This is a genomic window from Sphingomonas sp. DG1-23 (assembly GCF_030730875.1).
GTDB lineage: Bacteria > Pseudomonadota > Alphaproteobacteria > Sphingomonadales > Sphingomonadaceae > Sphingomonas.
On record NZ_JAVAMA010000009.1, the window covers coordinates 1 to 56088 of the forward strand.

At 67.2% G+C, this 56088-nt stretch carries 55 protein-coding genes and 1 tRNA gene (1 of these 56 only partly in view); 18 read left to right on the forward strand and 38 right to left on the reverse strand.

Translation table 11 applies throughout. From position 1 onward, the window contains the following. The 12 genes from Q9Q95_RS14675 to Q9Q95_RS14730 all read right to left on the reverse strand — a co-directional run. Positions 1-1514, reverse strand: a 1514-nt coding sequence (locus tag Q9Q95_RS14675; protein WP_306097885.1) for a VCBS repeat-containing protein, incomplete at its 3' end; no start/stop codon positions are given. Positions 1515-1656: 142 nt separating this feature from the next. Continuing rightward, entirely contained in the window at positions 1657-2106 is a 450-nt protein-coding gene (locus tag Q9Q95_RS14680) for a hypothetical protein (RefSeq protein WP_371876777.1), read from the reverse strand. Between the two features lie 76 nt (positions 2107-2182). Next, a complete protein-coding gene (locus Q9Q95_RS14685; protein WP_306097886.1) occupies positions 2183-3301 on the reverse strand; it encodes a hypothetical protein in 1119 nt (372 codons plus the stop codon). A 65-nt stretch (positions 3302-3366) separates the two neighbouring features. Continuing rightward, complete coding sequence (locus Q9Q95_RS14690; protein ID WP_306097887.1) at positions 3367-4254, reverse strand: SDR family NAD(P)-dependent oxidoreductase; 888 nt, start codon at positions 4252-4254, stop codon at positions 3367-3369. 115 nt (positions 4255-4369) lie between these two features. Next, on the reverse strand, positions 4370-4756 hold the full coding sequence (locus tag Q9Q95_RS14695) for a hypothetical protein (protein ID WP_306097888.1): 387 nt from the start codon (positions 4754-4756) through the stop codon (positions 4370-4372). 78 nt (positions 4757-4834) lie between these two features. Continuing rightward, a complete protein-coding gene (gene phoB / locus Q9Q95_RS14700; RefSeq protein WP_306097889.1) occupies positions 4835-5527 on the reverse strand; it encodes a phosphate regulon transcriptional regulator PhoB in 693 nt (230 codons plus the stop codon). Between the two features lie 10 nt (positions 5528-5537). Further along, entirely contained in the window at positions 5538-6227 is a 690-nt protein-coding gene (gene phoU / locus Q9Q95_RS14705) for a phosphate signaling complex protein PhoU (protein ID WP_306097890.1), read from the reverse strand. Beyond that, entirely contained in the window at positions 6227-6994 is a 768-nt protein-coding gene (gene pstB, locus Q9Q95_RS14710; protein ID WP_306097891.1) for a phosphate ABC transporter ATP-binding protein PstB, read from the reverse strand. The genes phoU and pstB overlap by 1 nt, the downstream gene beginning before the upstream one ends. Continuing rightward, positions 6994-8289: a phosphate ABC transporter permease PstA gene (pstA, locus tag Q9Q95_RS14715; protein WP_306097892.1), complete on the reverse strand. Its 1296-nt coding sequence runs from the start codon at positions 8287-8289 to the stop codon at positions 6994-6996. The genes pstB and pstA overlap by 1 nt, the downstream gene beginning before the upstream one ends. Beyond that, positions 8282-9658 (reverse strand): phosphate ABC transporter permease subunit PstC, encoded by a 1377-nt coding sequence (gene pstC / locus Q9Q95_RS14720; RefSeq protein ID WP_306097893.1) that lies wholly within the window; start codon positions 9656-9658, stop codon positions 8282-8284. Before pstC ends, pstA begins: the two co-directional genes overlap by 8 nt. Next, positions 9658-10689, reverse strand: coding sequence for a PstS family phosphate ABC transporter substrate-binding protein (locus Q9Q95_RS14725; protein WP_371876785.1), 1032 nt, complete (start codon positions 10687-10689; stop codon positions 9658-9660). The genes pstC and Q9Q95_RS14725 overlap by 1 nt, the downstream gene beginning before the upstream one ends. A gap of 75 nt (positions 10690-10764) precedes the next feature. Continuing rightward, a complete protein-coding gene (locus tag Q9Q95_RS14730; RefSeq protein ID WP_306097894.1) occupies positions 10765-11967 on the reverse strand; it encodes an ATP-binding protein in 1203 nt (400 codons plus the stop codon). A gap of 62 nt (positions 11968-12029) precedes the next feature. Between Q9Q95_RS14730 and Q9Q95_RS14735 the strand changes: the two genes are divergently transcribed. The 5 genes from Q9Q95_RS14735 (at position 12030) to Q9Q95_RS14755 (ending at position 15530) form a co-directional block, all read left to right on the forward strand. Beyond that, entirely contained in the window at positions 12030-12419 is a 390-nt protein-coding gene (locus Q9Q95_RS14735; protein ID WP_306097895.1) for a hypothetical protein, read from the forward strand. Between the two features lie 324 nt (positions 12420-12743). Beyond that, positions 12744-13013: an HPr-rel-A system PqqD family peptide chaperone gene (locus Q9Q95_RS14740; protein ID WP_306097896.1), complete on the forward strand. Its 270-nt coding sequence runs from the start codon at positions 12744-12746 to the stop codon at positions 13011-13013. Further along, positions 13010-13864, forward strand: a complete 855-nt coding sequence (locus Q9Q95_RS14745) for an HprK-related kinase A (RefSeq protein WP_306097897.1) — start codon at positions 13010-13012, stop codon at positions 13862-13864. Before Q9Q95_RS14740 ends, Q9Q95_RS14745 begins: the two co-directional genes overlap by 4 nt. Beyond that, complete coding sequence (locus tag Q9Q95_RS14750) at positions 13861-14859, forward strand: nucleotidyltransferase family protein (protein WP_306097898.1); 999 nt, start codon at positions 13861-13863, stop codon at positions 14857-14859. The genes Q9Q95_RS14745 and Q9Q95_RS14750 overlap by 4 nt, the downstream gene beginning before the upstream one ends. A 362-nt stretch (positions 14860-15221) precedes the next feature. Then, positions 15222-15530 (forward strand): hypothetical protein, encoded by a 309-nt coding sequence (locus tag Q9Q95_RS14755; protein ID WP_306097899.1) that lies wholly within the window; start codon positions 15222-15224, stop codon positions 15528-15530. Here the strand turns inward: Q9Q95_RS14755 and Q9Q95_RS14760 are convergent. The 3 genes from Q9Q95_RS14760 to Q9Q95_RS14770 all read right to left on the reverse strand — a co-directional run bounded on the left by Q9Q95_RS14760 (position 15515) and on the right by Q9Q95_RS14770 (position 17344). After that, complete coding sequence (locus Q9Q95_RS14760) at positions 15515-15955, reverse strand: GAF domain-containing protein (RefSeq protein ID WP_306097900.1); 441 nt, start codon at positions 15953-15955, stop codon at positions 15515-15517. The genes Q9Q95_RS14755 and Q9Q95_RS14760 overlap by 16 nt on opposite strands. Positions 15956-16097: 142 nt before the next feature. Further along, on the reverse strand, positions 16098-16673 hold the full coding sequence (locus tag Q9Q95_RS14765) for a manganese efflux pump MntP family protein (RefSeq protein WP_306097901.1): 576 nt from the start codon (positions 16671-16673) through the stop codon (positions 16098-16100). Next, entirely contained in the window at positions 16670-17344 is a 675-nt protein-coding gene (locus tag Q9Q95_RS14770) for an HAD-IA family hydrolase (protein WP_306097902.1), read from the reverse strand. Before Q9Q95_RS14770 ends, Q9Q95_RS14765 begins: the two co-directional genes overlap by 4 nt. Before the next feature lie 73 nt (positions 17345-17417). On the opposite strand from Q9Q95_RS14770, the gene glmU reads away from it, so the two are divergent. Both glmU and glmS read left to right on the forward strand, forming a co-directional pair. Further along, positions 17418-18770 carry a bifunctional UDP-N-acetylglucosamine diphosphorylase/glucosamine-1-phosphate N-acetyltransferase GlmU gene (gene glmU, locus Q9Q95_RS14775; RefSeq protein WP_306097903.1) on the forward strand — a complete coding sequence of 451 codons (1353 nt, stop codon included), beginning with the start codon at positions 17418-17420 and terminating at the stop codon, positions 18768-18770. 148 nt (positions 18771-18918) lie between these two features. Beyond that, complete coding sequence (gene glmS / locus Q9Q95_RS14780) at positions 18919-20742, forward strand: glutamine--fructose-6-phosphate transaminase (isomerizing) (RefSeq protein WP_306097904.1); 1824 nt, start codon at positions 18919-18921, stop codon at positions 20740-20742. A 42-nt stretch (positions 20743-20784) separates the two neighbouring features. On the opposite strand, the gene Q9Q95_RS14785 is transcribed toward glmS, so the two are convergent. The 14 genes from Q9Q95_RS14785 to Q9Q95_RS14850 all read right to left on the reverse strand — a co-directional run bounded on the left by Q9Q95_RS14785 (position 20785) and on the right by Q9Q95_RS14850 (position 38098). Next, the gene (locus tag Q9Q95_RS14785; protein WP_306097905.1) at positions 20785-23958 is read right to left on the reverse strand and encodes an efflux RND transporter permease subunit; all 3174 of its coding nucleotides are present in this window, start codon (positions 23956-23958) and stop codon (positions 20785-20787) included. 3 nt (positions 23959-23961) lie between these two features. Continuing rightward, positions 23962-25095, reverse strand: coding sequence for an efflux RND transporter periplasmic adaptor subunit (locus Q9Q95_RS14790; RefSeq protein WP_306097906.1), 1134 nt, complete (start codon positions 25093-25095; stop codon positions 23962-23964). Positions 25096-25172: 77 nt separating this feature from the next. Continuing rightward, on the reverse strand, positions 25173-25502 hold the full coding sequence (locus Q9Q95_RS14795; protein ID WP_306097907.1) for a hypothetical protein: 330 nt from the start codon (positions 25500-25502) through the stop codon (positions 25173-25175). Between the two features lie 51 nt (positions 25503-25553). Next, positions 25554-27707 (reverse strand): TonB-dependent siderophore receptor, encoded by a 2154-nt coding sequence (locus tag Q9Q95_RS14800; RefSeq protein ID WP_306097908.1) that lies wholly within the window; start codon positions 27705-27707, stop codon positions 25554-25556. Between the two features lies 1 nt (position 27708). Further along, complete coding sequence (locus tag Q9Q95_RS14805) at positions 27709-28845, reverse strand: PepSY domain-containing protein (protein ID WP_306097909.1); 1137 nt, start codon at positions 28843-28845, stop codon at positions 27709-27711. A gap of 218 nt (positions 28846-29063) precedes the next feature. Beyond that, positions 29064-29510, reverse strand: a complete 447-nt coding sequence (locus Q9Q95_RS14810) for a hypothetical protein (protein WP_306097910.1) — start codon at positions 29508-29510, stop codon at positions 29064-29066. After that, on the reverse strand, positions 29507-29746 hold the full coding sequence (locus tag Q9Q95_RS14815; protein WP_306097911.1) for a hypothetical protein: 240 nt from the start codon (positions 29744-29746) through the stop codon (positions 29507-29509). Before Q9Q95_RS14815 ends, Q9Q95_RS14810 begins: the two co-directional genes overlap by 4 nt. Positions 29747-29911: 165 nt before the next feature. Beyond that, positions 29912-30628 (reverse strand): response regulator, encoded by a 717-nt coding sequence (locus tag Q9Q95_RS14820; protein WP_306097912.1) that lies wholly within the window; start codon positions 30626-30628, stop codon positions 29912-29914. Beyond that, complete coding sequence (locus tag Q9Q95_RS14825; RefSeq protein WP_306097913.1) at positions 30625-33288, reverse strand: sensor histidine kinase KdpD; 2664 nt, start codon at positions 33286-33288, stop codon at positions 30625-30627. Before Q9Q95_RS14825 ends, Q9Q95_RS14820 begins: the two co-directional genes overlap by 4 nt. Further along, the gene (gene kdpC / locus Q9Q95_RS14830; RefSeq protein ID WP_306097914.1) at positions 33285-33875 is read right to left on the reverse strand and encodes a potassium-transporting ATPase subunit KdpC; all 591 of its coding nucleotides are present in this window, start codon (positions 33873-33875) and stop codon (positions 33285-33287) included. The genes Q9Q95_RS14825 and kdpC overlap by 4 nt, the downstream gene beginning before the upstream one ends. A gap of 11 nt (positions 33876-33886) precedes the next feature. After that, positions 33887-35917, reverse strand: coding sequence for a potassium-transporting ATPase subunit KdpB (kdpB, locus tag Q9Q95_RS14835; RefSeq protein ID WP_306097915.1), 2031 nt, complete (start codon positions 35915-35917; stop codon positions 33887-33889). Positions 35918-35929: 12 nt separating this feature from the next. Further along, entirely contained in the window at positions 35930-37633 is a 1704-nt protein-coding gene (kdpA, locus tag Q9Q95_RS14840; RefSeq protein ID WP_306097916.1) for a potassium-transporting ATPase subunit KdpA, read from the reverse strand. A gap of 13 nt (positions 37634-37646) precedes the next feature. Next, complete coding sequence (gene kdpF, locus Q9Q95_RS14845) at positions 37647-37736, reverse strand: K(+)-transporting ATPase subunit F (protein ID WP_062116465.1); 90 nt, start codon at positions 37734-37736, stop codon at positions 37647-37649. Positions 37737-37843: 107 nt separating this feature from the next. Further along, the gene (locus Q9Q95_RS14850; protein ID WP_306097917.1) at positions 37844-38098 is read right to left on the reverse strand and encodes a hypothetical protein; all 255 of its coding nucleotides are present in this window, start codon (positions 38096-38098) and stop codon (positions 37844-37846) included. A 426-nt stretch (positions 38099-38524) separates the two neighbouring features. Here Q9Q95_RS14850 and Q9Q95_RS14855 point away from each other — a divergent pair, with 426 nt between their 5' ends. The 3 genes from Q9Q95_RS14855 to Q9Q95_RS14865 all read left to right on the forward strand — a co-directional run bounded on the left by Q9Q95_RS14855 (position 38525) and on the right by Q9Q95_RS14865 (position 46355). After that, a complete protein-coding gene (locus Q9Q95_RS14855; protein ID WP_306097918.1) occupies positions 38525-43177 on the forward strand; it encodes an Ig-like domain-containing protein in 4653 nt (1550 codons plus the stop codon). Between the two features lie 86 nt (positions 43178-43263). Then, complete coding sequence (locus tag Q9Q95_RS14860) at positions 43264-44997, forward strand: type I secretion system permease/ATPase (protein ID WP_371876779.1); 1734 nt, start codon at positions 43264-43266, stop codon at positions 44995-44997. After that, entirely contained in the window at positions 44994-46355 is a 1362-nt protein-coding gene (locus tag Q9Q95_RS14865; protein ID WP_306097920.1) for an HlyD family type I secretion periplasmic adaptor subunit, read from the forward strand. Before Q9Q95_RS14860 ends, Q9Q95_RS14865 begins: the two co-directional genes overlap by 4 nt. 6 nt (positions 46356-46361) lie before the next feature. On the opposite strand, the gene Q9Q95_RS14870 is transcribed toward Q9Q95_RS14865, so the two are convergent. From Q9Q95_RS14870 to Q9Q95_RS14895, 6 genes are all read right to left on the reverse strand, one after another. Continuing rightward, positions 46362-46952: an alpha/beta hydrolase gene (locus Q9Q95_RS14870; RefSeq protein WP_306097921.1), complete on the reverse strand. Its 591-nt coding sequence runs from the start codon at positions 46950-46952 to the stop codon at positions 46362-46364. An 86-nt stretch (positions 46953-47038) separates the two neighbouring features. Further along, entirely contained in the window at positions 47039-47464 is a 426-nt protein-coding gene (locus Q9Q95_RS14875) for an OsmC family protein (protein ID WP_306097922.1), read from the reverse strand. Positions 47465-47521: 57 nt separating this feature from the next. Continuing rightward, complete coding sequence (locus tag Q9Q95_RS14880; RefSeq protein WP_306097923.1) at positions 47522-47935, reverse strand: glycine zipper 2TM domain-containing protein; 414 nt, start codon at positions 47933-47935, stop codon at positions 47522-47524. A gap of 66 nt (positions 47936-48001) precedes the next feature. Further along, the gene (locus tag Q9Q95_RS14885; RefSeq protein ID WP_306097924.1) at positions 48002-48376 is read right to left on the reverse strand and encodes a hypothetical protein; all 375 of its coding nucleotides are present in this window, start codon (positions 48374-48376) and stop codon (positions 48002-48004) included. A gap of 52 nt (positions 48377-48428) precedes the next feature. After that, positions 48429-48773, reverse strand: coding sequence for a DUF3140 domain-containing protein (locus tag Q9Q95_RS14890; protein ID WP_306097925.1), 345 nt, complete (start codon positions 48771-48773; stop codon positions 48429-48431). A gap of 36 nt (positions 48774-48809) precedes the next feature. Continuing rightward, a complete protein-coding gene (locus Q9Q95_RS14895) occupies positions 48810-49271 on the reverse strand; it encodes a lysozyme (protein WP_306097926.1) in 462 nt (153 codons plus the stop codon). Positions 49272-49384: 113 nt separating this feature from the next. Here Q9Q95_RS14895 and Q9Q95_RS14900 point away from each other — a divergent pair, with 113 nt between their 5' ends. Further along, positions 49385-50119, forward strand: a complete 735-nt coding sequence (locus tag Q9Q95_RS14900) for a TlyA family RNA methyltransferase (protein ID WP_306097927.1) — start codon at positions 49385-49387, stop codon at positions 50117-50119. Positions 50120-50304: 185 nt separating this feature from the next. On the opposite strand, the gene Q9Q95_RS14905 is transcribed toward Q9Q95_RS14900, so the two are convergent. Next, entirely contained in the window at positions 50305-50697 is a 393-nt protein-coding gene (locus Q9Q95_RS14905; RefSeq protein WP_306097928.1) for a GFA family protein, read from the reverse strand. 147 nt (positions 50698-50844) lie between these two features. Between Q9Q95_RS14905 and Q9Q95_RS14910 the strand changes: the two genes are divergently transcribed. The 5 genes from Q9Q95_RS14910 (at position 50845) to Q9Q95_RS14930 (ending at position 53954) form a co-directional block, all read left to right on the forward strand. Continuing rightward, the gene (locus Q9Q95_RS14910; RefSeq protein WP_306097929.1) at positions 50845-51402 is read left to right on the forward strand and encodes a TspO/MBR family protein; all 558 of its coding nucleotides are present in this window, start codon (positions 50845-50847) and stop codon (positions 51400-51402) included. A gap of 22 nt (positions 51403-51424) precedes the next feature. Beyond that, the gene (locus tag Q9Q95_RS14915; RefSeq protein ID WP_306097930.1) at positions 51425-51712 is read left to right on the forward strand and encodes an accessory factor UbiK family protein; all 288 of its coding nucleotides are present in this window, start codon (positions 51425-51427) and stop codon (positions 51710-51712) included. A gap of 121 nt (positions 51713-51833) precedes the next feature. Continuing rightward, positions 51834-52334, forward strand: a complete 501-nt coding sequence (locus tag Q9Q95_RS14920; RefSeq protein WP_306097931.1) for a YbjN domain-containing protein — start codon at positions 51834-51836, stop codon at positions 52332-52334. Then, entirely contained in the window at positions 52331-53125 is a 795-nt protein-coding gene (locus Q9Q95_RS14925) for a pyrroline-5-carboxylate reductase (protein WP_306097932.1), read from the forward strand. Before Q9Q95_RS14920 ends, Q9Q95_RS14925 begins: the two co-directional genes overlap by 4 nt. Before the next feature lie 220 nt (positions 53126-53345). Beyond that, entirely contained in the window at positions 53346-53954 is a 609-nt protein-coding gene (locus Q9Q95_RS14930; RefSeq protein WP_306097933.1) for a hemerythrin domain-containing protein, read from the forward strand. A gap of 90 nt (positions 53955-54044) precedes the next feature. On the opposite strand, the gene Q9Q95_RS14935 is transcribed toward Q9Q95_RS14930, so the two are convergent. Next, on the reverse strand, positions 54045-54524 hold the full coding sequence (locus tag Q9Q95_RS14935) for a helix-turn-helix domain-containing protein (RefSeq protein ID WP_306097934.1): 480 nt from the start codon (positions 54522-54524) through the stop codon (positions 54045-54047). 77 nt (positions 54525-54601) lie between these two features. Here Q9Q95_RS14935 and Q9Q95_RS14940 point away from each other — a divergent pair, with 77 nt between their 5' ends. Further along, positions 54602-55699 (forward strand): branched-chain amino acid aminotransferase, encoded by a 1098-nt coding sequence (locus Q9Q95_RS14940; protein ID WP_306097935.1) that lies wholly within the window; start codon positions 54602-54604, stop codon positions 55697-55699. Between the two features lie 23 nt (positions 55700-55722). Next, a tRNA-Gln gene (locus Q9Q95_RS14945) sits at positions 55723-55797 on the forward strand. A gap of 60 nt (positions 55798-55857) precedes the next feature. Here Q9Q95_RS14945 and Q9Q95_RS14950 read toward each other — a convergent pair. Beyond that, a protein-coding gene (locus Q9Q95_RS14950; RefSeq protein ID WP_306097936.1) for a TonB-dependent receptor crosses the window boundary here: on the reverse strand, positions 55858-56088 show its final stretch. 2766 nt of this gene lie beyond the right edge of the window; the window shows 231 of its 2997 coding nt (coding positions 2767-2997); its start codon lies off the right edge, out of view — the gene reads right to left on this strand; it ends in the stop codon at positions 55858-55860.

Genomic DNA, 56088 nt, shown 5'->3' on the forward strand with positions numbered 1-56088 from the left:
ATCTGGGTGCCGCCGTCCATCAGCCAGATATTGGTCGTGCCGCTGTCGTGCCGCCACAGGATGTCGGCCTTGCCGTCGCCGTTGAAGTCGGCGACGTCCTGCACCTTCCACGCGGTCGGCGCCTGCGAATTGGTCGCCGCCTGCGACAGGACCGTCGTGCCGTCGAGCGTCCACACCCGGCTCTCGCCCGCGGCGCTGCGCCACAGCAGATCGGTCTTGCCGTCGCCGTCGAAGTCGCCGGTGCCCTGGATCGTCCAGTCCGAAGACAATTGCGCGCTGGTGTTGCCGCCGCCGACCTGCGTCGTCCCGTTCATCTCCCAGATGTGCGAGCGGCCGTCATCGTGCCGCCACAGGATGTCGGACTTGCCGTCGCCGTCGAAATCGTCGGGCGTGAACGGGCGGTTGTCCAGATTGCGCTGGAGCGCGACGAGCAGCCCGGTGGGCGAGCCTCCCGGGCTGGCGATGTCGAGCGCGCCGTCGCCGTTCAGATCGAGAACTGCGAGGCCGGATACGAAGCCAGTCAGGAGATCGACTCGCGGCTGAGAGGCGGCTTCGCCATCGTTGATGAAATAGGACACCTGGCCGCTGCCGCTCTTGGTCACTATGTCGACGATCCCGTCGCCATTCAGGTCCTGCACTGCAATCTCGCGCGGCGTACCGCGGGTAGCGAGAGACCCTGCCGGCGCGAAGCCGCCACTGCCGTTTCCCCTCAGGATGCTAAATTGAGCCGCCGCCGGCACGCCGATCGCCAGGTCATCGATGCCGTCGCCGTTGAAATCGGCGACAGCGGGACTGGTGGTGCCCCCCGCGACGGCGACGTTGGTTTCCGCGAACGTCCCGTCGCCGTTGCCGAGCAGCAACGAATATCCCGATGCCGTCGTCACCACGAGGTCCATGAAAGCGTCGTCGTTCAGGTGGCCGCTCGCGATTCCGTTCCCGCCAGCCGGCAGGACCTTGGTTCGCGCGTTACCGAATTCCCCATCCGCCTGCCCCAGCTCTACCGCAAACAAGGGCTGCGATGTGGCGGGATCGCTCCAGATGCGCCTCGTTGTGATCAGGTCGAGCCGGCCATCGCCATTCACGTCCTTTAGAATCGTTGCGGCGATCACACCCGGCGTATTGGTGTTACGACGGAATGCGAAGCCACCAGCGCCGTCGCCGTAATAGAGATAAAAATCGCTCAGGGACGCCGAGGGCTCTGGCCCGTTGAAAACGGGCTTCACCACGAAGCAGTCCAGGTTGCCATCCCCATTCAAGTCGGCAACCAGGATGTTCGGGCCAGCCTGCCAGTCGCCGCTCATCTTGGCCGGTGCTGTAAAGCTCCCGTTTCCGGTGTTCTCGAGCAAAGCGACGAAGCCGTTGTGAGAGCCGCTATCGTAAGTCGCCGCGAGAAGGTCGATATCGCCGTCATTGTCGAAGTCGCCGCCTGCCACGTTTTCCGTCGGACTCGTTCCGGAGCTGCCGGTCGGATAATAGACCGGCGAAAGGAACTCGGGCTGTGTGGCATCCGGCATACCGGCTCCCTTCTCGCTGGCGGCCCGCACGGCAACCGAACGATATTACCGACGTCTGAATATTTCAGTATCATATTATGAGATATTGTAACAAGTGAGGCGGTAGCGGCGATCTGATCATGCCGATGCGGCATCCGCTGATTTACTGATAGCGCAACGTCTTCTCGAATCCCGTATTGGCTTTGGTCATCTTGGCCAGTTTTCTGAGATGAGCGCGAACATGCCGTTCGAACCGCGCATCGTCATTGATGCCTGCGACCGAATATTCGTCCTGGCCGATCAGGTCCTTCAGGCGTCTGGCGAGCGCGGCCTGGTCGTTCGTGCAATCGGGTGCCTTCAGCGCGCGGCAAACCCATTCCTCGGCAGCGGCCTTGTCATACTCGTCCTGCGCTTCATAGCCGCGCCGGTCCGCTGCCGCCTGGTCCAGCCGCGAGGCCTCGAAGCGGCGCTCCAGCCATTTCCGGACCTGGTCGCCATCCCATGCTTTCGACGGATTCGTCATCATTTTCTCCAGTCCAGCCTCGCTATTGCCCCGGAAGTTGCCCGTCCGCAAAAAAGCGCACTGAACAAGTGGAAAGCGGATCTTCGCCAAGCTTCGCGTTGGCTGCCGCAGATAGCAAAAGGGCCCGGGCAGTGCCCGGGCCCTTTCCCGACGGCGCGCTCTGGTTTCAGGCCAGCGCGAGCTGGGTCGGCGGCAGGCGCTCCTCCAGATCTTTGCCGAGCAGGCCGACCACCCGACGTCGCATCGGCTGCCAGAAAGCGGAAAGCGTGAGCAAAGCCGATCCGATCACCAGCGCGGTCAGCGCTGCGGCCAGTTCGACCGCGCCGCTCTGTTCGAACAGCGCGTACATCGCCCACAGCACATAGACGAGGCTGGAGACGAGCAATGCCCGGCGGTCGACGGCCAGCGCCACTGCGGCGAAGACCACGTAGAGCGCGAGCACCACCCCGGCCATCGGCGCACCGATCTCGCCGTCGAATACGCCGAGCATGTGGAATACCGGATGCGCGATCAGCGGCGCCGCGGCGAGGTGGAGCCAGAAGGCAACGTCCGAGCGGCGGGTGCGGCGTTCGCGATCCGACATGTCCCAGCGCATCGCGAAGACAAAGACGAGCACCCCGGCGATCAGCAGCATCGGGTTGAGCGCGTCCTTCGAAGCGGGGACGAACGCCGTGATCGCGCCGACGGCGACCGCGACCAGCGCCAGCGCCCCCACGGCGACGGTGACCGGCACCATGAAGCGCCGCCAGTGGAGCCAGGTCGCCGCGGCGGTGACGATCCCGGTGATCACGCCGATTACCCCGGCGAGCTGGCGATGCTGGAGCTCGGTGGTCAGGCCGAACTGCTCGGACAGCCACGGCGCATTGGCGCCCCAGATCGCGCCGAATCCGGCGAAGATGCCGCCCGCGAAGCCGAGCAGCAGCAGGATGCTGGGGAGCGCCATGCGGCGCTGTCTGGTGAAATATTCGGCGAGCAGCCAACTGGTGATCGACACCGCGAAACCGCCGAACGCCACCGCGACGCCCACCTGGCGCGGCCCTTCATTGGCGTCGAGATTCATGATCTTGCCGCCGATATAGAAGCCGATCCAGCCGACTGCGACGAGGATCAGGATCGCGGCGATCCCGACGAAGATGTCGTTGAAACCGGTCAGCAGCCGGAAACTTTCTTCGTCGACGGCGGGGGTCGATCGTCCCGCCGCGACATGGTTTCTCAGGGCGGCCGCGGCTTCGGGCGAGATCACTCCCGCCTCCACCGCGCCCGCCAGGTCGCTTTCGCTGTACATGGGCCATCCTCCTGTTGTGAGGACGGTCTAGCACAAGTGTATTAGTGAAACAATACGGTGCTACGCTATTGCAGCCTGGCCATGATCGACATGGTCTGCTCGGCGCCCGAACTGGGGACGATCTCGCCTTTGCGGTCGATGATTTCGGCCCATTGCGCCGCTACGCTCTCAGGCGTCGGTTCGGCCAGCTTCGCACCGGGGGTGAGCGTCACATAGGCAGCCTGCACCACGCCCGCGCCGGCGCCGATGATCATGTTGGTCGGCGCATCCTCGGAGACGAGAAACAAGGCCGCGGGCGCGACATTCTCGGGCGCGAAGGCCTTGAACGCCGCTTCGGGGAAAATGTCCTCGGTCATCCGCGTCCCTGCAACCGGGGCGATCGTGTTGACCTTGATTCCGTATTTCGCGCCTTCGAGATGCAGGGTCTTGGCGAGTCCCGCCAGCCCGAGCTTGGCCGCGCCGTAATTCGCCTGGCCGAAATTGCCGAACAGTCCGGTCGACGACGCCGTCATCAGGATGCGCCCGTAATTCTGCGCGCGCATCGTCTCCCACACTGCCTTGGTGCAGTTCGCCGATCCGTTGAGATGGACGTCGACGACGAAGCGAAAATCCTCTGGCTCCATCTTGGCGAAGCTTCGATCGCGCAGCACGCCGGCATTGTTGATCAATATGTCGACCCGGCCCCAGCGCGCCTTCGCGGCCTCGACCATGGCGACCATCTGGTCATATTCGGTGACGCTGCCGCCATTCGAGAAGGCCTCCCCGCCCGCGGCCTCGATCTCCTCGACCACCGCGAGCGCGGCGTCCGAATGGCCGGTGCCGTCGCGGGCGCCGCCGAGATCGTTGACCACGACCTTCGCCCCGCGTCGCGCCAGCTCGAGCGCGTAGACGCGGCCGAGCCCGCCGCCCGCGCCGGTGACGATGGCGACGCGATTGTCGAAACTTATGGTCATCGAAGCGCTCCCTGAACTGCGAGCGCTTAGTGGCACGCGGATCGGCGCGTGTCAGCCGCACATGCTCGAAGGCGCCCCCCTTGTCGGGGAGCGCCTCTCAGCCATTATTCCAGCCTCAGCGGCCGCCGCGCTGGCGGCACTGATCCTTTACCGTCTTCGAGCAAGGCGGATACTCGCTTTGCGCGGCCGGGGCGGGCGCCGCGGTCATCGGCGCGGGTGCCGCGGTTGCGGCAGGCGGCGGCGCTGCAGGCTCTGGAGCAGGTGCTGCCGCAGGTGCCGCAGCATCGGCGGCAGGAGCCGCTGCATCGGGCGCAGCCGCGGCGTCGGGCATCGTCGTCGTGCCCGAACCGGTGGTGCCGGTGTTCGGATCGGCTGGCGGGGTGTTGGCGTCGGGCGTAGTGGTCGCCGGCGATTGCGTCGCCGGCGGCGTCTGAGGCGTTTCCTGGGCGACGGCCACGCCGCCGACTGCGGCGAGAGCGGCCGCCAATGCGATAAGCTTCATCCAAGCTTCTCCTGAATTTGTCCTCGGACGCAGCAAGCGCGTCCGGTGAACCAACGCAGGAAAAAGCCGGTTGGGTCCTCAGTTCCCCGTGTCCAGGGCATAGCCTGCCGAACGAACGGTGCGGATGATGTCGGGGCGATCGCCATTGTTGATCGCCTTGCGGAGCCGCCGGATGTGCACGTCCACCGTCCGCGATTCGATGTCGGAATCGTGCCCCCATACCGCGTCGAGCAGCCGCTCGCGCGAGAAAACCCAGCCCGGATGCTCGAGGAAATGCTTGAGCAGGCGGAATTCGGTCGGCCCCAGCGACACCACTTCGCCGCCGCGGCGCACCTTGTGGCCGACTGTGTCCATTTCGATGTCCGAATAGCTCAAAGCCTCGCCGGCCAGCGCCGGGCGCACCCGCCGGAGCACTGCGCCCACCCGCGCGACCAGCTCGCGGGGGCTGAACGGCTTGGTGACATAATCGTCTGCCCCGGTCTCGAGCCCGCGGACGCGATCCTCTTCCTCGCCGCGCGCAGTGAGCATGATGATCGGGATATTGGCGGTCTCGGGCATGCGGCGCAGCCGCCGGCACACCTCGATCCCCGACAGCCCTTCGACCATCCAGTCGAGCAAGACGATGTCGGGAGTCGCTTCCTTGGCGAGCAGCAAGGCTTCCTCGCCGTCCGGCGTGTGCTTGACCTCGTAATCCTCGCGCTTGAAATGCCACGTCACCAGTTCGGCGATCGCGGCGTCGTCCTCGACGAGAAGCATCTTCACCCGGGCCATGTACGCGTCCTCAAGCCGTTGCCGCTTCGTCGGCCAGATAGCGGCCGGTTGCGGCGAAATACACCATCTCGGCGACGTTGGTCGCATGATCGCCGATCCGCTCGATATTCTTGGCGACGAACAACAGATGCGCAACCTGGCTCACCGTGCGCGGATTCTCGACCATGAAGGTCACCAGCGTGCGGAAGATCGAATCGTAGAAATCGTCGAGCGCGGTGTCGCGCGCGCAGATCTCGGCGGCGACTGCGGCATCGCGCGAGGCGAAGGCGTCGAGCACGTCGTGGACCATGTCGCTCGCCATCCGCGCCATTGCCGGCAGCAGCGACAGCGCCTCGATCCGTTCCTCGCCCTCGGTGTGAATCAAGGGCACGCGCTTGGCGACGTTCTTGGCGTAGTCGCCGATCCGCTCGATCACCGCGGCAATCTTGAGCGCGGCGATCACTTCGCGCAGATCGTCGGCCATCGGCGCGCGCAGCGCGATCAGCCGGACGACGAGCTTCTCGACCTCGGACTCGATCGCGTCGATCGCCTTGTCCTTGCCGCGCACCTGATCGGCGAGCGCGGTGTCGCCGCGCTGGAGCGCCTTCATCGCGTCGTGGATCGCCTCTTCGGCGAGTCCGCCCATCTGGCTGATCAGCGCGCGGAGCTGCTTGATGTCCTGGTCGAACGCCTTGACGGTATGTTCCTGGCCCGTCCCCATTAGCCGTACCTTCCGGTGATATAGTCCTTGGTGCGCTCTTCGCGCGGCGTCGTGAAGATCTGGTCGGTCTCGCCATATTCCACCAGCGTGCCGAGGTGGAAGAAGGCGGTGCGCTGGCTGACCCGCGCGGCCTGCTGCATGTTGTGGGTGACGATCGCGATCGCATAGCGGCCGCGCAATTCGTGGATCAATTCCTCGATCTTGGCGGTGGCGATCGGATCGAGCGCCGAAGCCGGCTCGTCCATCAGGATCACTTCGGGGTCGACGGCGATCGCGCGGGCGATGCACAGCCGCTGCTGCTGGCCGCCGGAAAGCGCGGTGCCGCTGTCGTTCAGCCGATCCTTCACTTCCTCCCACAGGCCCGCGCGCTTGAGCGAGCGCTCGACGATTGCGTCGAGATCGGGCCTGGACGGCGCGAGACCGTGGATGCGTGGGCCGTAGGCCACGTTCTCGTAGATCGATTTGGGGAAGGGGTTGGGCTTCTGGAACACCATGCCGACCCGGGCGCGGAGCTGCACCACGTCCATCGCCGAGGAATAGATATTCTCGCCGTCGAGCATGATGTCTCCGGTCACCCGCGCACTGGCGATCGTGTCGTTCATCCGGTTGAGCGTGCGCAGAAAGGTCGATTTGCCGCAGCCCGACGGGCCGATGAACGCCGTGACCTTGTCCATGTCGATGTCGATCGACACGTCCTTCACGGCCTGCTTGTCGCCATAGAAGACGCTGACGCCGCGGGCGGACATCTTTGAAGGAACGTCGGTCATCACCAGCGGGTCTCGAATTTGTTGCGAAGATAGATGGCCAGCCCGTTCATGGCGAGCAGGAACACCAGCAGCACGATGATCGCGGCGCTGGTCTTCTCGACGAAGCCGCGGCTGACTTCGTCGGACCACAGGAAGATCTGGACGGGCAGCACGGTCGCGGGATCGGTGAAGCCGCCCGGCGGGGTCACGATGAACGCGCGCATGCCGATCAGCAGCAGCGGGGCGGTCTCGCCCAGCGCGCGCGCCATGCCGATGATCGTGCCGGTCAGGATGCCCGGCATCGCCAGCGGCAATACGTGGTGAAACACCACCTGAATCGGGCTCGCGCCGATGCCGAGCGCCGCGTCGCGGATCGACGGGGGCACCGCCTTGATCGCGTTGCGGCTGGCGATGACGATCACCGGCATGATCATCAAGGCGAGCGTCAATCCGCCGACGATCGCCGCCGAGCGGGGAAGGAGAGGGCCGAATTGATAGCCGAACAGGCTCCAGCTGCCGAGGAACACCGCGAGGCCGAGCAGGCCGAAGATGATCGAGGGGACCGCCGCGAGATTGTTGATCGAAACCTCGATCAGGTCGGTCCAGCGGTTCCGCGGGGCATATTCCTCGAGATAGATCGCCGAGAGCACGCCGACCGGGAAGGCGATCAGGAAGGTCACCAGCATCGTCAGCAGCGAGCCCTTGAGCGCGCCCCAGATCCCGACCGCGACCGGATCGGTGGAATCGGATTCGTGCAGGAAGTCTGTATTGAAGTGGCGCGAGAGCACGCCTGCCTGCTGCAGCTTCGCCGTCGCCGCCTTGGCCTCGGCATTGCCGTCGCCGCGCACCGCCTGATCGATCTCGGTCGAGGCGGGAACGTCGATGACGACCTTGCGATCGAGGATCGTCGGGTCGGCCTTGATCGCCTCGCGCACGCGCAGCCAGGCGTTCTCGGAGACGAATTCCTCGCCACCCGTGCCGAACGCGGTCGCCGCGGCGCCTTTGACCGTGTTCTCCAGCCCGGCGCCTGCCAGCGCAAGATCGGCGCCCGGCGTGGCGAGCTGCGCGCGTTCGACCACCATTCCCGAAGCCGGGAAGTCGATCGGCAGCGCCACGTCGGTGCGGGTGAAGCCGCGCCAGCCATTGGCGACCATGGTGATCAGCAGGAACGCGAGGAACGCCGCCGACAGGGTCACCGCCGCGAGGCCGAAGAAGCGGAAGCGCCGCTCGCGGGCATAGCGCCGGCGGATGCGCTTCTGCATCGCCGGCGCGTTCCAGTCGGTCGGTGCGCGCGCGACGGGCGAGGCGCTATTCATAGGCTTCCCGATATTTCTTCACCACGCGGAGCGCGACGATGTTGAGCAGCAGGGTGATCACGAACAAGGTGAGCCCCAGCGCGAACGCCGCCAAGGTCTTGGGGCTGTCGAATTCCGATTCGCCGGTGAGCAGGTCGACGATCTGCTTGGTGACGGTAGTCGCGCTCTCGAACGGATTGAGCGTGATGTTGGCGGCGCCGCTCGCGGCCATCACCACGATCATCGTCTCGCCGATCGCGCGGCTGACCGCGAGCAGCACGCCGGCGACGACGCCGGGCAAGGCGGCGGGGATCAGCACCTTGGAGATGGTCTCGCTGGTCGTCGCGCCCATCGCCAGGCTGCCGTCGCGCATCGCGGTCGGCACCGCGGCGATCGAATCGTCCGCCATCGACGAGACGAACGGGATGATCATCACTCCCATCACGAGGCCCGCGGCGAGCGCGCTTTCCGACGACGCGTAGGTATAGCCGAACGAGACTGCGAGATCGCGCACTGCCGGCGCCACGGTCAGCGCGGCGAAATAGCCATAGACCACGGTCGGCACGCCGGCGAGCATCTCGAGGATCGGCTTCATCCAGCGGCGCACGCGCGGCGCGGCATATTGGGTGAGATAGATCGCGCTCATCAGCCCGAACGGGATCGCGACGACCATCGCGATCACCGCGCCGATGAAGAAGGTGCCCCAGAACAAGGGCACCGCGCCCAGCGACTTGCCCGGATCGGCAGCATCGATGACCTGCGGGCTCCAGTGGGTGCCGAACAGGAAGTCGGTGATCGGGACCTGCTGGAAGAACCGCAGCGATTCCCACAGCAGCGACAGGAAGATGCCCAGAGTGGTCAGGATCGCGATCAGCGAAGCGACCAGCAGCAGCACCATCATCCCGCGCTCGACCTGGCTGCGGGCCTTGAATTGGGCGCGCACGCGGGTGAGCGCGAATGCGGCGCCCGCAAAGGCGAGCAGGATCGCGACCCCGGTGCCCATCCAACCATAGCGCGACTGGGCGGCGCGGGTGGGCGCGGCAAGCTGTCCGGCGACCTGATCGAACGCGGTGGCATCGTCTTCACTGGCGACGCGCTTGGCCTCGGCGAGCAGTGCGTCGCGTTCGAACGCGAACTGGGGAAGCTGGGCCGCCGCGGGGTGGGCGAGCACCGCTTCCTTGACGAGGCCGGGGCTGACGGCACTCCACAATGCAACGAACAGCAAGGCGGGCAACACCGTCCACATCGCGACGTACATGCCGTGCTGACCGGGCAGCGAATGGAGCCGCTTGGCGCCGCCGCGGTCGAACCGGGTGGCGCGCGCGCGGGCACTCAGCCAGCCGATCAGGCCGAGCCCGGCGATCAGGAAAAGAAGCGCAAAAGCATTCATCAGTGCAGGCCTGCGGGATCGAGCGCGGTGCGCTGCGCGACGATCTGCGCCGAGCGCGCGCGGAGCGCATCGGGCGCGGCGATCAGCCCGCGCTGGGTGAGCTTGCCCTTCGGGTTCCACATCGACGCATAGAGCGCGAGAAAATCGGCGAGCCCCGGCACCGCGCGCAGATGGCGCTTCTTCACATAGAGGTACAGCGGCCGCGCGCCGGGATAGGTCCCGTCGGCGATACTGGCATAGGTCGGGGCGACACCGTCGATCGGCACGCCGTGGAGCCGGTCGATATTCTCCTCGAGATACGAATAGCCGAACACGCCGAGCGCATTGGGATTGGCGGCGAGCCCCTGGACGATCAGATTGTCGTTCTCGCCCTTGTCGATATAGGGCCCGTCGTCGCGGATGCGTTTGCAGCGGCTGTCATAGGGCGCGGTGTCCCTGGCGGCCTTGAGCGCCTTGGCCTCCGGATCCGCCTTCGCGCAGCCCGGCTCGAGCACGAGCTCGACCAGTGCGTCGCGGGTGCCGCTCGTCGCGGGCGGGCCCATCACCTGGATCGGCAAAGCGGGGAGCGAAGGGTTGACGTCGCGCCACGTCCGCGCGGTGTTGGGCTTGCCCAGCGGATTGGCGGCGAGGGCGCGATAGACGTCCTGCTTGCTGAGCATGAGCTTGGGCCCGTTGTTCGCCTCGGCCAACGCCACGCCGTCGACGCCGATCTGGACTTCGATGATCTCGCCGACGCCATTGGCCTGGCAGAGTTCGTATTCGGACTTCTTGATGCGGCGGCTGGCATTGGCAATGTCCGGGAATTCCCAGCCGATGCCTTCGCAGAAGCGCTTGAGCCCCGCGCCGGTGCCGATCGATTCGACCACCGGCGCCTTGCGCCCGCCGCCCTGGTTGACGAAGGTCTCGGCAACGGCGGTGGTGAACGGATAGACCGTCGACGAGCCCACGACGCGGATCTCTCGCGCCGTGTTGCTGTCGCAGCCGGCGAGGGTGAGCGCCGCCGCTGCAATCAGGCCGAACCTGCCGAAAATGTCGCGAACTCCCGCAATGCCCCGAGTCGTGCTCGTTGGCACGCACGCCGCGTGTCTTTCAGTCCGGTTACGTCTTTATGACACTCGCCGAACCGGCAGGACCATGGTCACATTGGTGCCCTTGCCGACGGTGCTGGCGATGTCGAGCCGGCCCCGATGGCGCTCGACGATATGCTTGACGATGGCGAGGCCGAGGCCGGTCCCGCCCAGAGAGCGGCTGCGTCCCGAATCGACGCGGTAGAAGCGTTCGGTCAGCCGCGGGATATGCTGCGCCGGGATGCCTTCGCCTTCGTCGGCGACGCTCAGCCGCACCATCGCCTCGCCTTCCGGCTGGAGCGCGATCGTCACCGGGGTGCCCTCGCGGCCATATTTCATCGCATTGCCGATGACGTTGTGGAGCAACTGGCTGAGCTGGGTCGGATCGCCCGCCACCGGCGCCACATCGGCGATCTGGGTGACCAGATCGGCGGCGCGCGGGCTGCCCGAGAGTTCGTTGGTGACCTGCCCGATCAGTTCGGCGAGATTCACGGCCTTGTCGGGTGCGCGATATTTCTCGGCCTCGATTCGACTCAGCGAAATCAGGTCCTCGATCAGCTGCTGCATCCGCTGCGCCTCGCCGAACACGATCTTGAGGAAGCGCGCGCGCGTGCCCGGATCGTCGCCGGCATCTTCGCGTAAAGTCTCGACATAGCCGAGCAACGACGCGAGCGGAGTGCGCAATTCGTGGCTGGCATTGGCGACGAAGTCGACGCGCATCCGTTCTGCGGCGTAATTGCCGGTACGATCGATCAGATGTACCACGCGGCGGCCGTCGTGAAGCGTGCGCACCCGCATCTCCCAGCGCTGCTCGCGCGTGCCGAGGCCTACCAGATGGATCGGCGCGCCGGGGGCATTGTCGTCGGGGCGCATCAGCCGCTCGGCGGCGGCGGGGTGGCGGATCGCGACGCGGACGTCCTCACCCAACACATGCCCGCCGAGCAATTCGCGCGCGCCCTGATTGGCCGCCTCGACCCGGTGGTCGGCGATCACCAGCAGCGGTTCGCCGATCGCCTCGATCACGTCGGCGATCGCCGGCTCGCTGTCCGACGGCGCGGCGAGGAGCGAGGAGGGCGGCGGCGGGGCGTCGCCCCCGCTTGCCGCGATCAGCACCGCCGCCGCGGCGCAGACCAGAACGACGAGGCTCGCCTGCGCATCCCCGTTGAGCAACAGGCTCGCCGCCGCGGCGATTGCCGCGACGACGAGTGCGAGCGCTGTCCGGACCCCGAGAAAGGCATGCATATGTCCCGTTCTAGGCACGGATTTACGATTGCGAAAGCCGCGCGGGCGCATGACAAGGCATCATGGCCGATCAACCTACCGGACCTGCCGCCCCCAGCCGTCGCGCATTGATGCTCGGCGCGGCCGGGGCGTCGGCGATCGTCTCGATCCGTCCTGCGCTCGCGCAGACCAGCGCGTCGGTGATGAATTGCGAGATTCCCGTCCCCGATCCGGCGCGTGCGGGCAATTACATCGCTGCCGACGGCACGCTGGTGCCCGCCGGCACGCCAGGGGCCTATCCGCCGCCGGGGACCGCGTTCAAGGCCGAAGACGTCAAGCGCGCACTGTCGGGCGGCACCTTGCCCGGCACCGATCAACAGAGCAGCCGCGCCTACACCAATTACATCCGCCGCCTGCAATCGGGCACCAGCGGCTTCACCTGCTTCGCATCGTTGCAGATGCCGCGCGGCTGAGGCCGCCCGCCGAGAGCTTGTCGAAGCATTGCTCTTTCTCCAAACCGCGGGCGTGATATTTTACGCCGCGTCCCGATCTGATTTGTTCACGCGGAGACGCGGAGACGCGGAGAAGGTGTTCGCGCAACGACGCAACGACGCTACGACCAGTTTATGCCGCGCGAGCGGCCTTCCATGGGGAGCGCTCGCCGCGCGGGATGGCGTGGGAGGGGCGGCTGACGCCGCCGAACAGTTCAGCCTCGTCGCGTTGTCGGGTCGTTGCGCGAACCCATTTCTCCTGCGCGTCTCCGCGTCTCCGCGTGAACAAGACAAAGCTCTTCCCCAATGACGCGCTACGAGGCGGCCCCCAAGGAGACGCTGCGCATCGTCCCGCTCGATGCGCTGACGCTGGTCTATCACCGCGCCTCGGGCATCACCCATATCGTCGACACCCCGGTGCCCGAAATCCTCGAGGCACTGACGCAGGGCCCGCTCGCCGCGCCCGAACTGCTCGCGCTGCTTGGCGAGCGCTTCGATCTCGCCGACGCCGACCCGGAAGCGCTCGCCGCGCGTCTCGACGAGCTTGCCGCCGTCGGCCTGGTGGAGCGGCTGTGAGGCACGTCGCCGCGCTCCGCATCGGCCCGATCGGTTTCCGCATCGGCAGCGACTGGCGCGCGCCGGTCGCCGCGATCGAGGACCTCTACCGCGACTATCCGCAGCCCGAGAGCGGCATTCCCGACTTCAACGTCCACCTCTTCGCCGCACGGCCATGGCGGCTTTTGTTGCGCCCCTCGGTCCATATCGGCGGCGATTTCGTCATCCCCGACGCCGCGCCGCTGCCGCTCGCGCAGGGGTTGCTCGCCGCTGAGATGGGGATGAACCTGCAGATGGCACTCGGCCAGCGCCGCTATCTGCTGCTCCACGCCTCCGCGGTCGAGCGCGACGGCAAGGCGCTGCTGATGACCGGCATGTCGGGCGCCGGCAAATCGACTCTCGCCGCATTGCTGATGGCCAAAGGCTGGCGGCTGATGGGGGACGAATTCGCGTTGCTCGATCCCGCGACGGGGCTGATCCATGGCTTCCCGCGGCTGATCAGCCTCAAGAACGAAGCGATCGGCGTGCTCGAGCGCGCGCTGCCCGACGCGCGGTTCGGCCCGCGGCTGGAAGGCACGCCAAAAGGCACGATCCGCCACCTCGTCCCTGATACCCGCGCCATCGTCGCGATGGCCGAGCCCGCCGTGCTGCGCCTGATCCTGTTTCCCAGCTATGGTTTCGCCGCCGCCGAGCGCGCGGTGCTGCCCAGCGAGACCTTCGTGCGCCTGACTCAGGCCTCGACCAATTATGTCGCGCTCGCCGAACGCGGCTTCGATGCGCTCACCAGGCTGGTCCGCGAAACCCCGGCGCATGCGCTCGATTATCCCGATACCGAGACTGCGCTCGATCAGGTTGAGCGGCTCTGGGCATGACCGCCGCCCGCCTTCTCACCGAAGCGTTGCGCGACCCGGCGACGGTCGTGCGCCTCGACGGCGCCGGATGGACCGCGTTGCTCGCCGTCGCGCGCGCCGAGCAATTGATCGGCACCCTGGCCCACCGGCTCGCCGGCCTGGCAATGCCGGCCGCCGCGGCCCGCATTCTCGACGATGCCCGCGCCTCGGCGGAGCAAGGCCGCATCGCCGCTCTGTGGGAAGCCGAGATGGCACGCCGCGCGCTCGCGCCGCTCGACATGCCGGTGATCTTGCTCAAGGGCACCGCCTACGCTGCGGCCGGGCTCGCCGCGAGCGCCGGCCGCGCGATCGGCGACCTCGACATCCTCGTCCCCCGCATGCGGCTGGATGAGGCCGAGGCCGCCTTGCTCGCCGCCGGCTGGGAATGGGTGAAGCCCGATCCGTATGACGATCTCTATTATCGTCGCTGGATGCACGAGCTTCCGCCGCTGATCCATCGCGAGCGGGATCGGATGATCGACGTCCACCATACGATCCTTCCGCTGACCGCGCGCATCACGCCCGACGTCGACGCGCTGATCGCCGACAGCGAGGTGCTGGAGAACGGGCTTCGCATCCTCGCGCCGGACGACCGGATCTGCCATGCCGCGGCCCATCTCTTCGCGGACGGCGATCTCGCCGGCGGTTTGCGCAACCTCTGGGACGTGCATTGCCTCGTCGGGGAATGCGACGCCGCCGCCCTCGCGGCACGGGCGGCGCGCCACGGCCTCGAATGCGCAGTCGAACGCGCGCTGCGCCTCGCCGATCGCCTCTACGGTACCGGCCTGTCAGCCGAAGGAGAAAGCGGGAGCGGCGACCGATGGTATCTGCGCCGTCTGCTCGCCCGTGACGGCTGGGGCCGGCCGATCCACAAGCTCACGCGCCTGGGCTTCTATGTGCGCGGCCATTGGCTCCGAATGCCGCCAATATTGCTCGCGCGACATTTATTCAGGAAGTGGCGATCCGGATTGTCTTGAATAAACTATTAATCATAATAGATGCGTAAACTATTCTGCGACGCTGCAATTGTGATTGCGGGATGTTCTGAAAGATTATGCCCTGCCTCGCGCTTTTGTGTTGAAGGCGTGCTGCTAGCATATTACATACATTAGAGGTTCAGCCGGGGCGTGTCAGTCACGTTTCCGTTGAGCAGCTTTCACCCGATCAAAAATAATAAATTTCGGGCGAAACAACCTTCCGGTGCGCAGGCACGGGGAGAACGGCGGTTCCGCGTTAGCGATTTGTTAACCTTTCCGAAGCGAAAGTTAACTTGCGACCGGGACAATCGGGGCAGACGGCAAGGGGCGCAGATTGATGTAGTCAGGGCAGTGAGGCTTTTGTGATCGACGAATCCGCGCAGGCTTACGAATCCGCCGACGCAAAGACGATTGTCGACGCCTTATGGTCGAACTGGCCCATCGTGGTGACGCTGCGTGCCGCCGACGTCGGCATGGGCAGCGCCGATCGCGTCACCGATTTCATCCAGAATTTCCAGGATCTCAGCGACGCCGGCCTGATCAGCTATGAAGCATTCGTCGTCGGTCCCGGCGGTCCGCAGGTCATCGATGCGGCGCTAACCGCGCGCGGTCGCGCATGGATGGCGCGGCGCGAGAATCTGCCGCTGATGCCGCATCAGCTGGCGAGTTGAGGCTGGCGGATCAGATCGGCGACGATGTCGGCGATCGTCCGCAGGATCCCGAGATCGTGACCGTCGAACACGCGCTGCCCGCGCTGGATCGCGACGATGCGTCCGAGCGGGGTGCCATCCGCGTCGTGGAGCGGGACGCAGGCATAGGATTGAAAGCCGCTCGCGCTCGCCTCGATCGGGTCGGCGAGCTGCCAGAGCAGTGCCTCCGAAGGCTCGGCCTCGCCGCCGGCAAGCAATATCCCGGCAGTGGTCAGGCGTTCGGCCGCGCCCAGCGCGCGCTGGCGCTCGGCATAATGGCGAAGATCGACGATCGCGCCGTCCGCCGCCAAGGTGAGCTGAACGAGCTCAGCCAGTTTGGCCGAAGCGATCCGCCCGCCCGGATGGCGGTCGTCCGCCTCCCATGAGGCTTGCCTTGACCCCTTCAACAACATCCCCCCGAAGCGACCCACGCTTGTTCCCCTCCTGCATGCTCGATCGGATGTACGGGAAAAGCAAGACCCCGGCGTAGTCAGGTGAATCACGGGTCGCGCCGGAGAATTATGGCCGCCGCGCGCGTTTCGGTCGTGATCAGCCGCCGAAGAAGAGGTGCTGGATCAGGATCTTCGCGCCGATCAGAATCAGCAAGATGCCGCCGACGATCTCGGCGAGCTTTCCCAGCCGCGCGCCCGAAGCCGCGCCGATGCGCACGCCGGCGACGCACAGCCCGGCGGTGACCAGGCCGATCACCCCGCAGGCGATCAAAACCGGCGCGCCGATCATCGGCAGGGTGATCCCCGCCGCCGCGGCGTCGACGCTGGTCGCGACGGCCGCGCCGAGCAATGCCCAGCCGATCAAGGCGGGGGCAGGGGTGGCCTCCTCGCCGGCTGTGCCTTCGCGCACCATCTTCGCGCCGAGCAGCCCGAGCAGGACGAAGGCGACCCAATGGTCGACGTCGCGGATCATGCCTTCGAACGCAATGCCGAGCGCCCAGCCGATCAGCGGCATCAGCCCCTGCGCCAGCCCGAAGGCGGCGCCGATCCGCAGCGCGCCCGAGGCGCCGCGTCGCGCCGCGCCCTGCGCCACCGAGACCGCGAACGCGTCCATCGCCAGTCCCAATGACAAAGCGAGCAACGAGAAGACCGGCAGCATCGAACCGTCGTTCATGCGCCGAGCCGCTCCAGCGTCGGAACGAGTTCGTCGAAATGGTCGATCACCGCATCGGCTTCCAGTTCCGCGATCGGCTGCATCAGGAACCCGAAGCTGACCGCGATCGACGGGATGCCGGCATTCTTCGCCGCCTGGGTGTCGAAGATCGAATCGCCGACGAATGCCGCGCGTCCGCCGCCGCAGCGCCGGATCATCTCGCGGATTCCCGCGGGCGAGGGCTTGCGGCCGTCCGGCCCCATCGTGTCGCCGCCGATCACGCAGGCGAAGCGGTGATCGAGCGCCAGTGCGGCGACGAGCTTCACCGCGAGGCTCTCGGACTTGTTGGTGACGATCGCCAGTTTCGCGCCGCGCGCGTCGAGAGTATCCATCGCTTCGATCAGACCGGGAAACGGCCGGGTGCGATCCGCGATATGGTCGCCGTAGAATGCGAGCAGTTCGGGATAGCTGCGCTCCAGCACCTCGGGATCGCACCCGCCCGAAGCCTCCAGCCCCTGATGGAGCATGAATTTCCCGCCGCGACCGATCATCGGCTTGACCGCATCGATGCTTAGCGCCGGCCGGCCGAGCAGTTCCAGCGTGTGGTTGAGCGCGGCGGTCAGGTCGGCGCTGGTATCGAACAGCGTTCCGTCGAGGTCGAACCCGATTATGTCGAAGGGGAAGTCGGTCATTGCAGCGCCTGCTGCCAGCAACGCTATGGAATTGGCAAGCTTGTCATGGCAGGGGCGTCTCCGGAGGGTTTGCATGACAGCACCGATAGCCGCGATCATCCTTGCTGCGGGCAAGGGCACGCGGATGAAGTCCGATACGCACAAAGTGCTCCACCCGCTCGCCGGGCGGCCGATGCTGCTGCATCTGATCGACAGCGTCGCCGCGCTCGATCCCGCGCGCACGATCGTCGTGGTCGGCGCGGGGCGCGAGCAGGTGGAGGCCGCGGTCCGGCCGCACGGTGCCGAGACGGTGCATCAAGCGGAGCAACTCGGCACCGGCCATGCAGTGCGGATGGCGGAAGCGGCGCTTGGCGGCTTCGAAGGCGACGTGCTGATCCTTTATGGCGACGTGCCCCTGGTGCCGACCGCGACGATGAAACGGATGCTGGATCGCCTCCATGGCGCGGGCGATCCGGCGGTGGTCGTTCTCGGCTTCCGGCCGCCCGAGCCCGGCGCTTATGGTCGGGTGATCGCCAATCCCGACGGCAGCCTCGTCAAGATCGTCGAGTTCAAGGATGCTTCGGAGGCGGAGCGTGCCGAGACCCTGTGCAATTCGGGGCTGATGGCCGCGCGGGCGCAGGATCTGTTCGCGCTGCTGGCGCAGCTGACCGACGACAATGCCGCCGGCGAATATTATCTTACCGACGTGGTCGGTTTCGCGGTCGATAGCGGCCGTCTCGCTGCGGTGATCGAGACGCCGGCACACGAAGTCGAGGGGGTCAACAGCCGCGGCGAACTCGCTGCGCTGGAGGCGTCGTGGCAGCGCGCGCGCCGCGCGCGGGCGATGGCCGAAGGCGCGACGCTGATCGCGCCCGAGACGGTGTGGTTCGCGCACGACACGCGGCTCGGCCGCGACGTGCTGATCGAGCCCAACGTGTTCTTCGGCCCCGGCGTCGAGGTCGCCGATCGCGCCACCATCCACGCCTTCAGCCATATCGAGGGCGCGAAGATCGCCAGCGGCGCGGTGGTCGGTCCCTATGCCCGGCTGCGACCCGGCACGGTGCTCGGCGAGGAGGCCAAGGTCGGCAATTTCGTCGAGATCAAGAAGGCGGTGCTCGGCAACGGCGCCAAGGCCAACCATCTGACCTATCTCGGCGACGCCGAAGTGGGAGCGGGGGCCAATATCGGCGCGGGCACGATCACCTGCAATTACGACGGCTTCTTCAAATATCGTACGAACATCGGCGAGGGGGCGTTCATCGGCTCGAACAGCGCATTGGTCGCCCCGGTGTCGATCGGCAAGGACGCGACCGTGGCCGCGGGGTCGGTGGTGACGCAGGACGTCGAGGCCGGCGCGCTCGCGATTGCGCGCGGTCGACAGGAAGCCCGGCCCGGCTGGGGCACTCGCTTCCGCGCGGCGATGGCGGCAAGGAAAGCCGCGAAGTGATATTGCTCCCCTCCCTGAAAGGGAGGGGTTTGGGGGTGGGTGCGAGCCAAAGGCGAGCTTCTTCCCTCTACGTCAAGAGGCCGACGCTTGGCGCGTCGGCACCCACCCCCGGCCCCTCCCTTTCAGGGAGGGGGGAGAGTCTGGAAATATGTGCGGAATTGTCGGCATCGTCGGAACGCAGGGCGTGGCGGATCGCCTGTTCGAAGGGCTGAAGCGGCTCGAATATCGCGGCTATGATTCGGCGGGCATCGCCACGTTGCACGATGGCGGGATCGACCGCCGCCGCGCCGAGGGCAAGCTGGTCAATCTCGGCAAACGGCTGGCGGAGAATCCGCTGCCGGGGACGATCGGCATCGCGCATACCCGCTGGGCCACGCACGGCGCACCCACCGAGGACAATGCCCATCCGCACATCGTCGGCGACGTCTCGATCGTGCACAACGGCATCATCGAGAACTTCAAACCCTTGCGCGACGAGCTGATCGCCGAGGGCCGCGAGTTCAAAAGCCAGACCGATACCGAAGTCGTCGCGCATCTCGTCAGCCGCGAGCTCGAACGCGGCAAGGCGCCGCGCGAAGCGGTGGCCGCGGTGCTGCCCATGCTCCACGGCGCCTTCGCGGTCGCCTTCCTGTTCCGCAACGAGCCGGATCTGCTGATCTGCGGGCGCCTCGGCGCGCCGCTCACCGTCGGCTATGGCGAGGGCGAGAATTATCTCGGCTCGGACGCCCATGCGCTCGCCGGTCTCACCCAGCGCATCGCCTATCTCGAGGAAGGCGACTGGGCCGTCGTCACACGCGCGAAGATCGAGATCTTCGACCGCGACAACAATGCGGTGGAACGTCCGATCGTCGCCTCGGGCGTCTCGCCCGCGCTGATCGACAAAGGCAATCATCGCCACTTCATGCTCAAGGAAATCTACGAGCAGCCGGTGGTCGTCGCCCAGACGCTGGCGTCGTACGTCCGCCCGGTCGAGCAGAAGGTGGCGCTGCCCGACACGACCTTCGATCTGAGCAGCATCGAGCGCGTCGCTATCGTCGCCTGCGGCACCGCTTCGTATGTCGGCATGATCGGCAAATATTGGATCGAGCGCTTCGCCCGGCTCCCGGTCGAAGTCGATGTCGCGTCGGAATTCCGCTATCGCGACCCGGTCCTGCTGCCGAACACGCTGGGCGTCGTCGTCAGCCAGTCGGGCGAGACCGCGGACACGCTCGCGGCGCTCCGCCACATGAAGGCCGAAGGCGTCACCACCGCCGGCGTCATCAACGTGCCGACCAGTTCGATGGCGCGCGAAGTCGATCTGCTGCTGTCGACGCATGCCGGCCCCGAGATCGGCGTCGCCTCGACCAAGGCGTTCACTTGCCAGCTCGCAGTGATGGCCGCGCTCGCGGTCAATCTCGCCCGCGCCAAGGGGCGCCTCTCCGAAGACGAGGAACGCGAGATCGTCCGCCATCTGATCGAGGCGCCCGCCGCAATCAACGCCGCGCTCGCCCATGATTCCGAGATCGAGGGCATGGCGCACACCATCGCGGCGGCGCGCGACGTGCTCTATCTCGGCCGCGGCCCCGATTATCCGCTCGCGCTCGAAGGTGCGCTCAAATTGAAGGAAATCAGCTACATTCACGCCGAAGGCTATGCTTCTGGCGAGATGAAGCACGGTCCGATCGCGCTGATCGACGAGCATGTCCCGCTGATCGTCCTCGCGCCCTCGGGTCCGCTGTTCGACAAGACCGTGTCGAACATGCAGGAGGCCAAAGCGCGCGGCGCCCGGGTGGTGCTGATCTCGGACGCCGAGGGGCTGGCGCAGGCCGGCGAGGATGCCCTCGCGACGATCGAGATGCCCAGCGTCCACCCGCTGATCGCGCCGCTCGTCTATGCCGTGCCGGTGCAGCTGCTCGCGTATCACGTCGCGGTGGCCAAGGGGACGGACGTCGATCAGCCGCGCAATCTCGCCAAATCGGTGACCGTCGAATAAGCGCCGATCCGCACCGGGCGACATGGCGATGAGCCGGGGCGCTCACGACGATCGGCTCCCGAGGCGCGCATAAAGGGTCGGCAGTACGAACAGGGTGAGCAGCGTCGCGCTGAGCAGACCGCCGATCACCACCGTCGCCAACGGCTTCTGCACTTCGGCTCCGGCCCCGTGCCCAAGCGCCATCGGCATGAAGCCGAGGCTTGCGACCAGCGCGGTCATCGCCACCGGCCGTAATCGGGCGATCGCGCCTTCGCGTGCGGCGGTCGCCCGGTCGAGGCCCTCCGCGACGAGCTGCTGGATCGAGGTCAGCATGACCAGCCCGTTGAGCACGGCGATCCCGGACAATGCGATGAAGCCGACCGCCGCGGAGATCGAGAAGGGCATGCCGCGCGCCAGAAGTGCCAGCACGCCTCCCACAAGCGCGAGAGGCACCCCGGTGAACACGATCGCCGCATCGCGGACATTGCCGAGCGCACCGAACAACAGCAGCAGAATCAGCGCGAGACATGCCGGCACGACAAGCGCAAGCCGGTCGCGCGCGGAGGCCAGATTCTCGAACTGGCCTCCCCATTCGAGCCAGATGCCGGCCGGGAGCGGCACGCCGCCGGAAATCGCCGTGCGCGCATCGGCCACCACGCTCGCCACGTCGCGCCCGCGGACATTCGCCTGGACGACGACGCGGCGCTTGCCGTTCTCCCGGCTGATCTGGTTCGGCCCCTCGACCAGCTGGATGTCGGCAACCGAGGCGAGCGGCACGAAGCTGCCCCCCGGCGTCGGCACCGGCGTCTGGCCGAGCGTCTCGATGTCGGCGCGGGCGGCGTCGGCGAGCCGTATGACGACCGGGAAGCTCCGGTCGCCCTCGAAGATCCGGCCCGCCTCGCGCCCGCCGACCGCGGTGGCGACCGTGTTGGCTACATCCTGCGCGCTCACCCCGAGCCGCGCGGCGCGGTCCTGCGCATAGGCGATGTCGAGCATCGGCAGGCCCTCGGTCTGCTCGACCTTGACGTCCTCGGCGCCGGCGGTGCGGCGGAGCACGCCCGCGATCTTCGTCGCGGTGGCTTTCATTTCGGCGAAGTCCTCGCCGAATATTTTGACCGCCACGTCCGATCGTACCCCGGCGATCAGCTCGTTGAAGCGCATCTGGATCGGCTGGGTGACTTCATAGGCGTGGCCGGGCACCTGTGCGAGACGCGCCTCGATCCGCTCGATCACCGCCGCTTTGTCTTCGGACGGGTCGGGCCAATCCTGGCGGTCCTTGAGCATGATGAAAGTGTCGGTCGCGTTGGGCGGCATCGGATCGGAAGCGACCTCGGCGGTGCCGGTCCGCGAAAACACCGTGCGGATCTCGGGCAAGCCTTGCAGCGCGTGCTCGATCTGCGCCTGCATCTTCTGGCTCTGCTCGACCGACGTGCCCGGCACGCGAAACGCCGAGACGAGGACATCCCCCTCGTCGAGCTGCGGCAGGAATTCTTGGCCAAGGGTCGAATAGGCGCCTGCAGCCAGCGCCAGCGCGCCGATCGCCACGCCGATCGTCAGGCTCGGCCGCTTCATCGCGCGGTCGAGGTTCGGCGCATAGTGACGGTGGAGCCACCTGACGACGCGGCCTTCTTTCTCCTCGACGGGACGCGACAGGGCCACCGCGATCGCCGCGGGCACGAAGGTCAGCGACAGCACGAACGCAAACAGAAGCGCGATGATGACTGTGAGCGCCATCGGCTCGAACGTCTTCCCCTCCACCCCGGTCAGCGTCAGCAGCGGCACATACACGAGGATGATGATCGCCTGGCCATAGACCGACGGCCGGATCATCTCGCGCGCCGCGCCGGAGACGACGGCGAGCCGTTCGGAGAGTATGAGGGGCCGGCCCTCCGCATGCTGGCGCTCGGCGATGCGGCGCAACGCGTTCTCGACGATGATCACGGCACCATCGACGATCAGGCCGAAGTCGAGCGCGCCGAGGCTCATCAGATTGGCGGAGACGCCGATCCGCAGCATGCCGAAGCCGGTGAGCAGCATGGTGATCGGGATCACCAGCGCCGCGATCAGTGCCGCGCGGAAATTGCCGAGCAGCAGGAACAGGACGACGGTGACGAGCAGCGCGCCTTCGGCGAGATTCCGGGTGACGGTGGTGATCGTCGCATCGACCAGTCGGGTGCGGTCCAGCACCGGTTCGATCACGACGTCGCGTGGGAGCGAAGGCGCGATCGCCTCGAGCTTGGCGTCGACGCCGGACGAGACGGTACGGCTGTTCTCGCCGATCCGCATGATCGCAGTGCCGGTGATCACTTCGCGGCCATTTTCGGAGCCTGCGCCCATGCGTGCGCCTTGGCCGAGCCGTACCTCGGCGACTTGGTCGAGCGTGATCGGCGTGTCTTCGCGGCTGGCGATGACCGTGCCGCGAAGCTGGGCGAGGCTGCGGATGCGGGCGTCGGCGCGCACCGCGAGCCCTTCGCCGTTGCGGTTCACCGTGCCGCCGCCGGTCGCGACGTTGTTGCGCTCCAGCGCGGTCGCGAGATCGGCGAGCGACAGCTTCAGTGCCGCGAGCCGCTGGACGTCGGGAACGACGAGATATTCCTTCTCGTAGCCGCCCAGCGAATCGATGCCCGCAACCCCGTCCACCGTCTTGATCTGCGGTGCGACGATCCAGTCCTGGACCGTGTGGAGATAGGTCGCCTTGTCGGCCTCGTTCGCCAGTCGATCGCCCTCGGGCGTGATGTAGCTGCCGTCCGGCTGCAACCCGGGTTCGCCGGGCCGATGCTGCTCGTGGGCGCGCTCGGCATAGTGCAGGGTCCAGATATAGACCTCGCCCAGCCCGGTCGCGATCGGGCCCATCTCCGGCTTCACGCCGGGGGGCAGATTCTCTTGCGCGGCGGACAGGCGTTCCTGGACCTGCGCCCTCGCGAAATAGATGTCGGTGGAGTCCGAGAATACCGCCGTGACCTGCGCGAATCCGTTGCGGCTCAGCGAGCGCGTATTCTCGAGCCCCTTGATGCCGGCGAGCGCGGTCTCGATCGGAAAGGCAACCTGCTTCTCGACCAGCTCGGGCGAGAGCGCGGGTGCGAGGACGTTCACCTGCACCTGGTTGTTGGTGATGTCGGGCACGGCGTCGATCGGCAGGCGGGCGAGCGCGCCGGCGCCGATGATCGCGGCAATGGCGGTGAGCAGCAGGACCAGCCAGCGCCGGTCCACTGCCCATGTGACGATGCGGTCGATCATGGCTCAGTCCTCATGCCCGGCTTCGGCCGCGCCGAGCGCGGACTTGAGCGTGAAGCTGTTGGCCGCAGCGATCCGTTCGCGTCCCGTAAGGCCGCCGGTGACCACGACCATGGCACCATCCTGCCGGCCGAGCGTGACGGGAACGGCACGGAAGCCGGCCTCGGTGCGCACGAACACCACGTTCCTGCCTTCCACCGTCTGCACGGCGGTCGACGGCACCCGGAGCGCGCCGTCGCCCGTTCCGGGGAGCTGGATCGATGCAGTGACAGGCTCGCCCGCGCGCCATTGACCGGCGCGATTGTCGAGCGTCGCGATTGCGGGCACCTGACGCGTCTCCGCATCGAGTGCGGGTGCGACGAAGCCGATCCGCGCCGACTGGGCTCGCCCGGGCGCCGTGACCTGAACCGTCATGCCCGGTCGAACCCTCCCGGCATCGGCCGGGGACAGCGAAAGCGCGACGCTCAGCCGGTCGAGTCGGGCAATGCGGAACAATTCGGTCTGGGCGGCGTCGGCGGCAAAAGTCTGGCCGAGCACCGCGGACCGCGCGATGATCCGGCCCGCAATTGGAGCCGCGATCACGATACGGTTGTAGCTGCCGCCGCGTCCACCGCTGGCGGCCACCTGCTCGCGCGCGAGCCGCAGCGCCACGTCCGCCTGTCTGGCAGCAGCGCGCGAGATCTGGACTTCGCGCAAGGGGCGGAAGCCCTTGGCGTAGAGCGCCTCGTCGCGCGCAAGCGTGGTACGCGCCAGCTCGGCGCCGGCGGCGGCCCGCTGCACTTCGGCCTGCAGACCCGCCGCCTCCCGGCTTTCGAGCACCGCCAGCGTTTCGCCCCGCCGGACCGCGTCGCCCAGATTGTGACGGAGCTCGACGATGCGGCCGGGCAGCGTGGCGGCGACGATCCGGGTCGCCTGCGGATCGCTTTCCAGCAGCGCGGGCAGCTCGATCGCGCCGCCATTGCCGCCGATCGTCGGGCTGACGATTTCGATTCCCGCGGTGGCGATCTGCTGCGGCGTTAGCGTGACGACGCCTTCGCCATGCGCGGTCTCGGCTTCGCTGTGGTTTTCGGTGGATTGGCTCCCGCTACCGCAAGCGGCAAGGGTGAGCATAAGCGGCAGGGCCGCGAATTTGATTTTCATGAACCGGCTCCCTGGACCGGCGGATGTTGCCGTGCCGGCCGAGCTTCGAATCTGGGCGAGCGCGCGGGCGCGCAGGATCAGCCGCGAGGCGGTTCGAGGACCGGGCCGATCGTTCGCCGGGCGAGCCGGGTCGCGCCCGATGCGTCCGGCGCCTCGGGCGCGGTCAGGATCGGAGTCGAAGCGGTGCCTGCCGGGGCGGACAGGCCGTGCCCGTGGCACGTACCGTGATGGTGGGGAGCGGATCGGTCCTGGTCGTCGGAACCTTGCCCGGCGTCACCCTCCGCATGTTCCACCTCGCCGCAAGCGATCTCCGCGGCGCTGTAGCGTTCCTGCGCATGCACCGTCGTCGCCGCCACCAGCGACGACGCCAACAGGCACAGGAGCAGGAGCCATGCGCTGCGAAGCATCGTCGTCCGGATAGTCGCTGGCGACGCCTCTGTGAAGCGGCAACCGGCCGCTCAGAACCGCTTGCTGAGGGACAGCTCCACGCTGCGCGGTGCGCCGATGAAGACGAGTCCCGAGGCATAGCCCGACCAGTCGGCGTAGAACGCATCGGTGAGGTTGCGCCCGCGCAGGGTGAGGGTGCCGAACCCTGCGTTCCAGGCGAGGGCGGCGTCGAAGGTGGTGAACGCGTTGACCTTAATGACGTTGGCGGTCTCGGTGTAGAAATCTCCATTGTGCCGCACGATGCCGGTTAGGGTGATCGGCAGTGCCCTGGGCGCATAGGTCACCACCAGATCGGCGAGCTGCTGGGGGACGTTCTGCGGACGGTTGCCGGCGCGATTGACGCCGCCGGCCTCGATCAGCTCGCCATATTCGGCATCGAGCAGCGTGCCGCTCACCGCCACGTTGAGCGTATCGGTAGCGGCCATATCGAGCGCCAGCTCGACGCCTCTCGATCTTTGGTTTCCGCCCTGGAAGACGAGCGCAGGGTTTGTCGGGTCCCGGGTCAGGATATCGTCCTGGCGGATATGGAAAGCCGAGGCGGTGAGCTGGACTCTGTTCCCGGCAAAGGAGGCCTTGATGCCTCCCTCATAGGATTCGCCGTGGGTCAGCTTGAACGCGGCGTTGGCGGCGCTCAGGAACAGCAGGCCGCTGATCGGCGTAACCGCGCGGTTGTACTGGGCGAAAAGCTGGGTGCGGGGCGCGACGCTGTAGACCGTGCCGATCCGCCACGAGATCGGATGATAGGTCTGGTCATAGGTCTGGACCGCACCGCTGGTCGCGTTGACCACGCGCCGATCGAGCCTGACATCGTCAAAACGGATGCCGCCGACGAACAGCCAGTCGTCGCTCAGATTGAGTGCATTCTCGGCGAAGAATGCGCGCTGTTCGACATCGGCGGTGACGTCCTGGCGCGTCGCGAAGTTGGCGGGCGTGTCGTCGGGAAAGGTGCCGCGCGAGAAGCCAAAAGGGTCGACCGCAGGCGAGGCGCCGAAGCGTCGCACCGTGAAGAAGTCGGTGTGGCCGATTTCGAATCCGGCGGTGAAGCGGTTTCGAAGGCCGCCGATCTTGCCGTCAAAGGCCAGATGGGCGCGCTGGCTCCAGAATTGATGATCGTGGGTGATCAAGGTCGCGCCGCGATTGATCAGGCCGGTCGCGGCGCTGAAGCCATATTCGTCGGCGTCGCGATACGCGCGATAGCTGTCATAATAGCTGGTATCGCTCACGATGCGGAGCGTGTCGCTCAGTGCATATTCGGCACGTGCGCGCAGCCAGGTGGAATTCGAATAATCGTCGCCGTCGGCGAGGTTGTAGTTGGCCCGCCGCATCGCCCTGTCGAGAACGAGCCCGGCGCTGCCGGAGACCGCGGACGAGGGATCGCGCGCCGCCGCGCGCGACACCACCGGCGTGCCGTAATAGGCGGTCAGGAACCGGTCCTCGAAACGATCTGCCGATAGCGTCAGCGCGAAACGGTCGCCTGGCTTGAACAGCAGCGATGCCGATGCAGCGAAGGTGCGGCTGTCGGTGTCGTCGATCCAGCCCGAAGAGCGTGCGAAGGATGCGTCGCCCCGAACCGCGACCGTCTTCCCCAGCGGCAGATTGAGGTCGCCGGCGAGGCGCGCGCTGTCGAAGCTGCCATAGCTCGCCAATAGCTCGCCGCTTGCCCCGTCGAGCTTCGGGCGGCGCGGCACGAAGTTGATCGCGCCGGCAAGCGCGCCTTCGCCCGAGAGTACCGAAGCCGGCCCCTTGATGACCTCAATGCGCTCGAATGCCCAGCTGTCCCAGTTGCGCTGCCCGACATCGGAATTGGCCATCCGCACGCCGTCGTAGAGATAGTTCACGGCGCGGTGAAAGCCGCGCATCGAGACCGAGCCGATCGATCCCGGCAGGTTGCCGGAGACTAGCCCGGGCGCGGCGTTCATCGCCTCGATCGCGGTCCGCGCGCCCTGTAGCTGAAGATCCTGCTGCGTGACCACATCGACGATCGCGGGGGTCTCGCGGATGGTGAGGCCGAGCCGGCCGGCGACCTCGGCTTCGCCCTCCAGCGCACGCTGTCCGGTGACGATGATCGTGTCGCGGTCCGGGCGCGCGGCCGATTCGTCGGCCGACTGGGCGATGGCCGGAGGGGCGAGGAGACAAGCGGCGACTGTGATGAGCGATGTTCTCACGTTAAACTCCCTGATGAATCGATGTGCCGCGCGCCGCACGTCGGCGCCGCCAGCGAAGGAACCCGGTCGCGAACAGGAACGCGGGGACGAAGCCGAGAAGGACGGCGAGAATCCGGGTCGCGACGCCGCCGACCGAGCCGTCGTGGAGCGCGCGAATCCATTTGGCTGTGCCGGTCGCGGCGTTGCCGCGCCGGATGTCGTGAACCGCGAGCAGGCGGCCGGAATATTGGTCGACGAAGAGAAAGCTGCCGGGAAAGCGTCGGTGCGGGTCTCCCGGCACCTGCACGCGCATCCGGAACGGCTCGGGGCCGGAGCCGGGCACGTCGATGAAGGCGAGGCGCGCGTCGGGCAAGGCGCGGCGCGCAACGGCGAGCGCCTGTGCGACGGGTATCTGCCGGCCGCTGCTTGCGCCCGATTGCGGATCCGGCACCTTGTCCGGCGCCGTGATCATGGTTGTGAGCAGCCGGGTTTTTATCGCGGGCAAGGCGAGCAGCGCGCCGGTGCCCGTCACGACGAAGAGCAGCGCCATGCTCCACAGGCCGGACAATTTGTGAAGATCCCGCAGGCGGCGGAGCGGCGCGGCGTCGCGCCTGAAGGCGAGCGCCTTGCGCCAGCTGCCCCGCGGCCACCAGACGATGACTCCGCTCAGCAGCAGGATCAGCATCGCGAAGCCCGACCAGCCGACGATCTGGCTGCCGGTTTCTCCGGCGAGCAGATGCATGTGGAGCTCGTAGAGCCAGCTCATCAGATAGCCGCCCCATGGCTCGGTGCGTACGATCCGGCGCCCGTCGGCCGAGAACCACACCATCTCGCGCTCGGCATGATGGCCGTGAGGATCGGAGGGATAATAGCGTGCCGGGATTGCGCCCGCATGGCCGGTCGCCTCGAAAGACCAGCTTCCGTGCGGATCGTGACGATGCCGCCGTGCCGTGGCGAGCGTGCGATCCCAGACCGGTGACGACCAGCCGGGGCCCGGCGCGGCGGCGCGTTCGATCACTGCCGGATGCAGCGTCCGGTCGATCTCGATGTAGAAAACCAGCGCCGATCCGGTGAGCCCGAGAAGGGCGAACAGCAGACCGAGGCCAAGCCCTAGCCAGAGATGGACACGCCGGAGAAGGATGCGGCCGGCGGAAGTCATCGGCGGTCGCGCTGCGACATCGGCAGAAGATGCCGGACGCGCAGCGCGCGGCCGGGGGCCGCCGTGCTGAGGATGTGGATTGTCACTGGAACGATCCCGAAGGCCCGGCGAGCGCGCGGTGGCGTCAGCCGAAGCGAGCCCGATGCAGATTCATGGCCGCAATGGACGCGGACGCGGTGCCGCGCCCGTATCCGTCGCCGCGCATGCGACGAATAGGATCAGATCGCGGCGGGAGGACCCCTCAGGGGCGGGCGCAGATAGGGCGGCGCGATTGCCGCCAATATCGTCGCCAATGGTCGCATGCCCAGCGCCATGAGGAACAGGATGGCGATTGCCAGCAGCACCGGATCGGCGGCCGCCAGCGACGGTGCGGACAGACCGGCGAACGCGCAGGGTTGCTCTGCTTGCCCCTTGTGACCTTGATCGTCGGGCTTGCCGTGTTCGAGCCCGGGGATGGCCATCGCCATCTTCATCGGCCCGGTGCCCGAGCAGAGGCTGACGACGATCGTCCCTTGGGACATCGTCGTCATGAGACCCGCCGGCAGCGCCAGTTTCATCAGCAAGGCGAGCCCGAGCATCGCGCTCGCAAGCACGCGGTTGCTCAGGATCAGGCGGCGCAGCCAATGCACGGCCACGCCCTTAGCGCGGGTCTTGCCGCCTGTCATGCGAGACGTCCGGGCCGATCCACAATTTCTCGCCTCGGAGGCTGGGGCGTCCAGCGCGACGACACCGTTACCCGATCGAAGATATGCCCGCCGAGCATGAGGAGCGCCGAGCCGATGCTCGGCAGCAGAAAGCCGGCGGCCGCCAGGCCCAATTCGAACGCCGTCGTGCCATGCGACGGCGCCGCGTGAACCTGACGGTACAATCTTTCGATCGCGAGCGCGCCGATCAGAAGCATCGCGAAGCCGACCGCGCGCGTGACGAGGTCGCGTGGCCGGAAGGTGAGGGGGAAGGCCGTGCCGCGCTCCGTGACTGCGGCTGCCCATCTATCTGCCCGGGCATATGGAAACGAGCCATCCGGGATCGCGCTTCCATAGCATTGTCATAGCGAAAACGGCGGTTCTCAGCCGCCTTCCGGATCGGTCGCGCGTTCCGCGTCGGGCATCAGCCGATAGCCGACGCCCAGTTCGTTGATGAGGATCTGCGGACGAATCGGATCGGGCTCGAGCTTCTGCCGAAGGTTGCGCACGACGATGCGCAGATAGTCGACGCGCCGGTCGTGATCATGGGGCCAGGCGGCTTCGAGGATCTTGCCGTGCGTCACGACGCGCCCGGGGTTGAGCGCGAGCTGGCGGAGCACTTCGAACTCCTTTCGGGTGAGGTGCACCGCCTCGCCGTCGCGGGTGATGGCGCGATTGGCGAGATCGATCGTCAGGCCGTGCGTGCGAAACACCGGCGCCGCGCCCTGGGCGGTCAGGCTGTGGCGCAGCGAGGCGCGCAGGCGGGCGAGCACTTCCTCGCTGTCGAAGGGTTTGGTAACATAGTCGTCGGCGCCGAGATCGAGCGCCGCCACTTTCTGATCGGTCGCATCGCGCGCGGAGACGACGAGAATCGGTGCCTTGCTCTGCAGCTTGAGCAGAGGGACGATCTCGAGTCCGTCCCGATCGGGCAGCCCGAGATCGAGCAGGATCGCGTCGGGATGGGTGGCTTTCGCTTGCGACAAAGCTTCCGCGGCGCTGGTGGCCTCGATCGGCTGGTAGCCGCCGCGCACCAGCGTGGCCTGCAACAGCCGCCGAATGTGCAGATCGTCATCGACTATCAGGACTCGCTGACCGGTCATGCTTCGAAATCCTCGTCGCCGCGCACCAGCAGGCGCTCGGGAAAGCGGATGCTGAACCGGGCGCCCGCCCGATCCTCGCGACTGGCGGCTTCGACGGTCATTCCCATTGCCTCTGCGAAGGCCTTTACGATCGCGAGACCGAGACCGGTGCCGCTGATCGAGCGGTCCGAGCCTTCGAGCCGCCGGAAGGTCTCGAACACTTCGGTTTCGCGCCCCGGCGGCAGTCCGGGGCCCTCGTCGATGACCGATAGCAGCAGCGCGTCCGGCCGCCTTTCCGCCCGGACGATGATGGGCGTGCCGGGCTCGCCGTACCGGCCGGCATTGTCGAGCAGATTGAGCAGGCAGTGGTGGAAGAGCTGCGGATCGAGCCTGACGAGCGGGAGGCTCGGCAGCACTTCGAGCGTGATCGGATGCCCTTCGAGCGACCGTCTCGTGTCGTGGACGGCGGCGGCGACCGCGTCGGTGAGATCCACCGGCTCGAGGCTGAGCCGAAGCGCCCCGGCCTCGACCCGCGCCATGTCGAGCAGGTTGGCGACGAAGCGGTTGAGCCGCATCGCCTCGCTTTCGATCGTCCCGATCAGCGGGTCGTCGCCGCGCTTGCGGAGCTCGCCGGCGGCGGCGAGCACCGAAGTCAAGGGCGTTCGCAGATCGTGGCTGACCGAGGACAGCAAGGCGGCGCGCAGCCGGTCGCGCTCGCGCACTGCATCCATATCGCGCATTTCCGCCTCGAGCCGCAGCCGCTCGAGCGCGAGCGAGGTCTGGTCGATCAGGCTGTTGAGCAGTCCGAGCTGATCGGAGCGGACGGGATCGCTGCCGTCGTCGCGGGCGACGCACAGCACCGCAAGCACGCGTTCGCCCGCGCGCAGCGGCTGGAATTGCCAGTCGGAGGCGGTGAGGGTGCCCGTGCCGCGACCCGCCGGTTGCGCGGTGTCCCACACCCATTGCGCCGCCGCCAATTCCATCGTCTCGAGCCGCGTATCGGGCTCGCTCGCCGCCTGAACGGAAATGCCGGTGTCGGTCTGCTGGAGCAGTGCGACGCGCACGCCCAGCACTTCCGCGATCTCGGTGCAGGCGGCGCGTGCGACTTCGGTCGGGTCGTTCAGCCGGGTGAGCTGGCGCAGATAGCCTGCCAGCGCCGCGTTGGCCCGCGCGCTGACCGAGGCCAGGTCGGCCTGGGCGCGCACCCGCGCAGTGAGCTGGCTGGTCGCCACCGCGACGCCGAGCAGCACGAAGATCGACACGACGTTCTCGGGATTGCTCACGGTCAGCGTGCCCGTCGGCGGCAGAAAGAAGAAATTGTAGCAGAGGCTCGACAGGATGCCGGCATAGAGCCCGGTGCGCAGCCCGAAGAGGCTCGCCGCGGTCATCACCGGCAGAAGGAACAGCAACGCGACGTTGCCGAGATCGAGCACGTGGAGCAGCGTCGATCCGATCGCCGTCACCGCCGCGATCATCAGCGTGGTCCAGAGATAGCCGCCGCGCGTTCCCCAGCCGCCGCGCGGCAGCGCGCGGCGCGCGCGGGGCGGCGCAGCCTGGCCGAGCGGCAGGACGTGTACCGCGATGCCGGGAGTTTCGCGCACGAGTCGGTCGACCACCGAGCCGTGCCGCAGCTCGAACCAGCGCGAGCGTGCCGACTTGCCCACGACGAGCTGGGTGGCGCGCGCGTCGGCGGCATAGCTCTTGAGACCCTCCACCACGGTCGCCGCAGGCACCGAGGCCACCGCCGCGCCGAGCCGCGAGGCGAGGTTGAGCGCGGCCGCGACCCGGCGGAGCGCCGCCTCGTCGAGCATGCGGCTGCGTGGCGTCTCGACATGGATCGCGGTCCAGCTGCCATGCGCGGCGTCGGCGATCCGCTTGGCCGCGCGCACCAGCTCCTCCGAGCCGGGCAGTTCGCTCACCGCGACAAGGATGCGTTCGCTGCCCGCCCAGGTGCCGCCGAGCGCATTGGCGCGCAGATGATCCAGCATCTGCGCATCGACTGCCTGCGCGGCGCGGCGCAGCGCCAGTTCGCGCAACGCCGAGAGATTGGACTTCGAGAAGAAATGGGCGAGCGCGCGCGATGCTTCCTGCGGGAGATAGACCTTGCCGTCCTTGAGCCGCTCAATCAGCTCGTCGGGCGGGATGTCGACCACCTCGATTTCGGCGCGTTCGAGAATATTGTCGGGCACGGTCTCGCGAACGCGGACGCGCGTGAACGAGGCGACGACGTCGTTGAGGCTCTCGACATGCTGGATGTTCAGGGTCGAGTAGACATGAATCCCCGCGTCGAGCAGCTCCTCGACGTCCTGATAGCGCTTGGGGTGGCGGCTGCCCGGCGCATTGGTGTGCGCCAGCTCGTCGACCAATGCGAGCGCGGGGCGGCGCTCGAGCAGCGCGTCGAGATCCATCTCGGTCAGCGTACGGCCCTCATACTCTATTGCGCGCCGCGGCAGGATCTCGAGATCGCGGGTGAGCGCTTCGGTCTCGGCGCGGCCATGCGTCTCGACCACACCCACCACCACGTCGAAGCCCGCGCGCCGGCGGGCCACGCCTTCGGACAACATCTCATAGGTCTTGCCGACCCCGGGGGCCGCGCCGAGGAATATCTTCAGACGGCCTTTGCCTTCCTCCGCGGCGGCGCGGAGAAAGACTTCGGGAGCAGGCCGGTCCCGATCGGTCAACGCGCTCCGCCGAGCCGGTCGAGCTGCCGGTTGAGCGCGAGCACGTTGACATGCGGCGCGCCGAGGATCCCCGGCAGCGGACGCTCGACGTTGCGCTCGACCAGCGCCGCGACTTGCCCCGGCTCGAGCCGGCGGACGCGTGCGACGCGGGCGATCTGGGCGCGGGCATTTTCGGGCGAGACGTCGGGATCGAGCCCGGATCCGCTCGCGGTGACCATGTCCGCGGGAACCGGCCCTGTCACGCCTTGGGCGCGGCGTTTCGCGACGTCGAGCCCGACCCGACCGGCCAGCGCCTGCGACGCCGGGCCGAGGTTCGAGCCCGAGGAGGCGAGCCCGTCATAGCCATGGCTTCCCGCCGCCGAGGGTCGCGTGTTGAAGTAGCGATCGGAGGTGAACGCCTGACCGACCACGGTCGAGCCGATCACCCGGCCCGCGGCATCGCGGACCAGACTGCCGTTCGCTTGCGACGGGAAGAGTGCCTGTCCGATACCGGTCATCGCCAGCGGATATAGCAGCCCCAGCAGGATTGCGAACAGGACCGTGAGCACGACCGCCGGCCGCAGCGAAGTAACGAAATCCTTGCCCATCAGAATGCTCCTCAGGCGAGACCGAGACCGGTCACGGCCAGGTCGATGACCTTGATGCCGATGAACGGCGCGACGAGGCCGCCGAGACCGTAGACGGCGAGATTGCGGGCGAGCAGCGGGCCGGCGGCCATCGGCCGATAGGCGACGCCCTTCAATGCCAGCGGCACGAGCAGCGGGATGATCAGCGCGTTGAAGATGATCGCCGAGAGGATCGCGCTCTCGGGCGACGCCAGCCCCATCACGTTGAGCACGCCGAGGTCCGGATAGAGCACGACGAACATCGCGGGAATGATCGCGAAATACTTCGCCACGTCGTTGGCGACCGAGAAGGTCGTCAGCGCGCCGCGAGTCATCAGCAGCTGTTTCCCGAGGCCGACCACTTCGATGAGCTTGGTCGGATCGCTGTCGAGATCGACCATGTTGCCCGCCTCGCGCGCCGCCTGCGTGCCGGTGTTCATCGCCACGCCGACATCGGCCTGGGCGAGGGCGGGAGCATCGTTGGTGCCGTCTCCGCACATCGCCACCAGCCGCCCGCCTTGCTGCTCCTTGCGGATCAGCGCGAGCTTGTCCTCGGGAGTCGCCTGGGCGAGAAAATCGTCGACTCCGGCTTCTGCCGCGATCGCTGCGGCGGTGAGGGGATTGTCGCCGGTGATCATCACCGTTCGGATGCCCATCGCGCGCAATTCGCCGAAGCGCTCGCGGATGCCGGCCTTGACCACGTCCTTGAGGAAGATTGCGCCGAGCAGGCGGCCGTCCCGCGCCACTGCGAGCGGAGTGCCGCCGGCGCGCGCGATCTCGTCGGTCACCCGGCGCAGCTCGGTGGCGGCCGCGGTTTCCCCCGCACCCGGATTGGCACGCAGCACCGAATCGACCGCGCCCTTCTGGATCAGCGAACCGTCGAGCTTGACGCCGGAGATGCGGGTTTGTGCGGTGAACGGGATCACTTCGGCCTGCCGGGGCAGCGCGCCGGTGGCGACGCCCAGCGTTTCGCGGGCCAGCGCCACGATCGAGCGTCCCTCGGGAGTCTCGTCGGCGAGGCTGGCGAGCAGCGCGGCCTCGCCGAGCTCCTGGGACGTGGCGCCGCCGACCGGTCGGAACGCGCTCGCCTGACGGTCGCCGATCGTGATCGTGCCGGTCTTGTCGAGCAGCAGCACGTCGACATCGCCTGCCGCCTCGACCGCGCGTCCCGACTTGGCGAGCACGTTGAAGCGGACCAGCCGGTCCATCCCCGCGATCCCGATCGCGGAAAGCAATGCGGCGATCGTGGTCGGGATCAGGGTGATCAGCAACGCGGCGAGAATCGCCACCGGGATGCTGCCGCCGGCATAACTGGCGAAGCCGGGAATGGTCGCGACGGCGATCAGGAAGATGATCGTCAGGCCGACCAGCAGGATGGTGAGCGCGACCTCGTTCGGCGTCTTCTGCCGCTCGGCGCCTTCGACAAGCGCGATCATGCGGTCGAGAAAGCCCTGGCCCGGATCCACGGTGATGCGCACCTTGATCGCGTCCGAGATGATGCGCGTGCCGGCGGTGACCGCCGAGCGATCGCCGCCCGCCTCGCGGATCACCGGCGCGCTTTCGCCGGTGATCGCCGCTTCGTTGACCGAGGCGACACCTGCGATCACTTCGCCGTCTGCGGGGATCAGATCGCCGGTCTCGACGAGGACCACGTCCCCGGCGCGGAGCTGGCTGGCGGGCACCTGCTGCGTGCGGCCGTCCTTGAGCTTCTTCGCGGTCAGCTCGGCCTTGGTGGCGCGCAGGCTCGCGGCCTGCGCCTTGCCGCGGCCTTCGGCAAGCGCCTCGGCGAAGGTGCCGAAGAGAACCGTGAGCCACAGCCAGACGACGAGCTGGGCCTTGAAGCCGAGCGACAGGCCGTCTCCGCCGAAATGGATGAGGATGGTGAGCAGCAGCGCCACGCAGGCGGTGACGAACATCACCGGATTGCGGACGAGCTCCCTGGGGTCGAGTTTCCTGAAGGCGTCCCTGATCGCCGGAACGATCAGATCCGCCGTGAACAGCGATTTTGTCGCGGTGCGAGCCATTGGGCGCTCCCGTCAGAATGTTTGGCCGCCGATCATCGCGAGATGATCGGCGATGGGGCCGAGCGCGATGCCCGGCAGGAAAGTGAGGCCGCCCAGGATCAGGATGATCCCGACGAGCAGGCCGACCCATAGGCCGCCGGTGGTCGGGAACGAGCCGGCGCTTGCAGGGGTGTATTTCTTGGCGGCGAGGCTGCCGGCGATTGCCAGCATCGGCACGATGACGAAGAACCGGCCGAGCCACATCGCGACGCCGAGCAACCCGTTATACCAGGGCGTGTTGGCGGTCAGGCCCGCAAAGGCCGAACCATTGTTCGCGACGCCGCTGGTGAAGGCATAGAGTATCTCCGAGAAGCCGTGCGGTCCCTTGTTGAGGGGGCCGGCGAGACCCGCTTCGGTCGCCGAGGACAATGCGGTGAACCCGAGGATGACCAGCGGCAGGATGGCGATGGCGAGCACCGCGAGCTTGACCTCGCGCGCCTCGATCTTCTTGCCGACATATTCGGGAGTGCGCCCCACCATCAGTCCCGCGACGAACACCGCGAGGATGGCGAACAGCAGGAAGCCGTAGATGCCAGCGCCGACGCCGCCGATCACGACTTCGCCCAGCTGCATGTTGAGCAGCGGGATCATCCCGCCCAGTGCCGTGAAGCTGTCGTGCATCGCATTGACGGCGCCGCAGGAAGCGGCGGTGGTCACCACCGAGAAGAGCGCGCTCGCGGCGATGCCGAAGCGGACTTCCTTGCCCTCCATATTGCCCCCGGCGACGCCGAGATTGTGGAGCACGGGGTTGCCCGCGGCCTCCTGCCAATAGGCGATCGTCGTGCCGGTGAGGAACAGGATCACCATCGCCGAGAGGATCGCCCAGCCCTGGCGCGTGTTGCCGACGGCCCTGCCGAACGTCCAGGTGAGGCCGAAGCCGATCACGAAGATCGACAGCATCTGCACGAGATTGGTCAGCGCGTTCGGATTCTCGAAAGGATGCGCCGAATTGGCGTTGAAGAAGCCGCCGCCGTTGGTGCCGAGCATCTTGATCGCCTCCTGGCTGGCCACCGGCCCGAGCAGGATCGACTGTCTGGCGCCCTCGAGCGTGTTGACCTCGACAACTCCCGACAGCGTCTGCGGGACGCCGCTGGCGATGTAGAAGAGCGTGAGAGCGACGCAGAGCGGCAGCAGCAGATAGAGCGTGACGCGGGTGCAGTCGGCCCAGAAATTGCCGATTGTTGCCATTGAACGCCGCGCGAAGCCGCGAAACAGCGCGAAGGCGAGTGCGATTCCCGTCGCCGCCGACAAGAAGTTGTGAATGGTCAGGCCCAGCATCTGGCTGAGATTCGACATGGTCGATTCACCGCCATAGCTCTGCCAGTTGGTGTTCGCCGTGAAGCTGATCGCGGTATTGAACGCGAGAGGTTCGCCGACCCCGGCGAGCCCCTGCGGATTGCCGGGCAGCACTCCCTGCAAACGCAGCACCGCATAAGTGAACGACATCAGCACCGCGTTGAAGATCAGCATGTGCACCGCGTAACGCCGCCAGCTCTGCTCGGCGGCGGGATCGATTCCCGCCAGCCTGTAGAAGCCGCGCTCGACCGGACCGAGCACGCCGTGCAGGGCGGTGCGGCGCCCTTCATAGAGTGCGAAGAGCCAGGCGCCCGTTGGTTTGGTGAGCGCCAGCAGGATCGCCGTGAATCCCAGGATCAGGATCCAGCCCTGAATCGTCATGGTTCCGCTCCCTTCAGAAGCGTTCGGGGCGGACGAGCACCGCCACCAGGTAAAGGAGGAGGCCGAGCGCGGTCAGCGCGGCCAGCCAGAGATCGAGGGTCATCGCCGGCGCCTCAGGCTTTGTCGCACAGGCGGGCATAAGCGAGGGTCAGCGCCAGCAGCCCTCCCATGATGCCGATCCAGAGCAGGTTCTGCATGATTCTCTCCCGGTCAGAAGGATGCGGTGCGCGAGACGAGGCCGGTGCCGCCGGCATTCGAACCGCTGCCGTCCTGTCCCTTGCTGAAGCTCGGCTGTTGTCGGTCTGCGAGAGTCCGCGAAAACGATAGTCGGAAGCCATTGTCGCCGATCCGCTGACGGTCAGCGGGCGCCGCGTCGGCCTGTGCGGCCTCCTGTGCCGCGGCAGGGGCGGAAACCGCTGCGCTCGAGACGGTGATGGCGGCCCCAGGGGCCGTGACGAACTTCATCTACATTCCCCCATGATGATGCGGGCGCGTGGATTCGCGCGCATTCGTGAGGGGAGCCGATTAGGCCCTGCCGGCGTAGAGTATCGAGGCCGACACGCCGTCCTTTCCATAGTATTTGCATATAGGAGGCGCTCGAGGCGGCGAGGGCGTGCCGCGCCGGGACCGCCGGTCCGTCCCGTCAACCACCGAAGTCAGCGACCATTTTGGGACAGTGGCCGCTCTCTTCCGTCGGGCGGCAGGGTCGGTGCGGCAAGTCTATCCACAGATAATCGCGCAAATTGTCCGATCCCGGCACAAGCACATTGAGCGACGCAATGTTGCTGTCATGATCGCCACGTAGCGGGGCGGCAGTTCCAGCGTATTCCCCTCGCATTGTCTTCGTCATGGCGCCGGTCCGGCGCGTGACCGTTGCCCAAAGGATCGATCATGGCTGCCAACGTGTTCATCAACGAGATCCACTACGACAATGCCGGCGCCGATAGCGGCGAATTCGTCGAGATCGCCGGCGCCGCCGGGACCGACCTCACCGGCTGGAAGGTCGTCCTCTACAATGGCGCGAACGGCCAGAGCTACAGCACGGTTTCGCTCGCCGGCACGATCGCCGATCAGCAGAACGGCTTCGGCACCCGCAGCGTCACCTACGGCCCGGACGGCGTCCAGAATGGTGCGCCCGACGGCATCGCCCTGATCGATCCCGACGGCAACGTCGTCCAGTTCCTCAGCTATGAAGGCAGCTTCGTCGCCGCAAACGGTCCCGCAGCGGGCCTGACCAGCACCAATGTCGGCGTCTCCGAGAGCGGCTCGGCATCGGGCACCTCGATCGGCCTCGTCGGCAGCGGCACCACCGCCGCCGATTTCCACTGGGCGCTGATCGGCGACGACACTCCCGGCGGCGTCAATGCCGGCCAGAGTTTCGCCGGCGTGGTTCCGCCCCAGCCGGGCACGCTCAACATCGCCGACGCGACCACGGCCGAGGGCGATAGCGGCACCCACGACATCGTGTTTACCGTCACCCGCGCCGACGGCAGCGCCGGCGCCGTCTCGGCGACGTGGACCGTCACGCTCGGCGGCACCGATGCGAGCGACTTCGGCAGCGGCTTCACCGCGACCGGCACGGTGAGCTTCGCCGCCGGCGCGACCACCGCCGAGATCCGCCTGCCGGTGCAGGGCGACACCGGCTTCGAGGGCGACGAGAGCTTCACCGTCACGCTCAGCGCCCCGCAGGGTGGCGCCACGCTCGGCGACGCCGTCGCCACCGGCACGATCACCAACGACGATGCTGCACCGCCCGCGCCGGTCGCCAATGTGTTCATCAACGAGATCCATTACGACAATGCCGGCACCGATGTCGGCGAGGCGATCGAGATCGCCGGCGTCGCGGGCACCGATCTCAGCGGCTACAAGCTCGTTCTCTACAACGGCAGCAACGCCCCCGAATCCGCGCCGGTCTACACCACCACCAACCTAACCGGCGTGATCGACGACGAAGGCAATGGCTTCGGCGCGGTCGCGTTCAACTATCCGGTCAACGGCCTCCAGAACGGCGCTGCCGACGGCGTAGCGTTGATCGCCCCCGACGGCACGGTGATCCAGCTGTTGTCGTGGGAAGGCACCTTCACCGCCGCGGCGGGCACCCCGGCCGCGGGCGTGACCAGCACCGATATCGGGGTCAGCGAAGAGCCGGCACCGGGCGTCGGCCTGTCGCTCCAGCTCGAAGGCAATGGCTCGAGCGCGGGCGATTTCAGCTGGGCGGCCGCTTCGGACGACAGCTTCGGCAGCCTCAACAGCGGCCAGACCTTCCTGCCGGCCAACGGCCCGAGCCATATCCGCATCGGCGACGCGCAGGTGATCGAGGGCAATAGCGGCACGTCGAACCTCGTCTTCACCGTCAGCCGCGCCGGCGGCAGCGCGAACGCTGCGAGCGTGGAATATGCCATCAACCTCGACGGCACCGCCACTGCCGACGATCTCGCCCCCGGCGCGATCCTCGCCGGCACGGTCAGCTTCGCCCCCGGCGAATTCACCAAGCAGATCGTCGTGGCGGTCAAGGGCGACCTTGTCGGCGAGCCCAACGAGACGCTGTCGGTCAGCCTCGGCGCGACCACCGGCAATGTCGTGATCGACGATGCCGCCGCGATCGGCACGATCACCAACGACGACCCGATCGCGCTGACGATCAGCCAGATCCAGGGCGAAGGCCATGCCTCGGCCTATGTCGGCCAGACCGTGCTCACCACCGGCATCGTCACTGCGGTCGACACCAACGGCTTCTATCTCCAGTCGGCCACCGGCGACGGCAATGCCCGCACCTCGGACGCGGTGTTCGTCTTCACCAACACCGCCCCCGGCGTCGTGGTCGGCGACGGCGTGTCGGTCCGCGGTTCGGTCGCCGAGTTCGCCGGAAGCACCGCCAGCCTCAGCCTGACCGAGATCGTCGCGCCGACGGTCACCGTCGACAGCCATGGCAATGCGTTGCCCGGCGCGGTGCTGATCGGCGCGAACGGCGTGCTGCCCCCGGCCGAGGCGATCGATAATGACGGCCTGACCAGCTACGATCCCGCCACCGACGGAATCGACTTCTGGGAATCGCTCGAAGGCATGCGGGTCACGATCGACGCGCCGCAGGCCGTGTCGAACACCAACGAGTTCGGCGAGACCGACGTGGTCGCCTCGCACGGTACCGGTGCGAGCGGAGTCAATGATCGCGGCGGCATCACCATCTCGCCGGGCAGCGAAGGCGTCGCCGACTATAACCCCGAGAAGATCCAGATCGACGACGATAGCGGGATCTTCGCCGGCTTCACCCCGGGCTACAGCATCGGCGATCAACTGAGCAGCGTCACCGGCGTGGTCAATTACGCCTTCGAGAATTACGAAGTGGTCGTCACCGAAGCCGTCACGGTCACCAGGGACGAGACGTTGACTCGCGAGGAGACCAGTCTTCACGGCGACGCCAACAACCTGTCGATCGCCACCTACAATCTCGAGAATCTCGACGCTTCGGACAACAAGTTCGACATCCTCGCCCATGACATCGTCTATAATCTCGGCGCGCCGGACATCATCGCGGCGCAGGAGATCCAGGACGCCGACGGCGCCGGCTCGGGCTCGAACCTGTCGGGCACGGTCACTGCGCAAGGCCTGATCGACGCGATCTTCGCCGAATCGGGCAAGCGCTACGCCTATGTCGAGATCGCCCCCACCACCACCGGCTCGACCGGCGGCGAGGGTGGCGGCAACATCCGCAACGGCTATTTCTACAACATCGACCGCGTCGACTATGTCGAGGGCAGCGCCCAATTGATCGACGGCGCGGCGTATAACGGCACGCGCAAGCCGCTGGTCGCGCAATTCGCCTTTGCCGGCCAGACGATCACCACGATCAACGTCCACCTCACCTCGCGCCTCGGCAGCGATCCGCTCTGGGGGGACAACCAGCCCCCAGCCGATGCGGGCGACGCCGCACGCACTGCGCAGGCGGCAGGGGTCAAGGCGTGGGTGCAGGAGCATCTCGCCGACGATCCCTCGCTCAACATCGCCGTGCTCGGCGACTGGAACGGCTTCTATTTCGAGCAGGCGCAAACCCAGCACACCGATCCGGGGCAGGGCGGGGTGTTCACCAATCTCGCCACGCTCCTCCCCGAGGAGGAGCGCTACAGCTACATGTTCAACGGCAATGCGCAGCTGATCGACAACATCCTCGTCACCGGCGGGCTGGTGACCAATGCGCAATATGACGCGGTCCATCTGAACGCCGAGTTCGGCGGCAGCCGCCCGACCGATCACGACGCGCAGGTCGCGCTGCTCCGCCTCGGCGCGGCGCCGAAGGATGTCGCGCTCAGCAACACCAGCGTCGCCGAAAATCTGCCCGCGGGCACCGTGGTCGGCACTGTCTCGGCGGTCGACACCCCGGGCGACACGCTGATCTATTCGCTGGTCGACGATGCCGGGGGGCTGTTCGCGATCGATGCCGCAACCGGCGTGATCACCACCACCGCGCCGTTCGACCATGAGGCGGTCGCTTCCTACAATCTGATCGCCAAGGTCACCGACAGCGGCGGGCTCAGCGCGCAGCAGAGCTTCGCGATCTCCGTCACCGACGTCAACGAAGCGCCGGTGGCAACGGGTGATTCGGTCGCGGTCGACGAAGACGCCACCACGTCGAATCTGTGGTCGACCCTGCTCGGCAACGATAGCGATCCGGATGCCGGCCAGACCCCGACGATCCAGTCGGTGGACACCAGCGGCACGCTCGGCAGCGTGATCTTCGATGCGGCGACCCAGACGCTGAAGTACGTCGCCGACAATGACGCGTTCGACATGCTCGCGCCCGGCGCGACGCAGGTCGATCACTTCACCTACACGGTCACCGACGCGAATGGCCTGACCAGCACGGCCACCATGACCGTCACCATCACCGGCGTGGCCGACGGCGTCACCGTGAACGGCACCTGGGCCACCGAGACGATCAACGGCACCGCCGGCGAGGATCGCCTGTGGGGCGGCGGCCTCGGAAACGACACGATCAACGGCCTCGGCGGCCACGATCTGCTGTCGGGCGGTCTCGGCAACGACAAGATCGACGGCGGCGACGGCAACGACGTGCTGTTCGGCAACCTCGGCGACGATAGCCTGCTCGGCGGCAACGGCCGCGACGTGCTGGTGGGCAGCTACGGCTATGACAAATTGTGGGGCGGGGCGGGTGCCGACAGCTTCCACTTCGGCGCGACCTTCGGGGACGACACGGTGTACGACTTCAACACCGCCGAGGATCAGATCATCCTCGACGACGGAGTCAGCGTTACCCGCACCCGGGTGCAGGACGTCAACGGCGACGGCGTCAACGACCTCATCCTCTCGCTCACCATGGGCAGCGTAACGTTGCTCGGCGTCAGCGATGCCGGCCAGGTCAAATATGGCGCGCCGGATTATTATTCGACGCATCAGCCCAGCCTCGACGGCAATCCCGCTGGCGTGCAGGACGCTTTTGGCGGACTGGGCGGCAGCTCGGCGCTCGGCGGCAGCTTCTCGGGCGAGGTATACGCCGCGCGCATGATCGATCTCGCCCACGGCTTCTGACCATTTGCCTAAGCTGAAAATCGAGGCCAAAGCAGTGTCCTGCGACCTTTTCGGTCGTAGGGCACTGTTTGTTATGGACCATGTCGATGCGCGTTGAACGACCGATGGGCGCGCTGCGCGCGGCGCTTGCATTGTGCAGGCGACACTTCGTCTCGGCCGCTTTGTTCAGCGCGCTGATCAACCTGCTCTACATCGTGCCGACCTTGTACATGCTGCAGGTCTATGACCGCGTCGTGCCCACCCAGGGCGTGCAGACGCTCGCCTTCCTCACCATGGTGCTGCTGTTCGCGCTGGCGACATTGTCGCTGCTCGATCGTATCCGCACGCGCCTGCTGGTCCGCGCGGGGGTCCAGCTCGACGCGACGCTCGCGCCTTTGATCCTCGACGCGACCCTGGGCCGGCCCGATCTGCCGGTCGCGCGCCAGGCGCTACGCGAATTCGATACGATGCGCGGTACGCTGACCGGTCAGGGTATCCTCGCATTGTTTGATGCGCCATGGGTGCCGATCTACATCCTCGTCTGCTTCCTCGTGCATCCGTGGATCGGGCTGGTCGCGATCCTCGGCTGCGCGATCCTGCCGCTGATCGCCTGGGCGAACGAACGCGCCACCCGCAGCCGCCTCGATCGCGCGCAGCAGATCGCCGGCACTTCCTATGCGAACCAGGACGCATTGCTCGCCTCCAGCGACAGCATCCGCGCTCTCGGCATGCGCCGCGCGATGGTGGCGCGCCAGCTGCGCCAGCGCGAGGCGATGCTCGCAGCGCAGACCGAGGCGAGCTTTGCTTCGGGAAGCTATCTCACCGCCACCAAGTTCACCCGGCTCGCACTTCAGTCACTCGCGCTCGGGCTCGGTGCGCTGCTCGCGGTCGACAATCTGATCTCGGGCGGCGCGATCTTCGCCGCCTCCTTCCTGATCGCGCGCGCGCTCGCGCCGATCGAGCAGCTCATCGGCACGTGGAAGACGATCGTCCAGGCGCGGCAGAGCTATCTCAACCTCAACGACCTGCTCGAAGGGACCATCGCCCAGCCCGAGCCGACCCGCCTGCCGGCGCCGCAGGGCGCGGTGGTGCTCGAAGGCGTGACCGTTCTCAACGAGGCGCGCGACGGCGCGATCCTGAATGCGGTGTCGCTGCGCATCGAGCCCGGCGAGGTGGTCGCGATCGTCGGACCCAGCGGTGCGGGCAAGTCGACCCTGGCGCGTGCGATCGCCGGTGCGCTGCCGCCCGATCGCGGCACGATCCGGCTCGACGGCGCCGATACCCGCGATTGGGATCCGGAGCAGCTCGCGCGCCATATCGGCTATCTGCCGCAGGATTCGGCGTTGTTCGCGGGGTCGGTCGCCGAGAATATTGCGCGCTTTGCCGGCGAGCTCGGCGAGGATCGGACGACGATCGACGCGGCGGTGGTCGCGGCGGCGGGCAAGGTCGGCGCCGATCCGCTGATCCGGCGGCTCCCGAACGGCTATGATCACCAGCTCAAGCTTGGCGGGCGCGGGGTTTCGGCGGGGCAGGCGCAGCGCATCGCGCTGGCTCGCGCCATCTACGGCGATCCGCGCATCCTGATCCTCGACGAACCCAATGCGCACCTCGACAGCGAAGGCGATGCCGCGCTGGTCGCCGCGCTCGCCGCGCTCAAGGCCGAGGGGCGCACCATCCTGATCGTCTCGCACAAGCTCGGCATCCTGCCGGTGGTCGACAAGATGCTGGTGCTCCGCGAAGGCCGCGCCGAGCTCTATGGCCCGCGCGACGAAGTGCTGCCCAAGATCGCTCCACCCAATCTCCGGCGCGTCACGCCGCCCACGGCAAAGGCAAGCGGATGACCGCTCCCATTCTCCTGTCGCCCACCAGGGCGCCCGTGGCGGCCACGCCGCCGGTCGCGGATCCGCGCGGCGAAATCCGCACGGGCGCGATCATCGCGGCCTTGTTCTTCGTCGTCTTTCTCGGCTGGGCGGCGTTCGCGCGGCTCGATGCCGCCGCTTATGCGCAAGGGACCCTCGTCGTGTCGGGCCAGCGCCAGTCGGTCCAGCATCGCGATGGCGGGGTGGTCGGAAAGATCTACGTGCGCGAAGGCCAGCGGGTCGAGCGCGGCCAGTTGCTGGTGCAGCTCGCCGCTGCCGAAGTCCAGGCGCAGGAGCGTGCGCTCGCCTCGCAGGCGATCCGGCTTCTCGCCCAGCGCGCGCGGCTCGAGGCTGAGCAGCTCGGGCACAGCCAGATCGTCCAGCCGCGCGAATTCGCCTCGCTGTCGCCCGAGGACCGCGGCGAGGCGGCCACGGCGATGCGGCTCCAGCAGACCGAGCTTCGGGTGCGCAGCTCGGTGCTCGCGGCGCAGCGCGGCGCGCTCGGCCAGCGCGTCGCCCAGTCGGGCGAGCAGGGCAGGGGCTATGGCGAGCAGGCAGTCTCGGCCGCCGAGCAGCTCCGCCTGATCGAGGAGCAGATCGCCGCGCTCAAGCCGGTCGCCGACAAGGGCTTCGTCTCGGCGACCCGGATGCGCGAACTCGAGCGCGCCCGCGCCGAGCTGATCGGGCAGCGCGGGCAATACACCGCCAGCGTCGCCCAGACCCGCGGCGCCGCACGCGAGAGCGAGATCCAGGGGCTCGAGGCCGAACGCACCTTCCGCGAGCGCAGCGCCGCAGATCTGCGCGACGTCGAGACTCGCCTCGGCGACGTGCTGCCGCGCTGGACCGCGGCGCGCGACCAGCTCGAACGCACGGCGATCCGCGCACCCGCCACCGGCGCGGTGGTCGGCCTGTCGGTGTTCACGCCCGGCGGCGTCGTCGCGCCCGGCCAGAAGCTGATGGACGTGGTCCCCGAACGCACGCCGCTCCTGATCCAGGCGCGGATCGCTCCCGAAGATTCCGACGACCTCACGGTCGGGCAGCGCACCCTCGTCAAATTCTCGGGCCTGCACGAGCGCAATCTGCCCAATCTCGAAGGCAAGCTCACCCGCCTGTCCGCCGACAGCTTCGTCGACGAGAAGAGCGGTCTCAGCTATTTCACCGGCGAGATCACCGTGCCGCGCGACCAATTGGGCCTGATCAAGGGCGTGCGGGGCAGCGATTTCGCGCTGCGGGCCGGGATGCCGGTGCAGATCCTGATCCCGCTGCGCAAGCGCACTGCGCTCGATTACGCGCTAGAGCCGCTTCTCGGCAGCTTCTGGTCCTCGTTCCGCGAGCATTGATCCCGGTCAGACCGCGCGCATTCGCCCGACCAGCGCGCGCCCGGTCCGGACCTCGCGCGCCACGACGCCTGCCGTGAACCGGGCGATGATGCCGCGGGTGCGCCGCAGCGGCCCCGCCGCGTCGCTGCGCGATCCGGCGATCACGCCGCTGCCCCAGCCGTCGGCGAGCGCAGCGACCCGTGAGGCCAGCAGCGAGCGCCCGTCGTCGCGCCCGAGCACGATGGAAGGGAAGGGCAGGCGCGTGCGCGGCGAGGCGAAAGTATCGAGCAGCGACTCGACGCTCTCGCCTTGCTCCTCGATCGGATCGAAGAACAATGCCCCCGCGACTCGCGAGACATAAGAGGCAGGCGAGAGCCGCGCCCACCAAGCGGTGGCGAAGCAGCCGGCGCCCTCGGCCACCAGCAGAACCGCGCCCTGTGCCGTCGTCACTGCCGAATCGAGCCGCGCGCCCAACAGGTTGCGTTCGGAAAGCGTGCCCGCGCGATACGGCACATGCGCCTGTGTCGGCGCCGCGAACAGGTCGCGCCACGGTGCCGAGGCGGCCGCCGATATTTCGACGAGCGAGAGGTTGGCGGGAAGCGTCAGCGCAGCGGTCATGGCGCACTCCTTCAGCAAGCGAGCTACAATACACCGCTCGCGATCGGATTCCTATCGCTCTGGTAGAGATTCGGCGCGGACGTCGCTCAAGCCAGCGTATGAGTCAGGCTGATCTCGGCGTTGAGCAGTTTCGACACCGGGCAGTTCGCCTTGGCGCCCGCCGCGAGCGCGTCGAACTGCTCCTGCGAGATGCCGGGCACCTCGGCCTTGAGCGTCAGATCCGAATGGGTGATCGCAAAGCCGTCGCCCTGCTGCTCGAGCTTGACCGCGGCAGTGGTCTCGAGGCTGCCTTCGCTGAACCCGGCCTTGGCCAGCGCGAAGCTCAGCGCCATGGTGAAGCAGCCAGCATGCGCCGCAGCGATCAATTCCTCGGGGTTGGTGCCCTTCTCGTCGCCGAAGCGGGTGTTGAAGCTGTAGGGAGTCGCCTCGAGCACGCCCGAGGGGCTGTCGAGCCGTCCCTTGCCGTCCTTGCCGAAGCCTTGATAGCGCGCGGTTGCGGTACGCGTGGTCATGTCGATCCCCCATAGGTAATGGAACGCGGCGACAGCATGCCGCCGCGTTCCGGTGAGTCAACGGCAGCGCACGTCCTTGTTCGACCCGCGGTCGACCGCGGAGCCCGCGGCGGCGCCGGCCACGGCGCCGAGCACCGTTCCCAGCGTCTCCGAACCGCCCGGCGCGATGATGTTGCCGAGGATGCCGCCGGCGACGCCGCCGACGATCAGTCCGGTCGTCCCGTCCGAGCGGCGGCAATAATAGCGCCCGTCCTGTCCGCGATAGACGCGCTCGTCGCGCGACAGGCGACGTTCGCGATAGCGGCGGTCGTCGCGATAATAGCGGTCGGCATGATAGCCGCCATAGGACGGATCGGGCCGGTTCCAGTCATAGCTGCGATAGCCGCCGTCATAGGCCGACGTCCCATAGCCGGTGTCGGCGCAACCCGCGAGCGTGCCCGCAGCCAGCAATCCCAACAGGATGGCGCGCATATCTACTCTCCCGTGCATCTGTTTTCGATAACGGGAGAATGCTCCGCCGGCACGAAAGTTGCGCGTTCAGGAGGGCGCCGCGTCGAGCCGCGCATTCTCGCGCGCCTGGCCCTTGACCAGAGTCGGCGCCGCCGCGCCCGCCAGCGCCGGGCGGAACGCGTCGCGCTCGCTGGACGGGATCGGCGCGGTGGGATCGGGGCGAAAGTCGACCGGCGCGCGATCCTCCGGGCCGGGATGGGTGTCGCCCATCAGATCGGTGGGGACATGCCCGGCGCCGCCGCGTGCGGCGAGCTTGCGCAATCCGAACACGCCTGCCGCGATCGCGCCGAGTGCCGCGCCGATCGACAGCGTGCCGATCGCCAGCGCCTTGCCGGTCGATCGGGAGTCGTCGGCCTTGCGCTGTTGCTTGCGGGGCGCGGATTTCGTCTTGTTGCTTGCCATTGCGATTTCCTCCGGTTCGCCCGCTTCAACGGGCATCCGCGGGCCGTGTTCCTCAATCCTTCAGCGGATCGTGCCCCCAGTTCATCAGCGAATGGCGCCAGCGCGATCCCGGGATCTTGTGCTCCTGATGCGGCCCCTGCGCGCGATGCCGCCGCACGAAGCCGACCACTTTGCGCATATGCGCATAGTCGCCGCCGTCGAGTTCGGCCTTCTTGGTCCGCAAGATCTGCACGATCCGCCGCCCCGAGGCGTGGCCCACGCTCTCGCCGCCGTCGCGCTTGAAGCCCACCGCGCGGCTTTCGTCGGTCTCGAGCCATTGCTCGATCTCTGCCGGCGCCATGTTCACCGCTTCGTGGAAACGTGCCCAGACCTCGGCATGGTCATCTTGTTTCGGCATCGGGCCCAAGCGCCGCAGCGCGCGAAACGTTCCGCATCAGCTCGCGTACAAGGCGGCTTCGGCGGCCCGCCGCCTGGTCAGCCCGGGCAGCACCTTGCCCGCGGCCTTGTTCCACCGCCCGAATTGCTGTGCCGCGCCGGCGAAATCCCCGGCCTTGTGCAGCTTGAGCAAGGTGCTGCTCGACAGGTTGCCGACTCCGACATTGTAGGCGAAGCTCACCAGCGCATCGAACTGGTGCTGGCTCGTCTGCGCCGTGCCGAGCACCGCCGCGACCTTGGCGGCGAAGCTGGTCATGTCAGCGGTCAGTCGATCGTCGCATTGCTGCTGGGTCCAGACCACGCCCTGCTTGACGTCGGCGCCGGTCGTGCCCCAGCCGATCGTCCACGGATCGCCACCGGTCCCCGGATCGGGGTAGGCGGCAAAGCTGCCGTCCGCCTGTTTCTTCGCGCAACCTTCGAATTGCTGGATCAACGCGATGCAAGCTGGACCTGGCGTCATGAAAACCTCCCCCGAAGTTGAGTACTATTTGTGCATCACTTGATCGGCGCTGACCATCGTCTTTGTGCTGGGCGCAGTTGCGGCGCGGGCCGCGGCGCGACTAAAGGCGGCCTATGGCCAAGCAACGCGCCGATCAGATGCTCGTCGACCGCGGGCTCGTCGAAAGCCGCACCCGCGCGCAGGCGCTGATCATGGCCGGGCTCGTCTTCCATGGCGATCGCAAGGTCGACAAGCCTGGCCAGCAGCTCGCCGAAGACGCGGTGCTCGACGTCAAGGGCCGCGATCATCCCTGGGTGTCGCGCGGCGGGATCAAGCTGGCGCACGCGCTCGATCATTTCGGCTGGGACGTGACCCACGCCGTGGCGATCGACGTCGGCTCGTCGACCGGCGGCTTCACCGACGTGCTGCTCAGCCGCGGCGCGGCACGGGTCTATGCGGTCGACAGCGGCACCAATCAGCTCGCCTGGAAATTGCGCCAGGATCCGCGCGTCACGGTCCACGAACAGACCAGCGCGCGCATCCTCACCGAAGCGCACATCCCCGAGCCGGTCGACCTGATCGTCTGCGACGCCAGCTTTATCGGCCTCGCCAAGGTGCTCGAAGTCCCGTTCCGCTTCGCCAAAGCGGACGGGCGGCTGGCGGCTTTGATCAAGCCACAATTCGAGGCCGGGCGCGGCGAAGTCGGCAAGGGCGGGGTGGTCCGCGACCCCGCGATTCACGACCGCGTCTGCGGCGAAGTCGCCGATTGGGTGGCGGCGCAGGGCTGGCGGGTGCTCGGCATCACGCCGAGCCCGATCACCGGCCCCGAAGGCAATGTCGAATTCCTGATCGGGGCAGTGCGGGGATGAGGGATCAAGCTCCTCCCCGAGCGAGCTCGAGGAGGGGGACCGCCGCCGAAGGCGGTGGTGGAGGGGCGCCGCGCAGCGGCGTGGTCTTCGCGGTGAGAGTCCGCGCCTTGCGGCGCGCCCCTCCACCAGCCTGCGGCTGGTTCCCCTCCCCGAGCGGCTCGGGGAGGAGTTGCAAATCGCGGTCCTCACCCCTCGCTTCGCCCATCCCCCTCCCGATCCCGCGGATAATGCCGCGCCAGCGGGAAGGGCGGCAGCCACGCCTCGCGGCGGACGGTCCAATTCTCATAGTTCGGCACGAATCCGTCCGGCGCATCCAGCGTCCCCAGATGCACTTCCACCTCGTCGCCGAAGCGCGCGAATACCGACGATCCGCAACGCGGGCAGAAATGCCGCCCGGCATAATCGCGGGTTTCGCCTTCCACGGTCACCGCCTCCTCCGGAAAGATCGCCGCCGCGAAGAACAGGGCGCCGTGATGCTTGCGGCAATCGAGGCAATGGCAGAGCCCGACCCGATACGGCTTCCCGCGCGCCACGATCCGCACATCGCCGCACAGGCAGCCGCCCTTGACCTGATCCACGCCATTTCCTCCGATCCGATGTCCGATTTTCTAACAACGATCGGTATCGCGACCCGGCGCCAACGTCTTTGCGACTGCGCAGACTTTGGATTAGGGGATCGTTCCGGGGGCGGCGCGTGTTTCACGCGTCGACAAGGGAGAACCGGGTTGAGAGAGATCGCGTCCAAAGGTCAGTTGCGCCTCGCCTATTTTCGCTGGGCGGTGGTGACGGTCCCGCTCATGCTGCTGCTCGGCTTCGCCTCGGGCAAGCTCGCCCCCAGCGGCGACGAGAATCCGTGGTTCGTCCAGCTGGTCAAGCCCGAGATCATGCCGCCGGGCTGGGCCTTCGGAGTCGCGTGGACGATCCTCTATGCCATGATGGGCCTCGCGCTGGCGCTGGTGATCAACGCGCGCGGCTCGCGCGGCCGCGGACTGGCTTTGCTCGTGTTCGTCGTCCAGCTGGCACTCAATCTCGCCTGGACCCCGGTATTTTTCGGGCTCCACAAGGTCGATACCGCGCTGCTGATCATCGGCGCGCTGGTGGTGCTGGTGCTGGTCACGATCCTGTTGTTCTGGCGCGTGCGCCGGGTCGCCGGGCTGTTGCTGGTGCCGTATCTGGCATGGCTGGGCTTCGCCTTCGTGTTGCTCTACCAGATCGACGCGCTCAACCCGAATGCCGAAAGCCTTGTACCTTCGCGCACGGTTGACCAGATAGAGATCCGCTGAAGTTCGTTTTAGGAAGCCCGAGATGCAGACCGACAACCGCCTGTTCGACGATTTCGTCAAGTTCGTGAACGGCGCGGCAGGCACCGTCGCCGGCATGGCGCGCGAGGCCGAAGGCGTCACCCGCGAGCGTGCGCGCGAATGGATCGGCGGACTCGATTTCGTGGCGCGCGACGAGTTCGAGGCAGTCAAGGCGATGGCCGTGGCCGCACGCGACGAGAATGACGCGCTCAAGGCGCGCCTCGACGCGCTCGAGGCCAGGCTCGCCGCCCAGCCCGCCAAGGCCCCCAGGACCCCGAAGGCAGAGATTTGAACGCACCGGTTAACGACCGTTTGTCCACAGTTTTTCGACAGGGTTGCCAACCGCGCGCTTGTGCCTCCGGAACACGATTGGCAGGATTTTGTTCAGCCAATCACGGCGCGTGGAGTTAGGAATGTTGGACGAGGCCGAATTCGACCGCGACGACGCCGCGCCGATCGACATGCTCGAGAATTATTTCGCGGCGCATGGCTGGTCCTATGAGCGCGAGGACGACGAGATCGTCGCCAAGTTCAAGGGCAGCTGGACCGAATATGAGCTGCGCGCGATCTGGCGCGAGGACGATGGCGTGCTGCAGTTCCTCGGCTTCCCCGACATCCGCGTCGCCGACGATCGCCGCGCCGCCGTCTACGAGACGATCGGGCTGGTCAACGAGCAGCTGTGGATCGGCCATTTCGAACTCTGGTCGGCGAGCGGCATCCTGCTTTTCCGCCACGCCGCGATGGTCGACGGCGCCGAAAAGACGCTCACCCTCGATCAGGCCGAATTGCTGGTCGAAAGCGCGATCGACGAGTGCGAGCGCTTCTACCCGGTCTTCCAGTTCGTTCTGTGGGGCGGCAAGACTCCACAGGATGCGCTCGCCTCCGCGCTGATCGAGACGCAGGGCGAAGCGTGAGCGCCGCCGGGCCGCTGCGGCTCTGGCTGGTCGGTTGCGGCAATATGGCCGGGGCGATGCTGCAGCAGTGGATCGCCAGCGGCACGGTCGCGCCGGAGAACGTCTTCGTCGTCAATCGCCACGATCGCGAACTGCGCGAGGGAGTGCGGCAGGGCAGGGCCTTTCCAGACGAGCCCGCGCCGGATTTCGTCCAGCTCGGCGTCAAGCCCTACCAGCTCGACGATATTGCGGATTTGATGCGGTCTATGCCGTCGGGTGTGCCGCTGGTCTCGATCCTCGCGGGTGCGGACGTCGCGACGCTTTCCGAGCGCTTCCCCGGCCATCCAATCGTCCGCGCGATGCCTAATCTGCCGGTCGCGCTCGGCAAGGGCGTGGTCGCGCTTCACGGTGCGCGGGTCGACGGGATCGATGCACTGATGGCGCCGCTCGGGTTGGTCGAGTGGATCGAGGACGAGGCGCTGTTCGACAACGGGACCGTGCTGTCCGGTTGCGGTCCGGCTTTCGTTTATCGTTTCATCGACGCGCTCGCCCAAGCGGGCACCGCGCTCGGCTTCGCGGCGGAGCAGGCGCAGCGGCTCGCGATCGCCACGGTGGAAGGCTCCGGCCTGCTCGCGGCACAGGCTGATGCGCCGCCCTCGGTCCTTGCCGATCGCGTCGCCAGTCCCGGCGGGTCGACCCGGCAGGGTCTCAATGTGCTCGATCGTGACGATGCTCTGAAGGCGCTGCTGCACGAGACGCTTGCCGCTTCCGCGAGACGTACCGCCGAAATGGCCGCCGAAGCCCGCGGATAGACTTTGTTCTCCTTTTGTGCTATGTTGCGCGATGCTCTTTGACATCGTCGGATCGCCGTTGATCTCTACGTAACTTTGTTGCGGGATCGCGCAACAAAATGGCCGAATTGCCGTGCAAACCGTGAAATTGGACGCGGCAAATCCTATTCGGGCACTCCGCGCCGGAACGCCCGCCGCGCCGGTTTGTTTTGCTTCCGACTCACATTCATGGAGGCGGAAGATGACGACCACGACAGCGACGCGCGACAAGCAGGGACGCTTCACCGGTTCGAAAGCCTCGCGCGGCGGCGGCAATCTCGGCATGGTCGCGGGCGCGGTCGCGGGTGGCGCGGCGCTCGGCATCCTCGCGATGTTCGGCCGCAAGGCGGCGGTGCAGGCGCCGACCGCGCTGGCCGGCAATTGGGACGAGGCGCTCGTCGTCGAGCATCAGGCGACGCTCAAGGTGTTCGACGCGATCGAGGCCACCGACGAGCATAATACGATCAAGCGCTCGATGCTGCTTACCCACCTCAAGCATGCCTTGCTCAAGCATGCGGTCGAGGAAGAGAATGTGATCTATCCGGCGCTGCGCGAGATCGGCCAGCGCGAGGCCGCCGATGCGCTCACCAAGGAGCACGGCTATGTGAAGCAATATCTCTACGAGCTGGAGAATATCCCCAACGCTTCGCCCGACTGGATCGCCAAGGTCCGCGAGTTCCGCGCCGACATCGAGAAGCACATGCAGGAGGAGGAGATGCACCTCTTCCCGATGCTGCGCACCCAGCTGTCCGAAGAGCGCAACAAGGCGCTCACCGCGACGATGAACAAGGAAGGCTTCAAGGTCGCCTGATCGCTTGTGCTCCTGCGAAAGCAGGAGCCCAGAATTACAAGAACTGGATTCGCGGCTCTGGGCTCCTGCTTTCGCAGGAGCACGGGGCTACTATCTTCCCGAAACGCTCTTGCGCTCGCTCTCCGGCATCAGCCCCTCGAGCACCGCCCAGAATCCGCCGACCGCGCCCTGGCCGGCGCTCGAATAGGCCGCGGACATCTTCTCGCGCAGCGCCTCGAACAGTTCGGCCTCGAGCGCGGCCCCGGTGTGGGTCAGCCGCAACAGGCGCTGGCGCCGGTCGCGCTCGCCGGTCCGCGTCTCGACCATCCCGCGCTCGGCCAGTTCGCCCAGCACGCGGCCAAGCGATTGCTTGGTGATCCCGAGGATCGCCAGCAAAGCGCTCACCGTCAGATCGGGCTGGCGCGCGATGAAATAGAGCGCCCGGTGATGCGCGCGGCCCAATCCCTGCTTGGCCAGCCCGGCATCGATCGATCGGGTGAGGTTGGCATAGCCGAAATAGAGCAGCTCGATGCCGCGGCGGATCTCGGGCTCGCGCAGGAACAGCGGCGAGGCAGGAATTGGGGCAGCCATGTTGACCATTCTAGCCTCACGGCCTAGTCCTCCGCAACCCGGTCCGGTGCTCGGCCGGCAGAGTCTGGAAGGGTGCAATGCAAGACGCGACGATCCTGGATTTCGAGTTCGAGGCGCATGCCAGCCCGGTGGCCGAAGCCGACCGCGCCGCGCTCCTCGCCAATCCCGGCTTCGGCAAGATCTTCACCGATCACATGGCGGTGATCCGCTACACCGCCGGCCAAGGCTGGCACGATGCGCGGATCGAGCCGCGCCGCCCGATCCAGCTCGATCCCGCCTGCGCCGTGCTCCATTACGCGCAGGAGATATTCGAGGGGCTCAAGGCCTATCGCATGCCCGATGGCGGCGCGACCCTGTTCCGCGCCGACGCCAATGCCCGCCGCTTCGCCGAGTCCGCGCGGCGGATGGCGATGCCCGAGCTGCCCGAGGCGCTGTTCCTTTCGTCGATCCGCGAGCTGGTCCGCACCGATCGCAACTGGATCCCCGAGGGCGACGGCGCCTCGCTCTATCTGCGCCCGTTCATGTTCGCGAGCGAGACCTTCCTCGGCGTGCGCCCCGCGCAGGAATATCTCTACATGGTGATCGCTTCGCCGGCGGGCGCCTATTTCAAGGGCGGCGCGCCTTCGGTCACGCTCTGGGTCTCGGAGCATTACACCCGTGCCGCGCCGGGCGGCACCGGCGCCGCCAAATGCGGCGGCAATTACGCCGCGAGCCTCGTCGCGCAGGCCGAGGCGATCGGGCATGACTGCGACCAGGTCGTGTTCCTCGATGCGGCCGAGAATCGCTATGTCGAGGAACTGGGAGGGATGAACGTCTTCTTCGTTTTCGAAGACGGCTCGATCCAGACTCCGCCGCTCACCGGCACGATCCTCCCCGGCATCACCCGCGAATCGCTGCTGGCGCTCGCCCGCGACACCGGAGTGACCGTGCGCGAGGAACGCTACAGCCTCGACGAATGGAAGGCCGATGCCGCCAGCGGCCGGCTGCGCGAGGCGTTCGCCTGCGGCACCGCCGCGGTGGTCACGCCGATCGGCCGGGTGCAGGGCCGCGGCTTCGACTTCACGATCGGAAACGGCGGTCCGGGCCTGCTGACCGAGCAGTTGCGCGAGCGGCTCGTCTCGATCCAGCGCGGAACTTCGCCCGATCCGCACGGCTGGGTTGAAAGGCTCTTCTAAGGCCCTATAAGCCCGCTTCCCGTTGGGGCGTCGCCAAGTGGTAAGGCAGCGGCTTTTGATGCCGCCATTCGCAGGTTCGAATCCTGCCGCCCCAGCCAGGAACCAGATCCGGGCCTGTTCGCGGGTCTGGCCGGCGCGCTACCGCCGGCCCATTCCCGCTAGAACTGGAAATTCACCGCCAGCGCGAAGGTCCGTCCGAAGGTGGAAGTGTACAGCGGATCCTGCCGATTCGTGTCGGTATAGAGATTGTTCTGCTCGTTGGTGATGTTGGACACTTCGGCGATCAGCTTGAGGTTGTCGGTGAGGTTGTACGAGGCCGAGGCGTCGAGGAAGACGGTCTTGCTCGCGCCGTTGGCGTCGCTGTCCTGCGGGCCCGGAATGCCGGTGAG

Bases quoted from the DNA above. Each gene is read 5' to 3' on its own strand.
- Q9Q95_RS14685 (WP_306097886.1), bottom strand. From the start codon at position 3,301: ATGTACAGCGAAAGCGACCTGGCGGGCGCGGTGGAGGCGGGAGTGATC.
- Q9Q95_RS14690 (WP_306097887.1), bottom strand. From the start codon at position 4,254: ATGACCATAAGTTTCGACAATCGCGTCGCCATCGTCACCGGCGCGGGC.
- Q9Q95_RS14695 (WP_306097888.1), bottom strand. From the start codon at position 4,756: ATGAAGCTTATCGCATTGGCGGCCGCTCTCGCCGCAGTCGGCGGCGTG.
- phoB (WP_306097889.1), bottom strand. From the start codon at position 5,527: ATGGCCCGGGTGAAGATGCTTCTCGTCGAGGACGACGCCGCGATCGCC.
- phoU (WP_306097890.1), bottom strand. From the start codon at position 6,227: ATGGGGACGGGCCAGGAACATACCGTCAAGGCGTTCGACCAGGACATC.
- pstB (WP_306097891.1), bottom strand. From the start codon at position 6,994: ATGACCGACGTTCCTTCAAAGATGTCCGCCCGCGGCGTCAGCGTCTTC.
- pstA (WP_306097892.1), bottom strand. From the start codon at position 8,289: ATGAATAGCGCCTCGCCCGTCGCGCGCGCACCGACCGACTGGAACGCG.
- pstC (WP_306097893.1), bottom strand. From the start codon at position 9,658: ATGAATGCTTTTGCGCTTCTTTTCCTGATCGCCGGGCTCGGCCTGATC.
- Q9Q95_RS14730 (WP_306097894.1), bottom strand. From the start codon at position 11,967: ATGCATGCCTTTCTCGGGGTCCGGACAGCGCTCGCACTCGTCGTCGCG.
- Q9Q95_RS14735 (WP_306097895.1), top strand. From the start codon at position 12,030: ATGGCCGATCAACCTACCGGACCTGCCGCCCCCAGCCGTCGCGCATTG.
- Q9Q95_RS14740 (WP_306097896.1), top strand. From the start codon at position 12,744: ATGACGCGCTACGAGGCGGCCCCCAAGGAGACGCTGCGCATCGTCCCG.
- Q9Q95_RS14750 (WP_306097898.1), top strand. From the start codon at position 13,861: ATGACCGCCGCCCGCCTTCTCACCGAAGCGTTGCGCGACCCGGCGACG.
- Q9Q95_RS14765 (WP_306097901.1), bottom strand. From the start codon at position 16,673: ATGAACGACGGTTCGATGCTGCCGGTCTTCTCGTTGCTCGCTTTGTCA.
- Q9Q95_RS14770 (WP_306097902.1), bottom strand. From the start codon at position 17,344: ATGACCGACTTCCCCTTCGACATAATCGGGTTCGACCTCGACGGAACG.
- glmU (WP_306097903.1), top strand. From the start codon at position 17,418: ATGACAGCACCGATAGCCGCGATCATCCTTGCTGCGGGCAAGGGCACG.
- glmS (WP_306097904.1), top strand. From the start codon at position 18,919: ATGTGCGGAATTGTCGGCATCGTCGGAACGCAGGGCGTGGCGGATCGC.
- Q9Q95_RS14785 (WP_306097905.1), bottom strand. From the start codon at position 23,958: ATGATCGACCGCATCGTCACATGGGCAGTGGACCGGCGCTGGCTGGTC.
- Q9Q95_RS14790 (WP_306097906.1), bottom strand. From the start codon at position 25,095: ATGAAAATCAAATTCGCGGCCCTGCCGCTTATGCTCACCCTTGCCGCT.
- Q9Q95_RS14795 (WP_306097907.1), bottom strand. From the start codon at position 25,502: ATGCTTCGCAGCGCATGGCTCCTGCTCCTGTGCCTGTTGGCGTCGTCG.
- Q9Q95_RS14805 (WP_306097909.1), bottom strand. From the start codon at position 28,845: ATGACTTCCGCCGGCCGCATCCTTCTCCGGCGTGTCCATCTCTGGCTA.
- Q9Q95_RS14810 (WP_306097910.1), bottom strand. From the start codon at position 29,510: ATGACAGGCGGCAAGACCCGCGCTAAGGGCGTGGCCGTGCATTGGCTG.
- Q9Q95_RS14815 (WP_306097911.1), bottom strand. From the start codon at position 29,746: ATGCTTCTGATCGGCGCGCTCGCGATCGAAAGATTGTACCGTCAGGTT.
- Q9Q95_RS14820 (WP_306097912.1), bottom strand. From the start codon at position 30,628: ATGACCGGTCAGCGAGTCCTGATAGTCGATGACGATCTGCACATTCGG.
- kdpC (WP_306097914.1), bottom strand. From the start codon at position 33,875: ATGGGCAAGGATTTCGTTACTTCGCTGCGGCCGGCGGTCGTGCTCACG.
- kdpB (WP_306097915.1), bottom strand. From the start codon at position 35,917: ATGGCTCGCACCGCGACAAAATCGCTGTTCACGGCGGATCTGATCGTT.
- kdpA (WP_306097916.1), bottom strand. From the start codon at position 37,633: ATGACGATTCAGGGCTGGATCCTGATCCTGGGATTCACGGCGATCCTG.
- kdpF (WP_062116465.1), bottom strand. From the start codon at position 37,736: ATGACCCTCGATCTCTGGCTGGCCGCGCTGACCGCGCTCGGCCTCCTC.
- Q9Q95_RS14850 (WP_306097917.1), bottom strand. From the start codon at position 38,098: ATGAAGTTCGTCACGGCCCCTGGGGCCGCCATCACCGTCTCGAGCGCA.
- Q9Q95_RS14855 (WP_306097918.1), top strand. From the start codon at position 38,525: ATGGCTGCCAACGTGTTCATCAACGAGATCCACTACGACAATGCCGGC.
- Q9Q95_RS14860 (WP_371876779.1), top strand. From the start codon at position 43,264: ATGCGCGTTGAACGACCGATGGGCGCGCTGCGCGCGGCGCTTGCATTG.
- Q9Q95_RS14865 (WP_306097920.1), top strand. From the start codon at position 44,994: ATGACCGCTCCCATTCTCCTGTCGCCCACCAGGGCGCCCGTGGCGGCC.
- Q9Q95_RS14870 (WP_306097921.1), bottom strand. From the start codon at position 46,952: ATGACCGCTGCGCTGACGCTTCCCGCCAACCTCTCGCTCGTCGAAATA.
- Q9Q95_RS14875 (WP_306097922.1), bottom strand. From the start codon at position 47,464: ATGACCACGCGTACCGCAACCGCGCGCTATCAAGGCTTCGGCAAGGAC.
- Q9Q95_RS14880 (WP_306097923.1), bottom strand. From the start codon at position 47,935: ATGCGCGCCATCCTGTTGGGATTGCTGGCTGCGGGCACGCTCGCGGGT.
- Q9Q95_RS14885 (WP_306097924.1), bottom strand. From the start codon at position 48,376: ATGGCAAGCAACAAGACGAAATCCGCGCCCCGCAAGCAACAGCGCAAG.
- Q9Q95_RS14890 (WP_306097925.1), bottom strand. From the start codon at position 48,773: ATGCCGAAACAAGATGACCATGCCGAGGTCTGGGCACGTTTCCACGAA.
- Q9Q95_RS14895 (WP_306097926.1), bottom strand. From the start codon at position 49,271: ATGACGCCAGGTCCAGCTTGCATCGCGTTGATCCAGCAATTCGAAGGT.
- Q9Q95_RS14900 (WP_306097927.1), top strand. From the start codon at position 49,385: ATGGCCAAGCAACGCGCCGATCAGATGCTCGTCGACCGCGGGCTCGTC.
- Q9Q95_RS14915 (WP_306097930.1), top strand. From the start codon at position 51,425: ATGCAGACCGACAACCGCCTGTTCGACGATTTCGTCAAGTTCGTGAAC.
- Q9Q95_RS14920 (WP_306097931.1), top strand. From the start codon at position 51,834: ATGTTGGACGAGGCCGAATTCGACCGCGACGACGCCGCGCCGATCGAC.
- Q9Q95_RS14930 (WP_306097933.1), top strand. From the start codon at position 53,346: ATGACGACCACGACAGCGACGCGCGACAAGCAGGGACGCTTCACCGGT.
- Q9Q95_RS14935 (WP_306097934.1), bottom strand. From the start codon at position 54,524: ATGGCTGCCCCAATTCCTGCCTCGCCGCTGTTCCTGCGCGAGCCCGAG.
- Q9Q95_RS14940 (WP_306097935.1), top strand. From the start codon at position 54,602: ATGCAAGACGCGACGATCCTGGATTTCGAGTTCGAGGCGCATGCCAGC.